This window comes from Micromonospora sp. NPDC049497 (genome assembly GCF_044465805.1).
Classification (GTDB): Bacteria; Actinomycetota; Actinomycetes; order Mycobacteriales; family Micromonosporaceae; genus Micromonospora.
Genome location: NZ_JBITMC010000015.1, coordinates 112,412 through 164,294, shown reverse-complemented (window position 1 = coordinate 164,294; position 51,883 = coordinate 112,412). Strand labels below are relative to the sequence as shown.

The 51,883-nt window shown below is 73.4% G+C and carries 44 protein-coding genes and 1 riboswitch (1 of these 45 only partly in view); of the genes, 25 read left to right on the top strand and 19 right to left on the bottom strand.

Annotated features, from left to right (window positions below; all coding sequences use genetic code 11):
* Positions 1 to 62: 62 nt before the first annotated feature.
* From ACIBR0_RS21015 to ACIBR0_RS21005, 3 genes are all read right to left on the bottom strand, one after another.
* Complete coding sequence (locus tag ACIBR0_RS21015; protein WP_396718050.1) at positions 63 to 1,064, bottom strand: glycosyltransferase family 2 protein; 1,002 nt, start codon at positions 1,062 to 1,064, stop codon at positions 63 to 65.
* Entirely contained in the window at positions 1,061 to 2,713 is a 1,653-nt protein-coding gene (locus ACIBR0_RS21010) for a carbamoyltransferase (RefSeq protein WP_396718047.1), read from the bottom strand. The genes ACIBR0_RS21015 and ACIBR0_RS21010 overlap by 4 nt, the downstream gene beginning before the upstream one ends.
* Before the next feature lie 149 nt (positions 2,714 to 2,862).
* Positions 2,863 to 4,080, bottom strand: a complete 1,218-nt coding sequence (locus ACIBR0_RS21005) for a globin domain-containing protein (protein WP_396718045.1) — start codon at positions 4,078 to 4,080, stop codon at positions 2,863 to 2,865.
* A gap of 159 nt (positions 4,081 to 4,239) precedes the next feature.
* Between ACIBR0_RS21005 and ACIBR0_RS21000 the strand changes: the two genes are divergently transcribed.
* Both ACIBR0_RS21000 and ACIBR0_RS20995 read left to right on the top strand, forming a co-directional pair.
* Positions 4,240 to 4,707 (top strand): RrF2 family transcriptional regulator, encoded by a 468-nt coding sequence (locus ACIBR0_RS21000; RefSeq protein ID WP_396718043.1) that lies wholly within the window; start codon positions 4,240 to 4,242, stop codon positions 4,705 to 4,707.
* Between the two features lie 10 nt (positions 4,708 to 4,717).
* Positions 4,718 to 5,356: a class I SAM-dependent methyltransferase gene (locus tag ACIBR0_RS20995; RefSeq protein WP_396718041.1), complete on the top strand. Its 639-nt coding sequence runs from the start codon at positions 4,718 to 4,720 to the stop codon at positions 5,354 to 5,356.
* A 150-nt stretch (positions 5,357 to 5,506) separates the two neighbouring features.
* Here ACIBR0_RS20995 and ACIBR0_RS20990 read toward each other — a convergent pair whose 3' ends face one another.
* Together ACIBR0_RS20990 and ACIBR0_RS20985 are read right to left on the bottom strand one after the other, a co-directional pair.
* Entirely contained in the window at positions 5,507 to 6,766 is a 1,260-nt protein-coding gene (locus tag ACIBR0_RS20990) for a hypothetical protein (RefSeq protein WP_396718039.1), read from the bottom strand.
* A gap of 202 nt (positions 6,767 to 6,968) precedes the next feature.
* Positions 6,969 to 7,625: a class I SAM-dependent methyltransferase gene (locus tag ACIBR0_RS20985; protein WP_396718037.1), complete on the bottom strand. Its 657-nt coding sequence runs from the start codon at positions 7,623 to 7,625 to the stop codon at positions 6,969 to 6,971.
* Positions 7,626 to 7,882: 257 nt separating this feature from the next.
* Here ACIBR0_RS20985 and ACIBR0_RS20980 point away from each other — a divergent pair, with 257 nt between their 5' ends.
* From ACIBR0_RS20980 to ACIBR0_RS20970, 3 genes are all read left to right on the top strand, one after another.
* Positions 7,883 to 9,940 (top strand): type IIA DNA topoisomerase subunit B, encoded by a 2,058-nt coding sequence (locus ACIBR0_RS20980; RefSeq protein WP_396718036.1) that lies wholly within the window; start codon positions 7,883 to 7,885, stop codon positions 9,938 to 9,940.
* Positions 9,941 to 9,972: 32 nt separating this feature from the next.
* Positions 9,973 to 12,456: a DNA topoisomerase (ATP-hydrolyzing) subunit A gene (locus ACIBR0_RS20975; RefSeq protein WP_396718033.1), complete on the top strand. Its 2,484-nt coding sequence runs from the start codon at positions 9,973 to 9,975 to the stop codon at positions 12,454 to 12,456.
* A 214-nt stretch (positions 12,457 to 12,670) separates the two neighbouring features.
* Positions 12,671 to 13,189: a TrmH family RNA methyltransferase gene (locus ACIBR0_RS20970; RefSeq protein WP_396718031.1), complete on the top strand. Its 519-nt coding sequence runs from the start codon at positions 12,671 to 12,673 to the stop codon at positions 13,187 to 13,189.
* Between the two features lie 254 nt (positions 13,190 to 13,443).
* Here ACIBR0_RS20970 and ACIBR0_RS20965 read toward each other — a convergent pair whose 3' ends face one another.
* Positions 13,444 to 14,082 (bottom strand): alpha-ketoglutarate-dependent dioxygenase AlkB, encoded by a 639-nt coding sequence (locus tag ACIBR0_RS20965; RefSeq protein WP_396718029.1) that lies wholly within the window; start codon positions 14,080 to 14,082, stop codon positions 13,444 to 13,446.
* Between the two features lie 167 nt (positions 14,083 to 14,249).
* On the opposite strand from ACIBR0_RS20965, the gene ACIBR0_RS20960 reads away from it, so the two are divergent.
* From ACIBR0_RS20960 to ACIBR0_RS20940, 5 genes are all read left to right on the top strand, one after another.
* Positions 14,250 to 15,488, top strand: a complete 1,239-nt coding sequence (locus ACIBR0_RS20960) for an acyltransferase family protein (RefSeq protein ID WP_396718027.1) — start codon at positions 14,250 to 14,252, stop codon at positions 15,486 to 15,488.
* 92 nt (positions 15,489 to 15,580) lie between these two features.
* Positions 15,581 to 15,961, top strand: coding sequence for a hypothetical protein (locus ACIBR0_RS20955; protein ID WP_396718025.1), 381 nt, complete (start codon positions 15,581 to 15,583; stop codon positions 15,959 to 15,961).
* 138 nt (positions 15,962 to 16,099) lie between these two features.
* Positions 16,100 to 16,846, top strand: coding sequence for a hypothetical protein (locus ACIBR0_RS20950; protein WP_396718023.1), 747 nt, complete (start codon positions 16,100 to 16,102; stop codon positions 16,844 to 16,846).
* A gap of 328 nt (positions 16,847 to 17,174) precedes the next feature.
* Positions 17,175 to 17,317, top strand: a riboswitch (cyclic di-AMP (ydaO/yuaA leader).
* A gap of 225 nt (positions 17,318 to 17,542) precedes the next feature.
* Positions 17,543 to 18,391 (top strand): C39 family peptidase, encoded by an 849-nt coding sequence (locus ACIBR0_RS20945; RefSeq protein ID WP_396718067.1) that lies wholly within the window; start codon positions 17,543 to 17,545, stop codon positions 18,389 to 18,391.
* A 110-nt stretch (positions 18,392 to 18,501) separates the two neighbouring features.
* Positions 18,502 to 19,245 carry an alpha/beta fold hydrolase gene (locus tag ACIBR0_RS20940; protein ID WP_396718021.1) on the top strand — a complete coding sequence of 248 codons (744 nt, stop codon included), beginning with the start codon at positions 18,502 to 18,504 and terminating at the stop codon, positions 19,243 to 19,245.
* Positions 19,246 to 19,324: 79 nt separating this feature from the next.
* Here ACIBR0_RS20940 and ACIBR0_RS20935 read toward each other — a convergent pair whose 3' ends face one another.
* The 4 genes from ACIBR0_RS20935 to ACIBR0_RS20920 form a co-directional block, all read right to left on the bottom strand.
* Positions 19,325 to 21,025, bottom strand: coding sequence for a CDP-glycerol glycerophosphotransferase family protein (locus tag ACIBR0_RS20935; protein WP_396718019.1), 1,701 nt, complete (start codon positions 21,023 to 21,025; stop codon positions 19,325 to 19,327).
* Positions 21,015 to 22,544 carry a D-ribitol-5-phosphate cytidylyltransferase gene (locus ACIBR0_RS20930; RefSeq protein ID WP_396718017.1) on the bottom strand — a complete coding sequence of 510 codons (1,530 nt, stop codon included), beginning with the start codon at positions 22,542 to 22,544 and terminating at the stop codon, positions 21,015 to 21,017. Before ACIBR0_RS20930 ends, ACIBR0_RS20935 begins: the two co-directional genes overlap by 11 nt.
* Positions 22,545 to 22,668: 124 nt before the next feature.
* Positions 22,669 to 23,478, bottom strand: coding sequence for an ABC transporter ATP-binding protein (locus ACIBR0_RS20925; RefSeq protein ID WP_396718015.1), 810 nt, complete (start codon positions 23,476 to 23,478; stop codon positions 22,669 to 22,671).
* Complete coding sequence (locus ACIBR0_RS20920) at positions 23,471 to 24,367, bottom strand: ABC transporter permease (protein ID WP_396718013.1); 897 nt, start codon at positions 24,365 to 24,367, stop codon at positions 23,471 to 23,473. Before ACIBR0_RS20920 ends, ACIBR0_RS20925 begins: the two co-directional genes overlap by 8 nt.
* A 198-nt stretch (positions 24,368 to 24,565) precedes the next feature.
* Between ACIBR0_RS20920 and ACIBR0_RS20915 the strand changes: the two genes are divergently transcribed.
* The 3 genes from ACIBR0_RS20915 to ACIBR0_RS20905 all read left to right on the top strand — a co-directional run bounded on the left by ACIBR0_RS20915 (position 24,566) and on the right by ACIBR0_RS20905 (position 27,512).
* Positions 24,566 to 25,177 (top strand): TetR/AcrR family transcriptional regulator, encoded by a 612-nt coding sequence (locus ACIBR0_RS20915; protein WP_396718065.1) that lies wholly within the window; start codon positions 24,566 to 24,568, stop codon positions 25,175 to 25,177.
* Between the two features lie 111 nt (positions 25,178 to 25,288).
* The gene (locus ACIBR0_RS20910; RefSeq protein WP_396718011.1) at positions 25,289 to 26,398 is read left to right on the top strand and encodes a DegT/DnrJ/EryC1/StrS family aminotransferase; all 1,110 of its coding nucleotides are present in this window, start codon (positions 25,289 to 25,291) and stop codon (positions 26,396 to 26,398) included.
* 76 nt (positions 26,399 to 26,474) lie between these two features.
* Entirely contained in the window at positions 26,475 to 27,512 is a 1,038-nt protein-coding gene (locus ACIBR0_RS20905; protein WP_396718008.1) for a Gfo/Idh/MocA family protein, read from the top strand.
* Positions 27,513 to 27,621: 109 nt separating this feature from the next.
* Here the strand turns inward: ACIBR0_RS20905 and ACIBR0_RS20900 are convergent, their stop codons facing one another.
* On the bottom strand, positions 27,622 to 29,268 hold the full coding sequence (locus tag ACIBR0_RS20900) for a glycosyltransferase (protein WP_396718006.1): 1,647 nt from the start codon (positions 29,266 to 29,268) through the stop codon (positions 27,622 to 27,624).
* 132 nt (positions 29,269 to 29,400) lie between these two features.
* Here ACIBR0_RS20900 and ACIBR0_RS20895 point away from each other — a divergent pair, with 132 nt between their 5' ends.
* Genes ACIBR0_RS20895 through ACIBR0_RS20880 form a run of 4 tightly spaced genes read left to right on the top strand, consistent with a single transcriptional unit; the run spans position 29,401 to position 33,166 of the window.
* A complete protein-coding gene (locus ACIBR0_RS20895; protein WP_396718004.1) occupies positions 29,401 to 30,618 on the top strand; it encodes a glycosyltransferase in 1,218 nt (405 codons plus the stop codon).
* A gap of 30 nt (positions 30,619 to 30,648) precedes the next feature.
* Positions 30,649 to 31,203 carry a hypothetical protein gene (locus tag ACIBR0_RS20890; RefSeq protein ID WP_396718002.1) on the top strand — a complete coding sequence of 185 codons (555 nt, stop codon included), beginning with the start codon at positions 30,649 to 30,651 and terminating at the stop codon, positions 31,201 to 31,203.
* Positions 31,200 to 32,582, top strand: coding sequence for a glycosyltransferase (locus ACIBR0_RS20885; protein ID WP_396718000.1), 1,383 nt, complete (start codon positions 31,200 to 31,202; stop codon positions 32,580 to 32,582). Before ACIBR0_RS20890 ends, ACIBR0_RS20885 begins: the two co-directional genes overlap by 4 nt.
* Positions 32,579 to 33,166 carry a hypothetical protein gene (locus tag ACIBR0_RS20880; protein ID WP_396717997.1) on the top strand — a complete coding sequence of 196 codons (588 nt, stop codon included), beginning with the start codon at positions 32,579 to 32,581 and terminating at the stop codon, positions 33,164 to 33,166. Before ACIBR0_RS20885 ends, ACIBR0_RS20880 begins: the two co-directional genes overlap by 4 nt.
* 69 nt (positions 33,167 to 33,235) lie before the next feature.
* On the opposite strand, the gene wecB is transcribed toward ACIBR0_RS20880, so the two are convergent.
* A complete protein-coding gene (wecB, locus tag ACIBR0_RS20875) occupies positions 33,236 to 34,324 on the bottom strand; it encodes a non-hydrolyzing UDP-N-acetylglucosamine 2-epimerase (RefSeq protein WP_396717995.1) in 1,089 nt (362 codons plus the stop codon).
* 210 nt (positions 34,325 to 34,534) lie between these two features.
* On the opposite strand from wecB, the gene ACIBR0_RS20870 reads away from it, so the two are divergent.
* The 5 genes from ACIBR0_RS20870 (at position 34,535) to ACIBR0_RS20850 (ending at position 42,195) form a co-directional block, all read left to right on the top strand.
* Positions 34,535 to 35,998: a hypothetical protein gene (locus tag ACIBR0_RS20870; RefSeq protein WP_396717992.1), complete on the top strand. Its 1,464-nt coding sequence runs from the start codon at positions 34,535 to 34,537 to the stop codon at positions 35,996 to 35,998.
* 103 nt (positions 35,999 to 36,101) lie between these two features.
* On the top strand, positions 36,102 to 37,559 hold the full coding sequence (locus tag ACIBR0_RS20865; RefSeq protein WP_396717989.1) for a glycosyltransferase family 39 protein: 1,458 nt from the start codon (positions 36,102 to 36,104) through the stop codon (positions 37,557 to 37,559).
* A 219-nt stretch (positions 37,560 to 37,778) separates the two neighbouring features.
* The gene (locus tag ACIBR0_RS20860) at positions 37,779 to 39,353 is read left to right on the top strand and encodes a glycosyltransferase family 4 protein (RefSeq protein WP_396718062.1); all 1,575 of its coding nucleotides are present in this window, start codon (positions 37,779 to 37,781) and stop codon (positions 39,351 to 39,353) included.
* Positions 39,350 to 40,906 carry a glycosyltransferase family 2 protein gene (locus ACIBR0_RS20855; RefSeq protein WP_396717987.1) on the top strand — a complete coding sequence of 519 codons (1,557 nt, stop codon included), beginning with the start codon at positions 39,350 to 39,352 and terminating at the stop codon, positions 40,904 to 40,906. The genes ACIBR0_RS20860 and ACIBR0_RS20855 overlap by 4 nt, the downstream gene beginning before the upstream one ends.
* 5 nt (positions 40,907 to 40,911) lie before the next feature.
* Positions 40,912 to 42,195, top strand: coding sequence for a nucleotide sugar dehydrogenase (locus ACIBR0_RS20850; RefSeq protein WP_396717984.1), 1,284 nt, complete (start codon positions 40,912 to 40,914; stop codon positions 42,193 to 42,195).
* 66 nt (positions 42,196 to 42,261) lie between these two features.
* Here the strand turns inward: ACIBR0_RS20850 and ACIBR0_RS20845 are convergent, their stop codons facing one another.
* The 3 genes from ACIBR0_RS20845 to ACIBR0_RS20835 all read right to left on the bottom strand — a co-directional run bounded on the left by ACIBR0_RS20845 (position 42,262) and on the right by ACIBR0_RS20835 (position 44,601).
* Positions 42,262 to 42,810 carry an acyltransferase gene (locus tag ACIBR0_RS20845; protein ID WP_396717982.1) on the bottom strand — a complete coding sequence of 183 codons (549 nt, stop codon included), beginning with the start codon at positions 42,808 to 42,810 and terminating at the stop codon, positions 42,262 to 42,264.
* Positions 42,811 to 42,929: 119 nt separating this feature from the next.
* Positions 42,930 to 44,180: a hypothetical protein gene (locus ACIBR0_RS20840; RefSeq protein ID WP_396717980.1), complete on the bottom strand. Its 1,251-nt coding sequence runs from the start codon at positions 44,178 to 44,180 to the stop codon at positions 42,930 to 42,932.
* Between the two features lie 82 nt (positions 44,181 to 44,262).
* Positions 44,263 to 44,601: a DUF952 domain-containing protein gene (locus tag ACIBR0_RS20835; protein WP_396717977.1), complete on the bottom strand. Its 339-nt coding sequence runs from the start codon at positions 44,599 to 44,601 to the stop codon at positions 44,263 to 44,265.
* 90 nt (positions 44,602 to 44,691) lie between these two features.
* On the opposite strand from ACIBR0_RS20835, the gene ACIBR0_RS20830 reads away from it, so the two are divergent.
* Both ACIBR0_RS20830 and ACIBR0_RS20825 read left to right on the top strand, forming a co-directional pair.
* A complete protein-coding gene (locus ACIBR0_RS20830; protein ID WP_396717974.1) occupies positions 44,692 to 45,348 on the top strand; it encodes a response regulator transcription factor in 657 nt (218 codons plus the stop codon).
* Positions 45,349 to 45,355: 7 nt separating this feature from the next.
* On the top strand, positions 45,356 to 46,726 hold the full coding sequence (locus tag ACIBR0_RS20825) for an ATP-binding protein (RefSeq protein WP_396717972.1): 1,371 nt from the start codon (positions 45,356 to 45,358) through the stop codon (positions 46,724 to 46,726).
* Between the two features lie 47 nt (positions 46,727 to 46,773).
* Here the strand turns inward: ACIBR0_RS20825 and ACIBR0_RS20820 are convergent, their stop codons facing one another.
* The 4 genes from ACIBR0_RS20820 to ACIBR0_RS20805 all read right to left on the bottom strand — a co-directional run bounded on the left by ACIBR0_RS20820 (position 46,774) and on the right by ACIBR0_RS20805 (position 51,021).
* Entirely contained in the window at positions 46,774 to 47,745 is a 972-nt protein-coding gene (locus ACIBR0_RS20820) for a TAXI family TRAP transporter solute-binding subunit (protein WP_396717970.1), read from the bottom strand.
* A gap of 35 nt (positions 47,746 to 47,780) precedes the next feature.
* Complete coding sequence (locus ACIBR0_RS20815; RefSeq protein ID WP_396717968.1) at positions 47,781 to 48,446, bottom strand: hypothetical protein; 666 nt, start codon at positions 48,444 to 48,446, stop codon at positions 47,781 to 47,783.
* 99 nt (positions 48,447 to 48,545) lie between these two features.
* The gene (yaaA, locus tag ACIBR0_RS20810) at positions 48,546 to 49,343 is read right to left on the bottom strand and encodes a peroxide stress protein YaaA (protein WP_396717965.1); all 798 of its coding nucleotides are present in this window, start codon (positions 49,341 to 49,343) and stop codon (positions 48,546 to 48,548) included.
* Positions 49,344 to 49,401: 58 nt separating this feature from the next.
* On the bottom strand, positions 49,402 to 51,021 hold the full coding sequence (locus ACIBR0_RS20805; protein WP_396717962.1) for an ArnT family glycosyltransferase: 1,620 nt from the start codon (positions 51,019 to 51,021) through the stop codon (positions 49,402 to 49,404).
* A gap of 145 nt (positions 51,022 to 51,166) precedes the next feature.
* On the opposite strand from ACIBR0_RS20805, the gene ACIBR0_RS20800 reads away from it, so the two are divergent.
* On the top strand, positions 51,167 to 51,883 hold the 5' portion of the coding sequence (locus ACIBR0_RS20800) for an App1 family protein (RefSeq protein ID WP_396717960.1). 324 nt of this gene lie beyond the right edge of the window; the window shows 717 of its 1,041 coding nt (coding positions 1-717); the start codon lies at positions 51,167 to 51,169; its stop codon lies off the right edge, out of view.

The following is a 51,883-nucleotide window of genomic DNA, read 5'->3' as shown; positions in this document are numbered from 1 at the left end:
GAGACGCGGGCCCGAAACCTCCATACCGGACCAGCTGCCCGAGGCAAGCGTTGGGCCAAACATCAGCGGCCCGTCCCGGGTCGCTCGGCACGGCTGCGCCACCAGCCGCGTACCCAGTGGGTGACGGCGAGCGGCGGGATCAGCGCGCTGGTCGCCAGCATCGTGCCGACCTCGTCGGCGGTGCGCGGACCGGGCGCGATCCGGGCCCGCGCGAACTCGGCCGTGCCGGCCGCCCAGGCGAGCGCGCCGGCCAGCGCGACGCCGCCCAGCGCCGGCCGGACCGCCGGCCGGGTCAGGGGACGCAGCGCGACGGCGGCCAGCGCGAGCGCGCCGGCGGCGGTGACCGCGACGTGCCGGCGCCGTCGACCGGGCGGCAGTTCCAGGGCGGTGCGGTACCCCGGCCCGTACAGCCGGCGCAGCAACGCGTCGTCGGCGTTGCCGCGCTGCACGCGCAGGCTCACCCAGCGGTCCTCGGGGCGTACCGGATGGGTGACCGATCGCTGCCCCCGAACCAGGCCCCAGCCGGCGAGCCGGACCCGGTGGGCCAACTCGGCGTCCTCCCGGTAGGCGCGCGGGAACCGCTCGTCGAACCCGCCGACCTCGGCGAGCGCCGTCCGGCGGTAGGCCATGTCGGCGGTGATCCAGGCGCCCTCGGCGAGCCCGGCGGTTCCGCGTTCCCAGTCGGTGGGGCGGCGGTCGGTCGGCAGGGGCACTCCGACACGGCCCTGCACGCCGCCGACGCGGTCGCCCACGGCGAGGTCCGCGACCAGCCGGCGGGCCCAGCCGCCGTCGGGCACCACGTCGTCGTCGAGGAAGACGACCCAGGGGGAGCGGGCCGCACGCCAGCCGACGTTGCGGGCCGCCGCCGGGCCCGCACCCGGCCCGACCAGCACCTTCGTGTACGCGGCCAGCGCCCCCGGCACCGCCAGCTCCCCGGTGGAGTCGCGGCGGTCGTCGACCAGCAGGATCTCCGGGTCGGGCAGGTCGGTGACCTGCGCGGCGAGCGCGTCGAGCAGCACCGCGAGGCTGGGTCGGCCGAGGGTCGGCACCACCACGCTGATCACCGGTCACCGCCCAGCGCGCCCCGCCGCACCGCGAACGGGCCGAGCGCCAGCAGCTCCACCGGCGCGGACCCGAACAGCTCCATCGCCTCGCGCGGCGTGTCCACCATCGGCCGGCCCGCCGTGTTCAGCGACGTGTTCACCACCACCGGCAGGCCGGTCAGCCGCTCGAACTCGGCGAGCATGGCGGCGACCACCGGCTCGGTGTCGTCGTGCACGGTCTGCACGCGGGCGGTGCCGTCGACGTGGGTGACCGCCGGGATGCGGTCCCGCCACTGCTCCTTCACCCGGTGCACGAAGAGCATGTAGGGGCTGGGGTAGACGCCCTCGAAGATCTCGGCGAACCGGTCGGCGCGGACCATCGGGGCGATCGGGCGGAACTGCTCCCGCCCCTTGACGTCGTTCATCCGGGCCGTGGTGGCCGGGTCGCCGGGGTGGGCGAGCAGCGACCGGTGTCCCAGGGCGCGCGGGCCGTACTCGCTGCGCCCCTGGAACCAGGCGACGATGCCGTTGTCGGCCAGCACCCGGGCCGCCTCGGCGGCGATCGAGTCGGGCCGGTGGTACGTCAGGGCGGCGCGGCGCAGCTCCGCCTCCAGTTCCTCGTCCGACCAGCCGCGCCCCAGGTCCGCACCACCCATCGGGGTGGACCGGTCACCCAGGTCGCGGGCCACGTGCAGGGCGGCGCCGAGCGCCGTGCCCGAGTCGCCGGCAGCCGGCTGCACCCACACGTTCCGGTACGGGCCCTCGGCGGCGAGCCGCGCGTTCGCCACGCAGTTCAGCGCGACACCGCCGGCCAGCGCGATCGTCGACGCACCGCCGGAGGCGTCGTGCAGCCAGCGGGACAGGTCGATGACGACCTCCTCCAGCCGGGCCTGCACGCTGGCGGCCAGGTCGGCGTGGTCCTCGGTCATCTCGCCGTCGGCGGTACGCGCCTTGGCCATGCTCGCCCAGTCGATTGTGTCAATGGTGAAGCCGCCCTCGGAGGTGACCCGGATCAGGTCGCGCAGCAGCCCCAGGTGCCTCGGCTTCCCGTACGAGGCGAGAGCCATCACCTTGTACTCGTCGCTGGAGTGCAGGAAGCCCAGGTGCCGGGTGAGGTCCTCGTACAGCAGGCCCAGCGAGTGCGGCAGCTCCTGCGCGTACAGCGGGTTGAGCAGGCCGTCGGAGTAGACGCCGGCCAGGTGGCTGGCCACCTCGCCGCGCCCGTCGAGGACGAGCACGGCGGTGTCGTCACCGCCCGACGGCGCGGCGAGCCCGGCCGACGCGGCGTGCGCCACGTGGTGCGGGACGAACCGCACCTTCGCCGGGTCCAGTCCGGGCAGGGCGGCGGCGAGGAACTGCGGCGCGCGCTGGGCGTACTCGACGCGCAGCCAGTCCCACGGGTCGGCGAGCCCGAGGCTGTCGGCTGGTCGGCAGAGGCCCGGGTCGAACGAGTAGGCGACCGCGTCGAGGTCGTCCACGTCGACACCGGCACTGGCCAGGCACCACGCGGCGGACAGTTCCGGAAGTTCCCACGCGGAGAACGGCACGGGACGCTTCCCGTGCTTACGGCGGCTGAACCGCTCCTCTTCGGCGGCGGCCACCACGCGGCCGTCGACCACGAGGGCGGCCGCCGGATCGTGAAAGATCGCGTTGATTCCAAGGACCCGCATGGTTCAGGTCCCTACCCTCCACTGCTCCTCCTAACCTGTAGATCATCGACTTCTCCGGAGTCGGCGATCGGTCGCGAGTGGAGATTGGACCGGCGGGGTGACCTGCTACTACGCAACGTCACCCCGCCAACACTGTTCGGTGCCGCCGGTCAGCCCCGGTCGTCGCGGAGCATGCCCGGCCCGAAGACCTCGTACGCGATCCGCTCGACCGGCACCCCGCGCCGCAGCAGGCCGCCGCGCACCGTGTTCATGAACGGCAGCGGTCCACAGAGGTGCACGTGCGAGTCGGGGGAGAGCGGGATCATCTTCGGGTCGACCCGTCCGGGGGAGACCGCCACCGGATCCACCTCGTCGCCGGGCTCCACCCGCTCGTACCAGAGGGTGGTGCGCAGGTTCGGCAGCGCGGCGTGCAGGCGCGGCAGTTCCGCGCGGAAGGCGTGCGCCGCGCCCGCCCGGTCGGCGTGCACGAGGACCACCGGGCGCTCCGGCGCGGTGACCGCGAGGTGCTCCAGTGCCGCCATCGCCGGCGTCAGTCCGATCCCGGCGCTGACCAGGAGCAGCGGGCCGTCGCCGGTGACCGCGCTGACCTCGCCGAACGGCGGGCTGAGCCGCAGCGTGGCGCCGATGGAGACGTGCTCGTGCAGGAAGGTGGAGACCACGCCGTCGGGCACGCCGGCGTGGCCGCGTACCCGCTTGACGGTGATCCGCCAGTGGTCCGCCCCGGGGCGACCGGACAGGCTGTACTGCCGGATCTGCTGCCCGCGGCCGTGGTCCAGGTCGACCGCGACGCTGGTGTACTGCCCGGGTGTGAAGCCGGGTACGTCGCCGCCGTCGACCGGCTCCAGGGTGAACGACACGACGTCGACGGCCTCCTCGGTCTGACCCGTCACCCGCCACTCCCGCCAGACCGGCTCGCCCTCGGCCAGTCCCGCCCCGGCGTACAGGCGGGCCTCCCGCGCGATCAGCTCGCAGGCCAGGAGCCAGTAGACCTCGTCCCACGCCGCGGCCACCTCCGGGGTCACCGCCTCGCCGAGCACCTCGCCGACGGCGGCGAGCAGGTGCCGGCCGACGATCGTGTACTGGTCCGGGGTGATGCCGAGGGAGGCGTGCTTGTGCGCGATCCGGTCCAGGATCGGCCCCCACGGCACGGTCGCGCCGCCGGTCAGGTGCGCGGCGTACGCGACGACCGCGCCGGCGAGGGCGGCCTTCTGCGCGCCGCTGGCCTGGTTGCCGCGGTTGAAGATGTTCAGCAGCTCGGGGTGGGCGGCGAACAGACGCTGGTAGAACCGGCCGGTGATCTCCGTACCGTGCGCCTGCACGGCCGGCAGGGTCGCGGTCACCACGGCTGCTGAGGACTCCGACAGCACGACTCGTGCTCCTTCCGGTTGACTCGTTGAGCTCCGTCAGAAAACAGGAATTTGAGATACCTCTTTAGGGTCGAAGGTCCCGGGTCGGCTGTCGGCGGGATCACACCGGCGTTCGCGCGGTCCGTGGTGCCCGTTGCCCGTGCTGGCTAGGGTCGGGACGTGAAGCTCAACCGGTCCACCGACATGGCGCTGCGCATCGCCATGCTCGCCGCCGCCAGCACCCGGCGGTTGACCGTGGACGAGCTGTCCGACCAGCTCGACCTGCCCCGCAACCACGTGGCCAAGGTCGTCCAGCGGCTGCACCACCTCGGCGTGCTCGTCACCGTCCGGGGCCGCTCCGGCGGCGTGGCGTTCGCCGAGGGCGGCGGCGAGGTCACGGTCGGAGGGGTCGTCCGGGCCTTCGAGGGTGATGCCGAGGTGGTCTCGTGCGACGCGCCGGCCTGCCCGCTGCGCGCCGCCTGCCGGCTCCGCGCCGACCTGCGCCGGGCGCAGGACGCCTTCCTCGCCGTCCTGGACGAGGTGAGCCTCGGCAGCCTCGTCGACGGCCCCGCCGGCCCGGTGCTGCTCGCCCTCGGCGCGGAACCACCCTCGGTGACCGTCGCCTCGGTCCGATCCCGCTCGCTCTGAAGGAGGACGCATGTCCGGTGGGAAAGTCTCGCACCCGGTGTTCGCGCGGGTGTACCAGCGCGCCACCGACACCATGGACCGCGCCGGCGTGGCCGTGTACCGCCGCCGGGTGGCGGCCGGTCTCACCGGCCGGGTCGTGGAGGTGGGCGCGGGCAACGGGCGGGCCTTCGCGTACTACCCGCCCACGGTCACCCACGTGCTCGCCGTCGAGCCGGAACCCCGGCTGCGGGCGGCGGCCCAGGAGGCGGCGACCCACGCGCCGGTGCCGGTCACCGTGACCGACGGGCTCGCCGAGGCGCTGCCGGTGGCCGACGGCGAGGCCGACGCCGTGGTCTTCTCGCTGGTGCTCTGTTCGGTGCCGGACCAGGCCGCCACACTGCGCGAGGCCCGCCGGGTCCTCCGGCCGGGTGGTCAGGTGCGCTTCTTCGAGCACGTACGCGCCGAGACGCCCGGCCTGCGCCGCGCGCAACGGGTGGTCGACGCGACGCTGTGGCCGGTGCTGTGCGGCGGCTGCCACACCAGCCGGGACACGGTGGGCGCCATCCGCGCCGCCGGCTTCACGATCACCGACCTGGACCGCTTCCCCTTCCCCGCCACCAGCATCCCGCTGCCCCCCACCCCCCACGCCCTAGGCACCGCCCACCTCTGACGCACCCACCCCGCCCCGCCCCCGCCCCGCCCCGCCCCGCCCCGCGATCTTGCACTTTGGGTCGCTCTTCTGTCACTAATGCCGCTTTCGCGGGGGCAGAAAGTGCAAGATCGCGGATTCGGAGTGGCGGGGGCGGGGGCGGGGTGGGGGTTAGGAGATGGTGATGGTGCCGGTGGGGGTGCGGGTGCAGGAGACGTCGCGGGCGGTGGTCGCGGCGGCACCGGTCAGGCACTGGCCGAGGACCTGGTGGCCGGTGGCGTTCGGGTGCCACGACTCCTGGCAGGTCTGGAAGTACGTGACGCAGGTGTTGGCGATCCGCTGGATGGCGATCTTGTCGTAGCCGGAGAGGCTGGTGACGAAGGTGCCGTTCGGCGGGTTGTCCTGGAGCCGGATCGGTGTGGCCAGGGCGCCGGCCGGGCTGGCCGACGACTCGCAGAGCCGGGCGCCGTCGAAGGCCCGCTGCACGTTGAGGTAGACCAGGTCGGCGCCGGGGAACTCGGCGGCCAGGGTGTCCCGGCTGGACTTGACCATGGTGCCGAGGCCCTGGGAGAAGCGGTGTCCGGGCAGCAGGCTGGCCCGGTGGATGGGGCAGCCGGCCGCGTACCGCTCGGCGCCCAGGGCGCGGAACTTGTCCCGGGTGTCGTCCCGGCTGTCCTCGGTGTGGAACGTCGGGTCCAGGTCGAACGGCAGCGGGTTGGTGTAGTCCTGGAAGACGACCCGGTGCTGGCCGTCGGCGTCGATCTCGCGCAGGGTGGCGAGGATCTGGCGTACGGCGGCGGTGGTCTCCGCCGTCGCGGCGCTGAGCTGGGCGGCGGTGGCGAGGTCGGCGTCGGAGCAGGGCTTCTGCTCCACGGGCCCGTTCAGGTACGCCCAGAACTCCCACCAGCCGGTCCAGGCGTCGGCGATGAACCGGTTGGCGCACTTCTCCGCGACGCTGCCGAACGTGAACGAGCTGTTGTTCGAGCCGAGCCCGAGCAGCACCAGGTCGATGTCGTGGGTCCGACCGACGGCGCGGAGCTGGTCGAGTTGCGCGGCGACCTGGCGGCCGTTGGTCCGCGCCGACGACGCGGCGGCGATGTCGTGCGGCTGGCCACCCGAGCAGGCCAGGTTGAACCGGTCCTGGATGCCCGGCAGGTTCGCCCGGTGCAGCGAGGCGTTCGCCGACCGGTGGCAGAAGAACGCGTTGCTGTTCGGCGCGGTCCATCCCGGGAAGCCCTGTGCGACGCCGTTGACGTCGACCACCGGGGTGTACGCCCCGGCGCCCTCGCCGCTGATGAAGCTGTCGCCGAGTGCCACCGCGGCGGTGGGCGGCGCCGCCGCGGCGGGAGCGGACAGTCCGACGGCGGTGGTGAGCGTGGCGGTGGCCACGGCGAGCACCGCCGCCGCGGCGGTACGACGGAATCTGGACATGACGTCCTCCATCTGTCCATCGAAACGTGAAAGATCCTCCGAGAGCGCGATCAGATCACCTTCATGTGACAGACGTCAATGCCTCGTAACGGGATCGTTCAGAGAGCGCCACACGAGGACGGGCCGCACGCCGTCGGGACGGCATGCGGCACCGACCCGGGACCGCGTGCGCGGCCTCAGGGCGTACCGGACGAGGGGTGACTCAGGCGGCGCGGCGGAACTCGGCGCGCCAGCGGCGTACGCCCTCGGGGTCCAGGAAGTGCTCGACCCGGGCGGGCGTGAGGCCCCCGGCGGCGAACGCGTCGACCTCGGCGCGGGTCAGCGGCCAGGGCGGCCCGGCCGGCCGCGTGTCGTCGTCGCCGCGCCCGGCGGCGATCACCAGCAGCGAGCCACCCGGCGCGACCAGCTCGCCTACCGCGGCGGTCGCGGCCGACCGCAGCCCCAGCGGCAGTGCCTGGACGGTCATGCTCTCCACGACCAGGTCGAAGCCGTGCCGCCACGGCGCCGGCGTGTCGAGCAGGTCGGCGGCCCGGTAGTCGACGGCGGAGCCGGGGTGCCGTTCCCGGGCGGCGGCCACGGCGGTGGGGGAGATGTCGAAGGCGACGGTGGTGAAGCCGAGACCGGCGAGGTGCTCGGCGTCCCGGCCGTACCCGCAGCCGACCACGACCGCCCGCCGCCCGTCGCCGGCGACGTGGTGCACGGAGGTCCAGTCCACGAGCAGGCCGTGCGGAGCGCTGCGCTCCCAGGGCACCACCGCCGCGCCCCGCGCCGCCTCCCGGTAGAGGCGGTCGAACCAGCCGGTCGGATCGCCGGCCGCGAGCGACTCCGCCGCCAGCCGGTCCGCGTCGTCCTCGCGCATGCCGGGCCCCCTCCCGTACGCGTGCCCCGCCCGGGGCACGACCGCCGACACGATAGCGGTCCCCACCGACAACAGGGTGTCGACCGGGTCACCGCCCGGAATCGTCCCGCGCCCCCGACCGTTGGGCCGGATGCGGCGGGTCGAGCGGGCGTCCACGGTGTTGTCGGGGCGTACGGCTAGGCTCGCTGCGGCGTGCCGCGCCGGCCACACCCGCCGGGAAGCGGCAGCACACCGCCGAGACCGGGGAGTACGACCAGTTGACCGCAGAGCCTGAGACCCTGTACGGGGCCGACGACCTCACGCACCTCGAGGGGCTAGACGCCGTCCGCAAGCGGCCCGGCATGTACATCGGCTCCACCGACAGCCGTGGCGTGGGTCACCTCGTCAACGAGATCCTCGACAACTCCACCGACGAGGGTGTCGCCGGTCACGCCACGACGATCACGGTGATCCTGCACGCCGACGGGTCCGTCCAGGTCGACGACGACGGCCGGGGCATCCCGACCGACGTGCACGCCAAGTCCGGCATCTCCGGCGTGGAACTGGTGCTCACCCGGCTGCACGCGGGCGGCAAGTTCGGCGGCTCCGGCTACAAGACCTCCGGCGGCCTGCACGGCGTCGGCGCGTCGGCGGTCAACGCGCTCTCCCGGCGGTTCGACGTGACGGTCCGCCGCGGCGGCAAGGTCCACGCCATGTCGTTCCGGCACGGCGTACCGGGAATCTTCGACGGCGACGGCCCGGACGCGCCCTTCACCGCCGGCCCCGGCCTCCAGGTCGTCGGCGGGATGAAGCGCGGCCAGCGCACCGGCACCTCGATCCGCTACTGGCACGACGCCCGCTACTTCGAGACCGGCGCGGCGCTCGACGTCGAGGCCGTCCGCACCAAGCTGCGCAACACCGCCTTCCTGGTGCCGGGCGTGGACTACCGCCTGCGCGACGAGACCGGCGAGGAGTCGACCGAGGAACGCTTCCACTATCCCGAGGGCCTCACCGCCATGGTGGAGTTCCTCGCGCCGGCCGGCGACCGGCCCGTCTCGGGCACCCTGCTCGTCACCGGCGAGGGCACCTACCGGGAGAACGCCGCCGACGCCAACGGCGTCATGCAGTCCAACGTGCAGCGCCGCGCCGAGGTCGAGGTGGCCCTCCGCTGGGGCACCGGCTACGAGCGCACCGTCGAGTGCTTCACCAACACCATCCGCAACGCCCACGGCGGCACCCACCGCAAGGGCTTCGAGCGGGCCCTGGCGCGCACCCTCGCCGACGCGATCCGCAACACCCGTGGCCTGCTCAAGGCCAAGGAGGACGCGCCCACCCTGGACGACGTCCTGGAGGGCATGACCGCCGTCGTGCACGTCCGGATCCCGGAGCCGCAGTTCACGTCGCAGACCAAGGACGAGCTGTCCACCGCCGGCATCACCAAGGTGCTCCAGTCGCAGGTGGAGCAGCACGTCAAGTCCTGGCTGGAGGACCGGCGCACCAAGGCCGAGGCCCGGACGGTGCTCCAGAAGATCGTCGACGCGGCCCGGGTGCGCCTGACCCAGAAGCAGCAGAAGGACGCCGCCCGCCGCAAGACCGCCCTGGAGGGCGCGGCGATGCCGGCCAAGCTCGTCGACTGCCGGTCGGCCGGCATCGAACGCAGTGAGCTGTTTATCGTGGAAGGCGACAGCGCCTTGGGAACAGGGCGACTTGCCCGATCTGCCGAGTATCAGGCGCTTCTTCCGATCCGGGGCAAGATCCTCAACGTGCAGAAGGCCAACCTCCAGCAGGTGCTGGACAACGCCGAGTGCGCCGCGATCGTGCAGGTGCTCGGCGCCGGCTCCGGCCGCACGTTCGACCTGTCGGCCATGCGCTACGGGCGGGTGCTCATCATGGCCGACGCCGACGTGGACGGCGCGCACATCCGTACGCTGCTGATCACGCTCTTCGCCCGCTACATGCGCCCGCTGATCGAGGCCGGCCGGCTGTACGCGGCCATGCCGCCCCTGCACAAGATCACCACCAGGGGGCGCAACCCGCAGACGGTCTACACGTACACGCAGGCGGAGATGGAGACGACGGTCCGCCGGCTGGAGAAGTCCGGCAAGCAGATCGTCACCCCGATCCCGCGCTTTAAGGGTCTCGGAGAGATGGACGCCGACGAGCTGTGGGAGACCACGATGAACCCGGCCACCCGGGCGGTCCGCCGGATCACCCTCGACGACATCGACGCCGCCGAGCGCATCCTCGACCTGCTGATGGGGGAGAAGGTCGAGCCGCGCCGCAACTGGTTGATCGACTCCGCCGACCGGGTCGACCGGGAGGCGATCGACGCATGACGACCGCTGCCGTTCGAGGGGAAAGCTGAGCCATGGCACGCCGCAAGGAAACGAAGGTCGACCTCTCCGCGTTCGACCAGGCCGGCGCGCGGGTCTTCGACAACCCCCTGGTCACCGAGGTCTCCGACTCCTACCTGGAGTACGCGTTCTCGGTCATCCACAGCCGAGCCCTGCCCGACGCCCGCGACGGCCTCAAGCCGGTGCACCGGCGCATCCTCTACTCGATGAACGAGAACGGCTTCCGGCCGGACCGCGCGCACGTCAAGTCGGCGCGGGTGGTCGGCGACGTGATGGGTCGGTACCACCCGCATGGCGACACCGCAATCTACGACGCGATGGTCAGGCTCGCTCAGGACTTTTCGCTCAACGCGCCACTCATCGACGGGCATGGCAACTTTGGAAGCCCAGACGATGGACCAGCTGCCTCGAGATATACCGAAGCGCGCATGTCTGCCGCCGCGATGCTGCTCGTGGGCGAGCTGGGCGAGGACACCGTCGACGTCGAGCCGAACTACGACGGCTCGCTGACCCAGCCCACCGTGCTGCCGGCCGCCTTCCCGAACCTGCTGGTCAACGGGGCCTCCGGCATCGCGGTCGGCATGGCGACCAACATGATCCCGCACAACCTCGGCGAGGTCGTCTCCGCCGCCCGCTGGCTGATCAACCACCCGGACGCCACGCTGGACCGGATCATGGAGTTCGTCCCCGGCCCGGACCTGCCCACCGGTGGCCTGCTGCTCGGCCTCGACGAGGTGCGGCGGGCGTACGAGACCGGGCGCGGCGTGGTGCGCATGCGCGGCAAGGTGGAGATCGGTCCCCTGGAGGGCAGCCGCGGCCGGCAGGCCATCACCGTCGTCGAGCTGCCGTACGGCGTCGGCGCGGAGAAGGTCATCGCCGCGATCACCACCGAGGTGACGAAGACCAAGCGGCTCACCGGCATCGCCGACGTCAAGGACCTCACCGACCGGGAGAACGGCACCCGTCTGGTCATCGAGTGCAAGGTCGGCGTCAACCCTCAGGCGCTGCTCGCCGACCTCTACCGGCTCACCCCGCTGGAGCAGTCCTTCGGCGTCAACAATCTGGTGCTGGTCGACGGGCAGCCGCGCACCCTCGGGCTGAAGGCGCTGCTGGAGGTGTTCCTGGCGCACCGGTACGAGGTGGTGACCCGGCGCAGCGCGTACCGGCGGCGCAAGCGCCAGGAGCGCCTGCACCTCGTCGACGGCCTGCTGATCGCGCTGCTCGACATCGACCGCGTGGTGAAGCTGATCCGGGCCAGCGAGGACGCGCAGGCCGCCAAGGACGGCCTGATGCAGAAGTTCAAGCTCTCCGAGATCCAGGCCACGTACATCCTGGACACTCCGCTGCGCCGGCTCACGAAGTACGACCGGATCGAGCTGGAGGCCGAGCAGGAGAAGCTCCGCGCCGAGATCGCCGAGCTGTCGAAGATCCTCGACGACGAGGCGGTGCTCAGGAAGGTCGTCTCCGACGAGCTGGCCGCCGTCGTCAAGCAGTTCGGCACGCCGCGCCGCACCACCCTGGTCGACGGTGACCTCAAGGAGGTCCTCGCCGCCTCCGTACCGGCCGGCCCGCTGGAGGTCGCCGACGACCCGTGCCAGGTGATCCTGTCCGCGACCGGGCTGGTCGCCCGGACCGCGGCGGAGTCGGAGGAGACCTCCGAGGGGCGCCGCCGGCAGGGCCGCGTCAAGCACGACGCGGTACGCGCCGTCGTGCACTCCACCGCCCGGGGCCGGGTGCTCCTGGTCACCAGCGCCGGCCGGGCGTTCAAGGTCGACGTCCTGCCCCTGCCGGTGCTGCCCGAGCAGGCCGGCACGGTGTCGCTGCGGGGCGGGATGTCCGCCGCCGAGCTGGTGCCGCTGGAGCCGGGCGAGACGGTGGTCGGGCTGGCACCGCTCGGGTCGTCGGCGGACGGGTCCCCGGGCCTGGCGCTGGGCACCCGGCTGGGCGTGGTGAAGGTGTGCGCGCCGGACTGGCCGGTGCGGTCCGACGAGTTCGAGGTGATGGGCCTGCGTGAGGGTGACGAGGTGGTCGGGGCGACCTGGCTGACCGACGGCGCCGAGTCGCTGACCTTCGTCACCTCCGAGGCGTCCCTGCTGCGGTTCCCGGTCGCGCTGGTGCGCCCGCAGGGCCTCAAGGGCGGTGGCATGGCCGGCGTCAACGTGCCGGCCGGCGCGCGGGTGGTGTTCTTCGGCGCGGTCCGCACCGACGACCCGACGCACGGCGACCCGATGGTGGTCACCTCCACCGGCGCCACGGTCAAGGTGACGCCGTTCGGGGCGTACCCGGCGAAGGGCCGGGCGACCGGCGGCGTGCGCGCGCAGCGGTTCCTCAAGGGTGAGACCGACGTGGTCGCGGCGTGGGTCGGTCCGCGTCCGGTCGGTGCCACCGCGAACGGCGATCCGGTCGAGCTGCCGGCGGCGGACCCGCGTCGCGACGGCTCCGGCTTCGCCGTGATGCTCGGCCCGACGGTGATCGGCCACCAGGTCGAGCGCCCCTGACCCGCCGCCCGACGGGGCCCGCCGGCGTGCCGCCGCGCGGGTCCCGGCGGCCCGGGTCGCGGGGAGCGGTGAGCCGGCCACCAGGCCGAGCGGAGTGGACCGGCGACGGCCTACACTGGGGCGGCTCTGTCATCGTCGATGGCTCGTGTGCGCCGCGAAGCACACCTCGCATGTTCCTGGCCTTCTCCTTCCGCGGCGGAGTCGCCGTCGCGGCATGACCGCCGCTATCCGGGTTCGCCCGTCCCGCGAGCTGCGGGCCGCCCGCCGTACCCGCCCGCACCGCTGTTGGGGTCATCTGGTGGCGGCCCCGCTCTGGCCGATGCACGGCGCGAACCTCGGTACGCTCCTGCGCACCTGCGATGCCGTCGGCGCCTGCCTCGCGGTGCCGCCGTTCCGCTGGGTCGACGAGGCCGTCGCCCGGGGCAACACGTTGCGCCGGCCGGGCTGCGTCCACCGGGTCGGCTCACCGCTGCGTTGGCTGGCCGCCGAACGGGCCGCCGGCAGCCGCGTCCTCGGCGTCGAGTTGGCCGACGAGGCGATCCGGCTCGGCGACCTGCCCGCCGCTCGGGGAAGGACCGTGGTCGTCCTCGGGCACGAGCAGGGCGGCATTCCGCCGGAGGCGCTCGACAGCCTGGACGCGGCCGTGGAGATTCCGATGGTCGGCGCCGGCCACAGCCTGAACGTGGCCGTCGCCGGCTCGCTCGTCCTCTACAAACTGGCCGGCCTCCTCTGACCCGCGACGCTCTGCCGGTGCGGCGGGCACCGTGCGCGGGGCGGGATGGCGCGGGCGGCGGTGGGATTGAGTGGTGTGAGCGTGATGTCTCAGAGACATATTGATGTCTGTGCGACATCACGTCGTGAATGGTCCGTCGCACCGTCTCGCGCGGTTGATCCACTCGCCTTCTGTGAAGTCGGGGTGTCCTGGTTCAGGGATGCCCCGACTTCAGTGAAGTCGGAGGCCGCGGGGCGCGGGGCGCGGGGCGCGGGTCAGGCCACGCCGGCGGGGCGGAACTGGACGCTGATCCGGGGGCCGACCGGGCGGGCGGTCTTCGGGATGGCGTGTTCCCAGGTGCGCTGGCAGGACCCGCCCATCACGACGAGGTCGCCGTGCCCGACGGGGAAGCGCAGGCTCTCCCCGCCCCCGCCGCGCGGGCGCAGCAGGAGGGGGCGGGGAGAGCCGAAGGAGACGATGGCGACCATCGTGTCCGTGTGCGCCGAGCGGCCCTGGGTGTCGCCGTGCCAGGCGACGCTGTCACGGCCGGTGCGGTAGAGGCACATGCCGGCGGTGACGAAGGGCTCGCCCAACTCGTCGGCGTAGTGCCGGGTGAGCGTGTCGCGGGCCGTGGCCAACACGGGGTGGGGCAGCGGCCGGCCGGCGCCGTACCAGCAGAGCAGTCGGGGGACGTCGACGTCGGCGTCGTACATCCGGCGGCGCTCGGCGCGCCACGGCACGTCCCGCAGGAGGATGTCGAGGACCTGGTCGGAGCCGCGGACCCAGCCGGGCAGGTGGTCGACCCAGGCGCCGCGGCTCAGCTGGTGCCGGGTGACGTGACCGGTGAGCGGCCCCAGCGCGGGGCCCTCCTCGGCGAGGTCCAGCATCGAGGGCTGGTAGGCGACGTCCGACACGCCGCCGATCCTACCCCACGATCGAACACCCGTACGAGAGCGGCCCGCCGGGTAAGGTCGCGGTCGGCCTCCGGCGACGAGCCCCGACCCGCGGGCACGGCCGGTGACGCGAAGCGTGAAGGAGTTGCCGCCGTGCTGGTGTTCCTGACGACCGTGGGCCGTTCCGCGTGACGGCGGCGCCCGTCGCCGACCAGGTCGCGTCCGGCGCCACCGGCGGCACCCGCGCGCCCGGCGGCACCTCCCGGTTGCCGTCGCTGACCGGGTTGCGGTGGATCGCCGCGCTGCTCGTGTTCGGTTTCCACGCCGGCACGATGGGGATCGTGGCGGAGCCGGCCTACAAGGCGGTCGTCGACCGGATGTTCACCCTCGGCCTGTCCGGCGTGCAGTTCTTCTTCATCCTCAGTGGATTCGTGCTGGTGTGGTCGGCCCGGCCGGGCGAGACGAAGCGGACGTTCCTGCGTCGCCGGCTGGCCAAGATCTACCCGAACCACCTGCTGATGTTCCTGGTGGTGCTCCTGGTCGGGTACGCGATGGCCGACCCGGTGAACCCGCGCGCCGTGGTGGAGAACCTGCTGCTCGTGCAGGCCTGGGACCCCACGCCCGGCATCTTCTACAGCGTCAACAACGTGAGCTGGTCGCTCTCCTGCGAGCTGTTCTTCTACGCGTGCCTGCCGTTCGCGCTGCCCCTGGTCCAGCGGACGCGCCCGGGTGTGCTGTGGGCGGTGGTCGTTGCCGTACCGCTGTTGATCGTCGCCCTCTGGCCGGCGCAGCAGCTGGTGCCGGAGGAGAGCCGCTGGTGGTTCACGCAGATCTTCCCGCCGGTGCGGTCGCTGGAGTTTTGGATGGGCGTGGCGGCCGCCGAGCTGATGCGGCGCGGCCGGTGGCGGGGGCCGGGGCTGGGCGTGGCCACCGTCGTGTTCGTGGCCATCTGGTTCGCCGCGGGGGAGTGGATCCGCGCCGAGCTGTGGGCGGGACTGCTGTCGGTCGCGTACATCCTGGTCATCACGGCCGCCGCGGGCGCGGACGTCCGCGGTCGGCGGACGCCGTGGCGCAATCGGCCCATGGTCTGGCTCGGTGAGGTGTCGTTCGCCTTCTACATGGTGCACGTCTTCGTCATGGTGACCGTGCTGCGCCTCACCGGCCACTACGGCGTCGGCCTGCCCGGATGGTGGGGCCCGGCGGCGGTGGTGGGCTTCGGGCTGGTCAACCTGGTCCTCGCCGGGCTGCTGCACCGCTTCGTGGAGACGCCGATGATGCGCCGGCTCGGGCCGCGCCGTCGCTCGGCGTCGACACCCGTGGGGGACCGGGCGGACGGCGCCGTGCCGGGTCCGTCGGCGGCGCCGTCCGTCCCGTCGGCCCAGGCCGCCGGTGACGACGGACCCCGGGTGTACGCGCACCACCGCTAGCGGTGTCCACCGTGGTGGATCGCGGGTGACGGGTGGGTGTCGACACGCCCGCCAGCAATGCGGGCGAGCGGCGTCGGGGGTAGCGTGACGTCGTGCTTCCGGTCGCGCTCACCTGTCCGTTGTGGTGGGTGACGCGCTGGGCGTCGCGCCTGCTGGTCGGCCTCGCCCTGACCACCGGTCTCACCCTGGGCGCCGCCGCGCCCGCCGTGGCGACGACACCCGTCCTTCCCGCCGTGGCCGTCCCGTCCGTCGTGCTCGCCGTCCCGGCGGGCGTCGCGGGCATGCTGCCCGGCCCGGCGGTGCAGGTCGCACCGGGCGCGCTCGCCGGCCTGTCGTGGCCCGAGCCGGCGGCACCGCCGGTCGCCGCCGAGGCAGCCGTGTCCGCCGGTTGTGCCGTGCCGGACGCCGCCGTCCGGGCGCCCGCCGGCCGGGCCCCGGCCGCCCCTGGATCCCGTGCGCCGCCGGTCGCCTGACCCGTCCGGGCGTACGCCCGCACCGCCTCCCCGAAGCTCCCCACCGCGCATCCCGCGCCTCGACCATCCCGCACCCGGGGTGAGTCGGCCCGACGCGCACCCGACGTCTCTTCCGCTTCCTGAGTGAGGTTGCCGGCCATGACCATCGTCCTGAACGAGTTCCTCCTCGACGTGCCCCGCGCCACCGCCATCTGGTCGGTGCTGCTCGTCCTCGCCCTGACCGTGCTCACCGTGCTCGTCGCCCGTCCCGAGCGCGAGCAGCCCACCGACGACCCGCCCGCCCCGCCCGTCGAGGACCTGGCCGACCTGCGCCGGTACGCCGACGAGGTGGCGGTGGCCGCGGCCGGCGCCGCGCAGACCGCCCGGCGGCGCCGCGAGGCGTGGCTGGCCGTACAGGAGGAGGTGGACCGGGCCTGGACGGCGTACGACGAGGCGGAGACCGCCGCCCGCCGCTTCGTCGGCACCGGGGCGCTGCCCAGCCCCCGCACGCCCCGCACCCCGGCCGAGTACGCGACCCGGGAGCGCTGGCTGCACCAGACGGCGATGGCCGCCCACTGGCGGGGTGACCTGTCCGCCCGCCAGCTCAGTGACGTCTTCGGCCACCGGCACGGCTGGAACCCGCGCCGGCACCCCGTGGAGCAGGAGGTGGTGCTGGCTCGGGCGGTACGGGACGGGAAGCTGGCCGCGTACCGGGCCGCAGCCGGGCGGGAACAGGCCGCGTGGCGGGACGCCGAGGTGGCCGCCGAGGCGGCGCGTACGCTCGCCGCCGAGGCGTACGCGGCGGCGGCCCGGTTGCGTCCGGGGCGGGTGCCGGCGGCCCGGGAGGTGGCGCCGGCGCCACGGCCGGTGGCCGCCGCGCGGTGGCGGCCGGCCCGCGTGGGCTGAGCAGCGGCCTGCGTTCCGCGCTCCGGCGCTCCGGCGCGATTTTGTCCCGCTTTTTCGGTGAGGCCGGTCACACGTTTCCGGAACGGGGCATCCGACTCAGCCCGGTCGATTGCTCCCGGCGGTTCGGGGGCGATCACGCACGCTCGTCCCGTTGTCCCCTTCAGGGGTGTTCCCGCGACCCCCGTCCCATTGAGTCTCGTCAGTGCATAACTGCCGTAAAATTGCTGACGCAAAACAGGTTTACGCAGGTGGGAGCGGCTTGGCAGGGCGGTGACCGGCCAGTAGTGTCGGCGCGTCCGGTGCGGTTCCCGATCGCAAGGAGCGACGCCGCGCCGACCCGCTCAATCGTGATGATCACGAACCGGGGACCCAGTGCACGTTGGGGTGAATCCGCGGGCCCACGGCCCGCGGTAGGGCGTACTTCCCGCCCGAATCCGTCAGCTAACCCGGTAGGCGGCACCGGAAGGAGTTGCACTCGTGCAGCACGCACCCACCCCCTGGTTGTTCCGCCGTCTCCACGGCGCCGCGGTGTCCGTGCTCGCCCGGCCGGTGGCCGCGAGCTGACCCACCGCGCTGCCCGGTAGTCCCGGGCGCCCTCTCCAGAAGTGGTCCACCGCCGCGCCGACGTCGTCCGCGCGGAGGGCCCGTCGCTGTCCTGCGCGGCGGGGACCCGGTGTGCCGCTCGCCCCCGAGCCCGTGGAGGAACACGTGAAGCACCACCTCAAGCGACAGCTCCGACGACTGGCCTCCGAGCGCCCGTACCAGGTGGCCGCCGCGTCGGCCGCCGCGCTCGTCCTGGCCTCCGGCGGCGCCCTGTTGACCGGCGGCGACGACGCCCCGGCCGCCGCGCAGACCCCGGTCGGCGTGGCGGAGCTGCGCGGCGACACCACCGTCGCGTCGCGCGGCGAGGCCCGGACCGCCGCGGCCCCGTCCAGCGCCGCTCCGGCCAGTGCGGCTCCGGCGTCCCCGAGCGCCGCCGCCAGCACCGCCGCGCCGAACCCGGATCTGACCCGCAAGCCGGAGCCGCCGAAGGCGCCGACGCGCAAGATCCTGAAGTACGACTACGAGGCGCAGACCACCTACTTCAACTGCGGTCCGGCCGCCGTCCGGAACGCCCTGAGCGCCACCGGCATCGCCCGCACCCAGGACCAGCTCGCCGGCCCGCTCGGCACCACCGAGATGGGCACGAACTCGGCCGAGGACACCACCCGCGTCCTCAACGCCGTCGTCAAGGGCGACCCGTACCGCACCCGGATGATCCCGGGCGGCGCGGCCACCCCGGCGCAGATGGACCGGCTCCAGGCCGACGTGGTCGCCGCCATCGCCGACGGCCGTGGCGTCGTGGTCAACGTGGCGGGCACCGCCACCGACACCGAGGGCGGCTGGCACTCGTTCCCCGGCGGCCACTACATCGCCGTGGTCGGCTACTCCGACGACGGCCGCCTCGTGCGCATCGCCGACTCGGCCGACCCGGCGACCCCGGCGTACTGGATGACCGCCATCGACCTGGCGAACTGGGCCGCCACCCGCGGATACTCCGCCTGACCGACGCGCTCCACCGCGGGCGTCGACCTCCGAGCAGGGGGTCGGCGCCCGTTGTCGTACCGGCGTCGCGGCTCTCGCCCGGGCGGTCCGGCCGGTGGCAGACTGCGCGCATGGTCGATGAATCGGGTGACCGGGACGGGCGTCCCGTCCTGCTGCTTCTGCACGGCATGGGCGCCACCGGGGAGGTGTGGCTGCCCTCGGCGCCGCTGCTGGAACGCCGCTGGGCGGGGCGCTGGCTGGCACCGGACCTCGCCGGTCACGGCTGGTCGCCGCCGCTGCCGGCGTACTCGTTCACGGGGCTGGCCGACCGGCTGGCCGGGAGTCTCGCCCCGACCGACCGGCTCGTGGTGCTGGGGCACTCCCTCGGCGGCGTGGTCGGCCTGGCGCTGGCCGCGCGGACGGCGGGGCTGCCGGTGGAGGCGGTCGTCGGGTTGGGCATCAAGGCGGTCTGGTCACCCGGGGAGCTGGCGAAGGCCGGTGACCTGGCGGCGCGGCCCGTGACCTGGTTCGCCGGCCGGGACGAGGCCGCCCGTCGCTACCTGCGGGTCTCCGGCCTGGCCGGACTCCTCGCACCCGACCATCCCCTGGTCGAGGCGGGTCTGCGGCAGGTCGACGGGCGGTGGCGGCTGGCGATGGACCCGGCCGCGTTCGCCTCGGGAGAGCCCGACCTGGCGGCACTGCTGGCCGCTACCGACGTGCCGGTGGTGCTGGCCCGGGGCGAGAACGACCCGTTGGTCTCCGACGCGCAGCTCAAGGAGTTCGGCGTCCCGGTCGCCACGCTGCCCGGCCTCGGGCACAACGCCCACGTCGAGGACCCCGAGGCCGTCCTCGCCCTCGTCGACCCGTACCGCTGACGTCCGCCGACGGCCGGACGGGGCCGGGACGGAGGCACCTTTACAACGGTGAGAACTTGTAAAGAATTTTCCGCCGGATTCAGGCCGTCGGGGAGAGCGGCGCGGTGTCCGCGGCGCGCGGCGCGGGCACCGCCGCGCCGCCGTCGATCTCGCGACGCGCGGCCGCGAGGAAACCCTCGGCGTACGTCTCGACGGGGAAGTCGCCGAGGTACCGGGTCCGGGTGGCCCACCGGGTCGCCGCGAGCGGATCCGTGTCCAGCAGCCGGTCGAGGACGTTGTCCACGTTGGACATGTCCCGGCGCAGCACGTAGCCCGACCCGGCGAGGGGGAACTCCGCCACGAACTCCTCGCCGCCGCCCACCATGTCGGTCACCGCGTACGGCTTGCCGGAGTAGAGGTAGTCGGAGATGACCCCGGAGACGTCGGAGACCAGCGCGTCGGAGCGGTTCACGCACTCGACCAGGGTGAGGTCCCGGCTCGCGGCGGCGCCGAAGACGTGCGGCCGGCCGGTGCGCGCCCGGTCCGCCGCCAGCAGCTCGGTCAGCCGGCCGAGCTGCCGTGCCGAGGCCGGGTTCTGCGTGGTGTACGGGTGCGCCCGCAGGATCACCGTCGCGCCCCGGTCCAGCAGCCGCCGCAGCAGCGTCTCGGCCACCGGCAGGGAGCAGTAGTTGGTGTCCGCGTGGTGCCCCGTCCAGGTGGGGGTGTAGAGCACCGTCGGGTGGGCGCGGTCCGGCACCGGCTCGGCGCGTACCTCGATCTTCTCGACCTGGGGGCGACCGACCACCACGAACTTCTCCGCGGGGATCTCCACGCCGGCGCGGGCGTACCGGTCGACGGCGGCCCGACCCGCGACGAAGATCCTGTCGAAGATGGCCGAGACCGGGTTGGCGCTGGGGGCCTTGTCGCTGTCACCGTGGTGCAGCTGCACGTGGGTGAGGTGGGTGAAGCGGATGCAGTGCGCGTTCTTCGCGCCGTGGTTGACGTAGAAGGCCACCTTGACGCTCGGCACGAGCACCTCGTCGATCGCCTTGAGCGTCGGGCAGTACACCACCGGCGCGGTGGTGGCCGCCGCCACGGTCGCCAGGAACTCCGGCTCCCGCAGCACCACCAGGAAGGGCCGGCCGATCCGCTCCAGGTAGGGCAGCCACATGGTGACCTGGTACTCGGAGCCCGGCGGCGCGGAGAAGTAGAGCAGGAACTCGGGTCGGTGCCGGCGCAGGGCCTGCGCCACCGGTCCGCCGCCGGCCGGCGGCCGGAACCGCCGCCGGGCCAGGTCCAGCCCGACCGCGCCCGCGGCCAGCCCGACCAGCAGGGCCACGACCAGCGCGACGACCGCCGGCAGGGTCAGGGCGGCGGCCACCGCGACGAGGCCCAGCAGCACCAGCAGGATCGTCGGCAGCTCCGCGGCGACCACCGGGGCCAGGGGGCGTACCGGCAGGTTGGCCGCCCGGATCTCCAGGTTGCCGGCGTCGCGCAGCGGACCCATCAGCAGGACCAGGCCCAGCAGGACCAGCGCGGTCGCCGCCAGCGCCGGGTCGAAGCCGGCGTCCAGGCGCCGGGCGTACCCGGTGAGGACACCCGCCGCGACCAGGACCAGCTCGGCCACGCCGTCGGCGCCGGGGCGCACCCGGCGCTCCCAGGCGGCGGCGGCCAGGGCGGCGACCGCCACACCGAGGCCCCAGCCGGTCGCCCCGGTCAGTGCGAGCACGACGAACGCCGCCACCGCGAGCCCCGTGGCCAGGCCCCGGGCGATCAGCTTCCGGACGAGGTCACCACGCATACTGCTCCGCCCCCACCTGGTCCGCCGGCTGGTCGCCGCGCTCCACCCCGGCCTGCGCCGGGACCACCGCCGCCGGCTCCACCGCGTCGGCCCCGCCGGCCGACCGGCGTACGTCGATCACCTGCCCCGTCAGCCCGGACAGCAGCACGTCCAGCGACGCGCGGGCCACCGCCTCGGCCGACAGCAGGGTGTGCGCCGGCTCCTCGCCGAACGCCCGGGTCCGCATCGGGGTCGCCGTCCGCTCCGGGTTGACGCAGTTGACCCGTACGCCGGACTCCGCCCACTCGTCGGCGAGCGCCTGCGTGAGGTTTACCAGCGCCGCCTTGGTGGCCGAGTAGAGCGCGTAGCGGGCCCGGCCGCGCGTGTACGAGCTGGACGTGTAGAGCAGCAGCTGGCCGCGGGTCTGCCGCAGGTACGGCAGCGCCGCCCGGGCGACGGTCACCGGCCCGAGGAAGTTGACCTGCAGCACCCGGTCGATGGTCTCCGGGTCCATCCCGGCCAGCTCGCCCTTCTCCAGCACGCCGGCGGTGACCACCACGTGGTCCACGCGGCCGGTGGCGGCGAAGGCCGTCTTCAGTGCGGCCTCGACGTCCTCGGGGCGCTCCACGTGCGTGCCCGTGGTGGAGCGGCTGAAGGGGAAGACGCGGGCGCCGAAGCCGCGGGCCAGTTCGGTCAGCTCGTGCCCGATGCCGTAGCTGCCGCCGAACACCACGATGGTGCGCCCGGTCAGCTCCTCGGTGTAGCCGCGGTGGTCGGCCAGCCGGTGCGCCTTGGCGGCGGAAAGCTGGAAGAGCTTGTCGGCGAGGTGCACGTCGACCGGGTGGGTGACCTTGATGTTCTCGTCCGCGCCGTCGATCACCTTGATCGGGGTGTCGGGCAGGTAGCGCAGCACCACGCCGCAGTCGTCGGTGGCCGCGAAGTCCGGGTCGTCCGCCGCGCGCCGGTACGCCTCGCGGATGGTGCCGGACCGGAACGCCTGCGGGGTCTGGCCGCGGCGCAGCCGGGAGCGGACCGGGATGTCGGTGATGCAGTCGTCGGCGTCGACCTGGATGATCGTGTCCGCCGACGGGATCGCCACGTCGACGGCCGCGTACGTCCAGAGCGCGTTGACGCACTCCCGGATGATCCGGCCGCTGACCAGCGGGCGTACCGCGTCGTGGAACAGGATGTTGCAGTCGTCCGGGCCGATGACGTCCAGGGCGAGGCGGGTGGTGGCGTTACGGGTGTCGCCGCCCTCGACGACGGTCGTGACCTTGCGGAAGCCGGCCCGCTCGACGATGCGTTCGGCGTCCGGGACGTGACCGGCGGCCATCAGCACGACGATCTCGTCGATCTCCGGTGCGGCCTCGAAGACGGCGAGGGTGTGTTCGATGATCGGCTTGCCGGCGATCTTCACGAGCTGCTTGGGGATGCCCAGACCGAGCCGGGTGCCGGTACCCCCGGCCAGGATCACCGCCACGGTCCGGGTGGGTCGCCACGGTGCGGTGCCGGCCGGGGTGGGGGAGCCGTCCTGTGTCATCGCCGATCCTCACTGCTGCAACACGCCGGCGGTCGTCCGGCCGGCGCACGATCGGTACGACCTTAGCCGCGCCGGGAACGCCCACCGCCCCCCGGTGGTTGGCCGGGGGGCGGTGCGCCGGACGCTACTTCTTCATGTACTCGTGGTAGGCGGCGATGACCTCGTCGGTCGGCCCGTCCATCCGGATCAGGCCGGACTCCAGCCAGATCGACCGCTCGCAGGTCTCCCGGATGGTGCCGATCGCGTGGCTGACCAGGAAGACCGTGCCGGCCTCGGCGCGCAGTTCCCGTACCCGCTGCTCGCTGCGGCGGCGGAACCGGGCGTCACCGGTGGCCAGGGCCTCGTCGATGAGCAGCACGTCGTGCTTCTTCGCCGCCGCGATCGAGAAGCGCAGCCGGGCCGACATGCCGGAGGAGTACGTGCGCATCGGCAGCGAACCGAAGTCGCCCCGCTCGTTGATCCCGGAGAACTCGATGATCTCCGAGGTCCGCTTGCGGACCTCGTCCGGGCGCATCCCCATCGCCAGGCAGCCCAGTGCCACGTTCCGCTCGCCGGAGAGGTCGTTGAGCAGGGCGGCGTTGACGCCGAGCAGGGAGGGCTGCCCCTGGGTGTAGATCGCGCCCTTGTCGGTCGGCATCAGCCCGGCGATGGCCCGCAGCAGTGTCGACTTGCCCGAGCCGTTGCTGCCGATGAGGCCGATCGCCTCGCCCCGGTACGTGGTGAAGCTGACGCCCTTGACCGCGTGGACCTCGCGGATGTTCGGGGCGTCGGTGCGGGACACGATCCGCTTGAGGGCCGCCACCGCGCCGCCGCTGCCCGGGGTGCCCGCGCCGTAGATCCGGTAGGTGAGGTGCACGTTGTCGGCGATGACGGTGGGGATGCGCTGGTCCGCGACCCCGGTGCTGCCGGGAGCGACCTGGTTGAGCTCAGCCACGACCGTACTCCTGTTCACCGCGCCAAAAGTAGACGTACCCGCCGAGGAAGGCCGCCAGGGCCCACGCCGCGCCGACCAGCCAGAGCCGCGTCGGGGAGGAGGTCAGCGGGGAACTCTCCAGGAGGGCGTGCCGGACCAGCTCGATGTAGATGAGCAGCGGGTTGGCCTCGATGATCGTCTGCGCCCAGCCGGGCAGGTGGCGGGCGAAGTTCTCCACGCTGTAGAGGACGCCGGAGGCGTACATCCAGGTGCGGGTGACGAACGGCATGAGCTGCTTGAGGTCGGTGACCTTGGCGCCGAGCCGGGCCATGCCGAGAGCCATGCCGACGTTGAAGACCGACTGGAGCAGCAGGGCGGGAATCACCAGCAGCCACTCCAGGGTCAGCGGCTCGCCGGTGACCAGCACGATGGCGACCAGCACGATCATGGCGGTGAGCAGGTGCTGGAACTGGGTGAGCGTCACCGAGATCGGCAGGCTGGCCCGGGGGAAGTGCAGCGCCCGGACCAGGCCGAGGTTGCCGCTGATCGACTGGGTGCCCTGGACCACCGCGGTCTGGGTGAAGTTGAAGATGAACAGCCCGACGCAGAGGTAGGCGATGAAGTTCGGGATCTCACCCTTGGTGTTCAGGATGACGCCGAAGATCAGGTAGTAGATCGCCGCGTTCGTCAGCGGTGTGAGCACCTGCCACACGCGCCCCAGGCGGGCCGTGGCGAAGGCCGCGACCATCTTCGCGTTCGCGTACGCCGCGATGAAGTGCCGGTAGGACCACAGCTGCCGGGTGTAGCCGGCGAGGGTGGGCCGTTCGCCGGCGACCGTCAGACCGTACCGGGCGGCGAGTTCCGCCCCGGTCAGTCCTGAGTCGGCGTCAGCCACCGCCGTGTTGGCCATGGATGGGCGCTCCGATCTTTCTCAGTGGGGATGCCGCGAACAGTTCGGCGGATCCGACGGGCCGCAGTGGCGGGAACGTCGCCGCCTTGTCGCTGCGTGGACGGTAGTGGAAAAGACGTCGGGACGCAACCGTACCGTCGCTGCGCTACATTGTCCCACGTGACGACCGAGAAGAGGCGTGCTCCGGCCGGTGCGGCGGTGCTCCGGGACGACATCACCACGGCCATCCGCCGCGCCGTGATGCAGGAACTGGCCGCCGTCGGCTACGGGCGGCTCTCCATCGAGGCGGTCGCGCGCCGGGCCGGGGTGAGCAAGACCGCCGTCTACCGGCGCTGGAGCTCGAAGCTGGAGCTGGTGCTGGAGGTCGTCTCGGCCGCCGCCGGAAAGCGCCTGCCGCTGCCCGACACCGGTGATCTCCGGACGGATCTGGAGATGCTCTATCTGATCATGACGCAGGCGCTGCGGCACCCGCTCGCCTCGCAGATCATCCCCGACCTGCTGGCCGAGGCCGCCCGCAACCCGCAGATCGCGCAGACCCTCCAGGAGGCGCTGCGGCTGCACCAGCGGACGGTCGGCGGCCTGCTGATCGGCCGCGCCGTCGAACGCGGCGAACTGCCTGTGGTGGTCGACCCCGACATCGCCATCGACCTCATCGTCGGACCGCTCTACTGGCGGGTGGCGATCGCCCGACTGCCGCTCGACCCGGCGGACGCGCCGAGGATGGCCTCGGCCGTCGTCGGCGCGCTCCGAGTAGCATGCCAGGTGCCAATCCGGGGCGAGTCGGACGTCGAGCTCTCCGTACGACCGTGAATGTCCCAGCTCACCGGGTCTCCGATCCGCCAGTCGCACCGCCAGGCTTCCCGACCCGGGGACCGGCTACCATCGCGGCCGGACGAGCTCCACACCGACAGGAGGATGCCCATGACTGGGCAGAACGCTGAATTCATCCCACCCGCTCGGCCGGTGATCGGCGAGGCCGAGATCGAGGCGGCCGTGCGGGTGCTGCGCAGCGGCAAGGTGGTGCAGGGCCCCGAGGTCGCGGCCTTCGAAGAGGAGTTCGGTGAACTCGTCGCCGGTCGTCACTGCGTGGCGGTCAACTCGGGCACGTCGGCCCTCCAGCTGACCCTCATGGCCCTGGGTTTCGGTCCTGGCGACGAGATCGTGGTGCCGTCCTTCTCCTTCGCCGCCAGCGCCAACGCGGTCCGGCTGGTGGGCGCCGAGCCCGTCTTCGTCGACATCGAGCCCGACAGCTTCTGCGTCGACCCCGCCGCGGTGGAGGCGGCGATCGTTCCGCGCACCGTGGCGATCATGCCGGTCCACCTCTACGGCCACCCGGCCGCGATGGACAAGATCATGGAGATCGCCGCCCGGCGCGGCCTCGCCGTGGTCGAGGACGCCGCCCAGGCCCACGGCGCGGCCCTGAACGGCCAGCCGGTCGGCGCCTTCGGCACCGCGGGCTGCTTCAGCTTCTACCCCACCAAGAACATGCACTCCCTCGAGGGCGGCATGGTGACCACCGCCGACCCCGAGCTGGCCCGCACCCTGCGGCTGCTGCGCAACCAGGGCATGGAGCAGCGGTACGCCAACGAGATCGTCGGCGCCAACATGCGGATGACCGACGTGGCCGCCGCCATCGGCCGGGTGCAGCTGCGCCAGCTCGCCGACTGGACCGAGCAGCGCCGCGCCAACGCCAAGTTCCTCGACTCGAAGATCACCGGCCTGGTCACCCCGCCGGTGGCCGACAACGCCCGGCACGTCTACCACCAGTACACGGTGCGGGTGCGGGGCGACCGGGACGCGGCCCAGGCCCGCCTCACCGAGCTGGGCATCGGCAACGCCGTCTACTACCCGACCCCGATCCACCGGCTCAAGCCGTACCTCACCGAGGACGGAAAGCCGGGCCCGTGGGACCTGCCGGAGACCGAGCGGGCCGCCGCCGAGGTCGTCTCGCTGCCGGTGCACCCGTCGCTGAGCGAGGCCGACCTGGAGCGGATCGCCGAGGGCGCGAACCTGGCCGGCGGTGCCCGATGAGCGAGCGGAGCGAGCGAATCATCAGGCTCGGCGCGGTTGTGCCTCATGACGGCACGGAGCGAAGCGGAGTGGCGGCATGAGCGAGCGGAAGAAGCTGCGCGCCGGTCTCATCGGCCTCGGCGCAATGGGCCGCAACCACGCCCGGGTCCTGTCCAACCTGGACGGCGTCGAGCTGGTCGGCATCGTCGACCCGGCCGGCGACACGACCGGCACGCTCCGTGCCCCGGTCGTACCCGAGCTGGGTGACCTGCTGAAGCTGGGTGTGGACTACGCGGTGGTGGCCTGCCCGACCGCGCTGCACGAGCAGATCGGCCTCGAACTCGCCGCCAACGGCGTCTGCGCGCTGATCGAGAAGCCGCTCGCGCAGTCCGTCGAGGCGGCGACCCGGCTGGTCGAGGCGTTCGAGGCCGCCGGTCTGGTCGCCGGTGTCGGGCACATCGAGCGCTACAACCCGGCCCTGCAGAACCTGCGTACCCGGCTGGAGGCCGGCGAGCTGGGCGAGGTCTTCCAGGTCGTCACCCGGCGCCAGGGCCCGTTCCCGCACCGGATCGCCGACGTCGGCGTGGTGATGGACCTGGCCACCCACGACATCGACCTGACGGCCTGGGTGACCGGGCAGGACTACACGTCGGTGTCGGCCCGGACGGTCTCCCGCAGCGGTCGCCTGCACGAGGACATGGTCGCCGTCGTCGGCCAGCTCGCCGACGGCACGATGGTCAACCACCTGGTGAACTGGCTGAGCCCGCTCAAGGAGCGGTCCACCGTCATCACCGGTGACCGGGGCTGCTTCGTCGCCGACACCCTCACGGCCGACCTGACCTTCTACGCCAACGCGGCGATCGACACCGAGTGGGAGGCGCTGCGCGCGTTCCGCGGCGTCGCCGAGGGCGACATGATCCGGTACGCCATCCCGAAGCGGGAGCCGCTGCTGGTCGAGCACGAGCGGTTCCGCGACGCGGTCGAGGGCAAGCAGAGCGACATCGTGACCCTTCGCCAGGGCCTGCGTACCGTCCAGGTGGCGGCCGGGCTGCTGGAGTCCGCCTCGGCCGGGACCACCGTCGACGTCGGCGCCCCCGTCGGTGGCGACCCGAGCCGGGTGAGCACCACGATCTGACCGACCCACGCGGAGAGGCCCGGCCGCCGGCCGGGCCTCTCCGCGTGACGGTGACGGGTCCCTGCCGTGACGCGGCGGGCCCGACGCGCGCTCCCGGATGGCCGGAGGCTCAGGGCTGGGCCGGCAGGCGGAACAACGCGTCGAAGTCGTGCCGGGTGACCGACCAGTCCCAGGTCGCCCGCGCGTGCGCGGCGGCGCTGCTGCCGGCGGTTCGCCACTGCTCCTCGTCGGTGGTCCCGGCCAGGATCCGCTGGGCGGCCTCCTCGGGCGTTCGCACCACCCAGTCCGCCGGGAACAGGGTGCGGGCGCCGCTGCGCTGGCGCGCGAAGAAGGGCCAGTCCCGCACCACCGGAAGCGCGCCGCTGGCGGCGCCCTCCACGAGGGCGCAGTGGAAGCTCTCCCGGACCGAGGTGCTGAGGATGACGCCGACACGGGTCAGCGCCTCCGGAACGTCGGTGACGTGACCGACCCGGGTGACCGCGCCCGCCGTCTCCAGCTCGCGGAGCTCCCGGTCGAGCGCCGCCTGGTAGTCGCGCACCGCGCCACCGGCGGAGGCCTTCAGGCCGTCGCCGATCAGGAGCAGTCGGTACCGGGAATCGGACCGGCGCAGCACCCGGAGCACCTCGAGGGCCCATCGTGGGTCCTTCGCCACCGCGCCGACGCCCACGAGTCCCAGGGTGAACCGGGCCGCCGGGTCCTTCGCCCTCGGATAGGCGCCCAGGTCCATGGCGTTGGCGATCACGTGCAGGCGGGGGGCGCCCTCGCCGGACAGGTCGGGGGACACCGCCGTGACCAGCTCCCGAAGGTGCTCGGAGACGAACACCACGTCATCCACCCGGCTGAAGTCGACCAGGTGCGGCCAGAAGCTCAACGCCTCGAAGCTGTGCAACCGGATCACCACTCTCGTGTCGCCGGGGTCCACCAGCGTGACCAGAGCGGCGGTGGCGACGCACCAGTCGACGAAGAGCGTGTCCGCCCAGTCCAGATGCGGCCGCAGCCACTCCTCGACCCGCTCGCCGTACGGGGAGCTTCCGGTCACCAGGTGATCCACGACCGGGTCCACCCGCTTGATCAGCGGCCCGGCGGTGAGGTCGTCGGTCAGGTGCAGGTAGCGGAACTCCACGGCGGGGTGTGCCGCGTACCGTTCCCGGATCTCGCGCAGGAAGTGCGGATTGCCGTTGGTCAGCACCAGCAGCCGGAGCGGTCGGTCGGCCGGTGCCTCGGCCGCCGGCGTCCCGCGTCCCCGGGGGGCCAGCAGCGCCTGCCCCGTGACGCTGTCCCGGAGCGGCGCGAGGAAGGCCGAAGGGTCGTCCGCCAGCGGCGAGGAGAGCCGGTCGAAGTGCAGGCTCCGGTGGAACAGCACGCGCAGGGCGCGGTACAGGTGCCGGCCCGCGGCCCGTGGGTCGCCGGCGGTGAACCGCTCGTCCGCCACCGTCAGCTCGGCGCGGACGGCCTCGGTGAGGTGCGGCGGCGTGCGACCTGCCGCCAGCTCGTCGGCGGCCTCGCGCATCAGCAGGTCCGCCCTCGTCCGCGAGTCGCTCGACCGCGCGAGCGCGGCCAGCGCCGCGCGCGCCTCCGCCGGCGTCCAGCCGGCCTGCGTCATGCCGGTCCGCAGCCGGTGGGCCAGGGCACCCCGGGCCCGGGACGGCAGGATGGGAGCCCCGGTGACGCCACGCAGCAGCCGGACCGCGGCGCGGTGACGTACGACGGCGGGAGAGGTCGCCCGGCGCAGGACCGGATCCAGCGGATTCCTCATGGCCGGTCGGCTCGCTTCACGGGCTGTCTCCGGTCGCTCGGGGGGATCCCGGCCGGTCGGGCCAGGTGGAGGTGATCGACGGCTTGCATGTTAGCGTCAGGCGGTCTGGACGAAACGGCTGGGAAGGTTCGGGTGCCTGCAACCTCTTACCGGGACGTGGCCGTCATCACCCCGTGGTACCCGACCCGGGAGCTACCGTTCCGGGGTTCCTTCGTGCGGGCGATGGTGGACGCCACGGGTCCCGGCTGCGACCGGATGACCGTCCTGCACTGCGACGCCTGGGTCGCCAACCTCGACGGACCGGCCGACCGGCGGGTGATGGACGCGCACCGGGCGTTGACGCCGCGGGCGATGCACCGTAACCCCACCGTGGGCGGCGCCGATCTGATCTACGTACCGGTCCCGGTGCCGCGCGGGCAGGGGCACGCCGACATCGCCCACCGGCACGATCTGGCATTGGGCGCCGCGCTGGGTGGCCGTCCGATCGACGCGTCGGTGGTCCACGCCCACGTCGGTCTGCCCAGCGGTTGGGCGGCGATCCGGCACGCCCGGCCCGACGCGAAGGTCTTCGTCACCGAGCACGCGAGCTTCCTGGACAAGGTGCTGTCGACCCCGCAGGGTCGCGAGATGTACGACGAGGTGCTGCACCGCTGTTCGGGATTCCTCGCCGTCGGCGAGGGCGTGCGCCGGCCGCTGGTCGAGGCGTTCCCGCACCATGCGGACCGGATCGGGGCGATCTCCAATCCCATCTCCTTCGACCAACCCCGGCCGACCCCGGTCGCCGCGCTGCGGCGCTGGCTGTTCGTCGGTGCGCTCTCCGAGCTCAAGGGCGTACCCCTGCTGCTGGAGGCCTTCGCCCGCTGCCACGCGGAGGATCGGTCGCTCACCCTCACCCTCGTCGGTGAGGGGGCGCTGCTGGCCTCGCTGACCGCTCGCGCCGCCGAACTCGGCGTCGGCGAGGCGGTGACCTTCACCGGCGCGATCCCGCCGGACGAGGCCCTGCGGTTGATGCGGGAGCACGACCTGCTGGTGCACCCGAGCCGCGCGGAGACCTTCGGGGTGGCCGTGGTCGAGGCGGTGGCGGCCGGCCTGCCGGTCCTGGTCACGCGCTGTGGTGGACCGGAGCGGACCCTTGCCGGCATCGAGGACGCGGCGGGACTGCTGATCGACGTCACGGACGACCCGGAGACGATCGTCGCCGGCTACCGCGAGCTGCGGGCGCGCCACCCGCACGGCCTGGACACCGCTCTCGCGCACAAGGTGCTCTCCGACCGGTACGGGTACGCTGCGGTGGCCCGCGCACATCACGACCTCTGGTTCGGCGAGGCGCCCGCGCGCCCGACCGCCTGAGTCGTCGCGACCTCGATCAGTTGGAGTGAGATGCACGTCCTGTTCCTGGCCATCGGGGGTACCCGCCGGCGTGCCGTGGTCGACGAGTCGGCCCAGGTCGTCGCCGAAGGACACCGGGCGACGGTGGTGACCGACCGGGCCGCCCAGTGGAGCCGTGACCAGTGGCACACGGGTGTGCGGGTCGTCGAGCTGGCCGAGATCGAGCAGCGCCTGCCGGCGCTTCGGATCGAGCAGGCGGTGCTCTTCCGCGCGCCGAGGAAGGTGCTGCGGACGATCGGCCGCGGCCCGCTGCGCGGTGTCGCCCGCCGCGCCGAGAAGTCGTACGAGCGTCGCGTCGCCGCCCGTGCGCACCGGCTCTTCCTGCGTACCCGGGGGAAGGTGCGGGGTGACGCCCGCCCGCGCATGGTCGACGCGCTGGTGCGGCGCGGGCCCGCGGTTGATCTCGTGGTGGTGACCGACCCGGTGGCGATGCCGTACGCGGAGCGTCTCACCGGCGGTGCGCGCCGCGGTTCGGCACCGAGGGTCTGCTTCAGCTACGACTACGCTGGTTCGATGTCGAACGCCGCTCAGGGGGACAACTCATGAACCGGACGCGGGAACCGCGTCGCCCACGCATCCTGTACCTGTCGTTCTACTTCCCGCCCTCCCGGGCGAGTGGCGTCTACCGGGCGCGAGCCACCGCCAACTACCTCGCGCAGCAGGGCTGGGACGTGACCGCCTTCGCGTCGCCGATCAGCTTCCTCCACGAGGTGATCGGGTCGGTCGACGAGCGGCTGGCGGAGACCGTCGACCCCCGCATCCGGGTTGAGCGTCCCCCGCTGAGCCAGTTCGCCTGGGAGCGTGACCTGCGCCGGTTCAGTCGGTTCCGTGGTCTGTCGCCGGTCATGGCGGGCAAGGCCTACCGGCTGGGGCTGTCGAAGATCTTCCCCGAGCACTACCTCTCCTGGGCCGCGGCGTCGGTGCGCAGGGCGCTGGCGATGCACACCCGCCGGCGGTTCGACGTGGTGCTCGCGACCGGCAATCCGTTCGCCTCGTTCGCCGCCGCGTGGATGATCCACCGCCTGACCGGCGTGCCGTTCGCGGTGGACTACCGCGACGCGTGGACGCTGAACATGTTCGAGGAGAAGCCGGCGTACCCCGACGGCCACCTGGCCTGGAAGTGGGAGCACCGGATCCTGCGTGACGCGTCGGCGTCCATCTTCGTCAACAACCCGTTGCGCGCCTGGTACGCGGAGCGGTACCCGAACAGCGCCGACCGGATGATGGTCGTCCCGAACGGCTGGGATCCGGACCTGTTCGGTCAGGGCGAGCCGGTGGAGGCGGCGTCGACCGACCCGACGCGGCCGCTGCGGTTCAGCTTCCTGGGCACCGTCAACAACACCCAGCCGGTGGAGCAGTTGGCCGACGCCTTCGAGCGCGCGCGGCGCCACCCCGATCTGGCCGGCGCGCAACTGCATATCCACGGTCACCTGGGTTACTTCAAGCAGAGCCAGTCCGAGCTGATGAAGCGGCTGGGACTGGCCGATCCCGCCGGGGAACCGGGAACGGACACCGGCATCTCGTACCGCGGCGCGGTCTCGAAGACCGACGTCGGGCAGGTCTACCAGGACAGCGACGTGCTGGTCTTCCTGGCCGGCGGAGCGCGGTACGTCACGTCCGGCAAGATCTTCGAGTACATGGCCAGCGGTCGGCCGATCGTCTCGGTGCACGCGCCGGGAATCGCGGCGCAGGACGTGCTGGCCGGCTATCCCCTGTGGTTCAACCCGAACAGCCTCGACGTGGACGAGATCGCCAACTCGATGATCGCCGCCGGCAAGGCGGCCCGGGACATGACCCCGCAGGTACGGGCGGAGGCGCAGGCGCATGCCGCGGCGTTCACGCGGGAGGCGGTGACCGCGCCCCTGGAGGCGCGGCTGCGGGCCATGGTCAAGCGGACCATCGCGACTGGGGCGGAGGCATCGTGACGACGGTACGCGAGAACAGCGAGACGGCGACGGCGACGGCGGGGCGGCAGCCGAGGGTGCTCCTGCTCTCCTTCAACCTCGCACCGCACGATCGGGTCATCGAACTGGCGACGCGCCTGCTCGACCAGGGCGCCCGGGTCGACCTCCTGGTCATGGACGACGCGGGCTGGCAGGGGCTGGCCGGCCGACCGAACCTGTGGATCCACTCCCTCGACGGCGCGGAGCGTCGGCACGTGGTCATGCGCGCCGAGCGGGCCGCCGTCTTCCGCGGACCGGCCGCGGTGCTGACCGGGCTGGGAAAGCTGACCGGGGAGCGGCCGGTGCGGCCACTGGTCAAGGGACACCAGAGGGCCGCCGGCGCGTTCCACCGCCGGATCTTCATGAAGAGCTACGCCGCCATCCGCCCGCTGGTGCTCTCCCGCCTCTTCGAGCGGCGCCTGCCGGCGCTCGGCATCGACGACGTGGACGTCATCATCGCCTCGGACGTGCTGACGGTCACGCTCGGCTGGAAGCTCGCCAAGCGGTTTCCGAAGGCGATCGCGACCACCAGCCTGGACGTGCCCGCCCTTCCCGCGGCCAACTGATCGGGGCAACCCGGGGCGTACGACGACGGGGGTGACGGCCACGGCCGTCACCCCCGTCCTCGTACCGGTCTAGCGGGCCCGCTCGGCGAGGACCCGGACGACCTGCTCGGCGGCCCGCCCGTCGCCGAACGGCTCCTGGCGCGGGGCGGCCGGCGCGGGCCGGGTCGCGGTGGCGACCCAGTCGGCCCGGCCCAGCGCGGCCGGGTTCGGCGCGAGCACGTTCCAGCCGTCGTGCAGGGTCTCCACCCACTCGGTCTCCGGCCGCAGTGTGGTGCACGGCCGGTCCAGCAGGTACGCCTCCTTCTGCAACCCGCCGGAGTCGGTGATCACGCCGGCCGATCCGAGGACGGCCGCGACCAGCGCGCCGTACGGCAGCGGGCGGCCGACGTGCAGCGACCCGCCGGTCAGCTTCAGCCCCTGCTCGTTGGCGCGGGCGAGCAGCCGGGGGTGGGCCAGCAGGGCGACCGGCACCGGCAGGTCGGCCAGCGCGGCCACCAGTGAGGCAAGCCGCTGCGGGTCGTCGGTGTTCTCGGCCCGGTGGAGGGTGGCCAGCAGGTACGGCGCGTCGGGGTCGATGCCCTCCGGCAGTTCCGGCCGGGGGTTGCGGCCGGTCAGCACGGCGTCCCGGACCCGCAGGCAGACGTCGACCATCACGTCGCCGACCAGCACCGACCGGTCGGCCAGCCCCTCGGCGGCGAGGTGCCGCATCGCCTCCCCGGTCGGCGCGAGCAGCAGATCGGCGCAGTGGTCGGTGAGGACGCGGTTGTGCTCCTCCGGCATCCGCCGGTTGAACGAGCGCAGCCCGGCCTCGAGGTGAGCGACCGGCAGGTGCTGCTTCACGGCGGACAGCGCGCCGGCGAGGGTGGAGTTGGTGTCCCCGTAGACGAGGACCCAGTCCGGCCGGTGCTCCTCCAGCACCGGGTCCATCGCGGCCAGCGTCCGGCCGGTCTGCACCCCGTGGCTGCCGGAGCCGATACCGAGGTGGACGTCCGGGTCCGGGATGCCGAGGCCGGAGAAGAAGACGTCGGAGAGGTCGGCATCGTAGTGCTGGCCGGTGTGCACGATGACGTGCTCGTGCTCGGTAGCGGCGAACGCCGCCGCGATCGGTGCGAGTTTGACCAGCTGCGGCCGGGCCCCGACGATGCTGACGACCTTCATCTGCGACGTTCCTCCGATACCTTGTCCGCGGTCGGCGCCTGCGCGCCGCACCCCCAGCTCACCGGATCGCCCGGCTGCCATCGGCGCCGGTCCGATTCTGCGGCGGAACGGGCGAGTTGTCCGCCTCGCCGCGCCGACGGCGGCCTAGGCTAACATCGCCGCGACATTCACCGGACGGTGTGACCCGTCCTCACCCCTACGAGAGTTGCCGTGGCCGCTGAACCCCCGGTCGTCGCCGATCCAGGTGCACCGGAATTCCCCTCCGTCGGTGACCGACGATGGTCACCGGTAGCCCACCGGCTGGACCTCGTCCTGGTCGGTCTGGTCGTCGCGTACGTCGTCGCGCGGTCGAGCGTGGCGCTCAGGGTGGAGCCCTTCCGTACCTACGACTCCCGCTCGTACCTGGGCCTGACGGACGGGCCGGATCCCACGGTGACGCTGTCCTTCACCGGCCAGGCGCCCCGCCTGTGGGGCGCACCGCTGCTCTACTCGCTGGTCGGGGCGGACGAGGGCCGGGCGCTGCTCCAGGCCCTCGTCGGCATGCTCGGGTGGACCGCCCTGGTCGTCGCACTCTGGATCACGCTGCGTAGCCCGGTGGCCCGGGTGCTGGCCGCGGTGGTCCTGTTCGGGCTGGCACTGACGCCACCGGCCTACGTGTGGGACCACACCATGATCTCCGAGTCACTCTCGATCAACCTGGGGCTGCTCACCGTCGGTCTGGGAGGGATCTGGTGGCGCACCCGGTCCCGCGTCGCCGCCGCCGCCATGACGGCAACGGCCTTCTGGTGGATCTTCACCCGGCAGGACATGCTGCTCTTCGTCGGTCTCGTCCTGGTCGCGGTGCTCGTGCTGGCCTGGCGCAGCCGGCCGCACCGCCGCGCGGCGGTGGCCGTCGTGCTTGTGCTCGGCGTCGGACTGGCCTGGGCCGCGGCGATCGCCGGCCCCACCGACCGGACCTTCGCCAGGTGGAGCGCCTCGGGCCACTCGCAGACCGAGGAGACCTTCCTCTACCGGCTGATGATCGACGTGATGGACGACCGACGCATGCGGGAGGTCTACCACGAGGAACTCGGCATGCCGGGGTGTCGCCCGCTGGAGAAGGTGACCGACAGCACGTCGTGGAACGTCCGGCGGGTGGGGCACGCGTACCGGGCCTGCCCGGACCTGCGGGCGTGGGCGGACGAGAACAAGATGACGGTGGGCTACCGGTACGCCGTGGCGGACCCCCGGCACTTCGCCCGCACGATGGAGGAGAAGTTCGCCGTCGCGCTGGGCAGCCGCAGCCTGGGCACCTACGGCCGCCCGGCGGCGCTCCTGCCGGCGGGTGTGCAGGCGGCGTACTTCCCTCCCGAGCGGCTCGTCCTGCCGCTGGTCGCCGTCACCGCCGTGCTCGCCGTGCTCGCCGGCTGGGCCACCGGGGCGGTGCGCCGACGACGGGTCCTGCTGGTGGCGGGTGCGGTGGCCGTTGTGGGCAGCCTGGTCAGCACGCTGGCCGGTCTGATGCTGTCGGCTGGTGAGTTCGCGCGGTTCGGCATCCAGGAGTCGCTCTACCTCCGGATCGGTCTTCTCGTCCTGCTGCTCGCGGCGCTGGACGCGGCGCTCGACCGGCGCGGCCGCGCCGGTCAGGGAGACGCGCCGGGGCCCCGGCCCTCGCCGGCCATCGACGGGGAGTGATCGACGTCCCCTGCGGCCCGGCGCGATCCCCTACAGTCGTCACCCGGGACGACCGGTGGCGCAGCGGCGCCGCCATCAGCGGGTAGAACGTGGGGTTGAGGACATGGGTGAAGCGAGCGACCGCGACGCGCCCGGCGGCGCGTCAGGGGACGGTGGCACGGCGGTGGCGGACCGTCCCGTCGCGCAGGCCGCCCCCGCACCGCGCTGGCGCTGGTGGCCGTGGCTGGCGATGGTGGCGGTCGGGGCCGCCCTCTGGGGTTTCTGGTGGTGGAGCCAGACGCTTGCCCCGCTCGGCTGGGGCTACTTCGCGCGGCGGCCGATCTACGGCGTGTTCATCCCGCTCTGGGACGCCCTGGCGCTCTGGGTGATCCCGGCGGGGGTGCTGCTCGCCGGCCTGGGCTGGATGGTCAGCTCGTGGCGTCGCCTGCCCGCCGCCGCCGCGCTGCTGCTGGTGGTGCTGGCCGGACTGGCGACCGCCACCGCGGTCGCCCTGGTGCGGGGCGATCCCGAGGACCTGACCCGCGGCATCTCCACCCACCGCAACGCGCCCTACTACACGTCCGACCTGCACTTCGTCTACGAGTACAGGCTGCGCGGCTTCGTCGAGCGGCACCCCGAACTGAGCGAGCGGTTCCACTCGTACAACTCGCGCACCCACCCCGCCGGGGTCTTCGTCTTCCTCTTCCTGCTGTTCAAGATCTTCGGCTCGGCGCAGAAGCTGTGGATCGCGGTCACCATCGCTCTCATCGCCTTCACCGCGGCGGTCGCCACCTGGCTGATCGGCCGTACGCTGGGCGGCGAGCGGGCGGGCCGGATCGGCGCGGTGCTGTTCGCCGCCTCCCCGGGGCCGCTGATGCTCGCGTACAGCAACCTGGACACGATCTTCGCGGTCCCGATGGCCCTGAGCGTGGCGCTGTTCATGCTCGCCGTGCACCGTCGGTCGGCGCCGATCGCCGCCGCCGCCGGCGCCGTACTGGGTGTGGGCACCCTGATGACGTTCGCCACCTCCTTCGTCGTCATCGCCGCGGTGGTGGCGGTGCTGGTGCAGTGCGGGTGGCGCACCGGCGGGCGGTTGCTGGCCGCCGCCGCCGGCGGCGGTGTCGCCGTCCTGGCGCTGGCCTGGCTGGTGCTCGGTATGAACGTCTTCGCCTCGTACCTGGTCTCGCCCCGGGTCTCGGGCTACTCGACCACGTACTGGATGGTGGGGAGCCCGGCGGCCTGGCTGATGTACGCGGGCCTGCCGCTGGCCGCGCTCGGTGTCGTGGGCCTGTTCCGGAAGGTGCCCGGGGCCCGCCGGCCGGTGCTCGTCACCGTGCTCGTCCTGTTCATGGTCCTGTGGGCGGCGCTGCCGTCCGAGCTGACCAAGCTGCGACCCGGGGAGGTCGAGCGGACCTGGGCGTTCCTCTACCCGCTCGTCGCCGCCACGGCCGGCCTGGTGGTCGACCGGTGGACCGCCGGCTTTCGGCGTCCCTGGGCCCGCGGCGCCGTGGTCGCCGTCCTGGTCCTGCTGTCGGTCGGTCAGGCCGTCCTGATCCAGGGCTTCTACCACAACTTCTTCTGAGAATCGGGCTCTGACCTGCGTCGGGTGGGGCGGCGACGAGGCCGGGGCCGGCACCCGGTGGCCTACCGTAGACTCGCGGAGGCCCGTGGCGAGGCTTCCGGCGTGCGCCGGTCCGCTACGGGCCGCCCCGAGGTGTATCGGAGTCCGCAGAGAGGCGGAGACGGGCAGATGGCATTCGACGACGCTGCTGCGCACCCAGGCGCTCGCGGCCGGGTTGTCATGCTGGTCGACAACGGTGTGAACGGCGACTCGCGGGTGCAGAAGACCGCCCGGTCGGCCGCCGACGCCGGTTGGGACGTCGTCCTGCTGGGCCGCTCGCCCGGCGGGGTCGCGCAGTCGTGGCGGCTCGGCGCCGCGGAGGTGCGGCTGCTGGCGATGCCCGCGCCGCTGGCCCGTCGCCGCCACGAGTTCCGCCGGGCCTGGCTGCGCTGGCCCCTGGCGTACCCGCCCAACGGGATCGCCGCCCACCGGCAGCAGACCGTCAAGGCATGGCAGGCCGACCTGGCGGTGCGGGCCGCGCAGTTGGCCGCCACCGGTCCGGGAACCCCTCGACTGGGGCTGCGCAAGCGCCTGCTCCGGGCCGAGCAGGTCGCCGCGAAGCTGACCCGGACATGGGTGTCCGGGCGGTACTGGATGCTCACCCAGGCCCGCACCCGCCGGCGGTTCCGCAATCCGTGGGACCGGGCGTACACGCGCTTCTGGCAGACCGTCAAGGGCGATGGCGCGTGGCGGCGGCTGGAGCCGGGGCTGTGGGACTACGAACTGGCCTACGGGCCGGTCGTCGACGAGCTGCGACCCGACCTGATCCACGCCAACGACTTCCGGATGCTCGGCGTCGCCGCCCGCGCCAAGATCCGCGCCGCGGCCCAGGGGCGCGAGATCAAGGTGGTCTGGGACGCCCACGAGTTCCTACCCGGGCTGAAGCCCTGGCAGGACAACGCGCGCTGGCTGCCCGCGCACCGTGCCCACGAGCGGGAGTACGCCCCGTACGCCGACGCCGTGATGACCGTCTCCGACGGCCTCGCCGAGCTGCTGCGACGGGAGCACCACCTGGCCACCATGCCCGACGTGGTGCTCAACGCCCCGGCGGCGCTCACCGAGGATCTCGACCCCGACGCCCCCGCGCCGGACCTGCGTGCCCTCTGCGGGATCGGCCCGGACGTGCCGTTGCTGGTCTACAGCGGGGCGGCGGCGAGGCAGCGCGGCCTGGACGTCATGGTCGACGCGTTGCCGCAGCTGCCCGGGGTGCACGTGGCGCTCGTGGTGAACAAGCCGGAGGGGCCCTACGTCTCCGGCGTGCTCGCCCGGGCCCGGAAGCTCGGCGTCGCCGACCGGGTGCACGCGCTGCCGTACGTGGCGCACTGGCAGGTGGTGCCGTTCCTCGCCGCGGCCGACGCCGGGGTGATCCCGATCCACCACTGGCCCAACCACGAGATCGCGCTGATCACCAAGTTCTTCGAGTACTCGCACGCGCGGCTGCCGCTGGTGGTCAGCGACGTGAAGACGATGGCCGGCACCGTCCGGGACACCGGTCAGGGCGAGGTGTTCCGCGCCGAGGACGTCGACGACTACCTGCGCGCGGTGCGCGCGGTGCTGGCCGACCCGGGGCGTTACCGGGCCGCGTACGACCGACCCGGTCTGCTGCGGAGCTGGACCTGGGAGGCGCAGGCCGAGGTGCTCGACGGCGTGTACCGCCGGCTGCTGCCCGGCCCCGCGGCGGACCCCGCGCCGGCCGACGCCGCAGCGCGGTCGGCGTCGGACGACCCGCGACCCGCGCTCGAGGTCGGCACGTGACCGTTCCCGACGTCACCGTCGTCACCGCCGTCTACAACACCATGCCGTACCTGACGCGGTGCCTGACGTCGCTGGTGGAGCAGACGATCGGCCGGGACCGGCTGCAGGTCGTCGCGGTCGACGACGGCTCGACCGACGGCAGTGGTCGGGAGCTGGACCGGTTCGCCCGGATGTACCCGGGCACGGTCAAGGTGCTGCACCAGCCGAACTCGGGCGGCCCGGCCGGGCCGAGCAACCGGGCGCTGGAGCACGCCACCGGCCGGTACGTCTTCTTCATCGGCTCCGACGACTACCTGGGTCCCGAGGCGCTGGAGCGGCTCGTCGACGCCGCCGACCGGTGGGACTCCGACGTGGTCCTCGGCAGACTCGTCGGGGTGAACAGCCGCTACATCCACCAGGCGATCTACGCGGAGAACGCGGCCGAGGTGGACCTCTTCGACTCGGCGCTGCCGTGGTCCTTGTCGAACACCAAGCTGTTCCGGCGGGACCTGATCGAGAAGTACGGGCTGCGCTACCCGGAGGACATGCCGGTCGGCAGCGACCAGCCGTTCACGATCGAGGCGTGCGTACGCGCCCGCCGGATCTCGGTGCTCGCCGACTACGACTACTACTACGCGGTGCGCCGGCTCAACGCCCGCAACATCACCTACAAGAGCCGGCACCGGGAGCGGCTGCGCTGTGCCGAGGAGATCGTCGCCTTCGTCGCCGGCCTGATCGAGCCCGGTCCCCGGCGCGACGCCGTGCTGCTGCGGCACTTCACCTGGGAGATCGCCAAGCTCCTGGAGAACGACTTCCTGGGCCTGGAACGGGACGTCCAGTCCGACGTCGCCGCGGGCGTGCGCGCGCTGGCCGAGGCGTACCTGACCGACCGCATCCGCGACCAGCTCCCGGTGGAGGCGCGGATCCGGCTGGCCGCCGCCCGGTACGGCGACGTCGACCACCTGCTCGCGGTGATCCGGCAGGACGCCGAGCTGGGCATTCCCCCGGCGGTGGTGGACGGCGACCGCTGGTACGCCGGCTACCCCGGGTTCCGCGATCCGCAGCTCGGCATCCCCGACGCCTGGTACGACATCACCGCTGGCGCCGCCGACTGGGTCGCCCGGCTGGACACCGTGTCGGCGGCCTTCGAGGGCAGCCGCGCGCTCCTGGTGACCGCCCGCAGCCCCCGCCCCGACCTGGCGGAGCTGACCGGTGCGGTGGCCCTGGTCGCCGGAGACGTGGTCGGCGCCACCGTCTCGGTGGTCGCCGACGCCACGGGCACGACCGTCCGGGCCCGCATACCGTTGGACCGTCTGGTGGCGGACACCGCGCCCGGTGGCGAGCTGCGTACCGTCCAGGCCCGGGTCGAGGCGTTCGGCACCACCGGCGTCGCGGCGCTGCGCGGGGCGCGGCGGCCGGTCCCGCAGCGGACCGTGGTGCGCCGGGGCGTCCGCCTGCACATTCTCACCACCACCACCAACCACAAGGGTCAGCTCGTCATCGCCGTGGCACCTGTGACGCCGCGCCGGCTCGTGGCCCGCCTGCGGCGCGGGCTTCCACTAGGAGGAAAGTAGTAGTCATGAACATCTGCGTCGTCGCCCTCGGGAAGATCGGGCTGCCGCTCGCCGTGCAGTTCGCGTCCAAGGGGCACCGCGTCATCGGTGCCGACGTCTCCGAGCGGGTCGTCAGCCTCGTCAACGACGGCGCGGTGCCGTTTCCGGGCGAGACCGACCTGGACGTGAAGCTCAAGGAGGCCGTCGCCGCCGGCCTGCTGTCGGCCACCACGGACACCGCGGCCGCGGTCGCCGAGTCCGAGGCCGTCGTGGTGGTCGTGCCGCTGTTCGTCGACGCCGAGGGCGTGCCGGACTTCGGCTGGATGGACGACGCCACCCGGGCCATCGCCCGTGGCCTCAAGCCGGGCACCCTGGTCAGCTACGAGACCACCCTGCCGGTCGGCACCACCCGCAACCGGTGGGCGCCGATGCTCCAGGAGGGCTCCGGCCTCACCGCCGGCCGGGACTTCCACCTGGTCTTCAGCCCCGAGCGGGTGCTCACCGGCCGGGTCTTCGCCGACCTGCGGCGCTACCCGAAGCTGGTCGGTGGCATCGACGAGGCCTCCGCCGCGCACGGCGTGGAGTTCTACCGGGCGGTGCTCGACTTCGACGAGCGGTCCGACCTGGCCCGGCCGAACGGCGTGTGGGACCTGGGCTCCGCCGAGGCCTCCGAGATGGCGAAGCTCGCCGAGACCACGTACCGCGACGTCAACATCGGCCTGGCGAACCAGTTCGCCCGCTTCGCCGACACCGTCGGCATCGACGTGCTCAAGGTCATCGAGGCCTGCAACAGCCAGCCGTACAGCCACATCCACTCGCCGGGCATCGCCGTCGGCGGTCACTGCATCCCGATCTACCCGCGGATGTACCTGTGGAACGACCCGGCCGCGACCGTGGTCCGCTCCGCCCGCGAGGCCAACGCCGCGATGCCGCAGTACGCCGTCGACCTGCTCGCCGCCGCGTACGGCGACCTCACCGACGTCGAGGTGCTGGTGCTCGGCGCCGCGTACCGGGGCGGGGTGAAGGAGACCGCGTTCTCCGGTGTCTTCCCGACCGTGGAGGCGCTGCGCGCACGGGGCGCCAAGCCGTACGTGTCCGACCCGATGTACACCGCCGAGGAGTTGACCGCGCACGGCCTGCCGCCGTACGACGGCCAGCCGGTCACCGCGGCCGTGATCCAGGCCGACCACACCGAGTACCGCACGCTGGCCGCCGCCGACCTGCCGACGGTGCGGGTGCTGGTCGACGGCCGTCGGGGCACCGACCCGGCGCGCTGGGCGGACGTCCGCCGGGTGGTCATCGGCGGCTGACCGCCGCCTGCGGAAGCACGACGGGTCCCGACCTTCCGGTCGGGACCCGTTCCGCGTCGGTGGGGCTCAGCCCTGGTCGAGGCCGGCGGGCCGGTTCTCCACGTCCCGGGAGACGACCTCGCCCTTGGCGTCCACCCAGCCCCTCGGGCGGGCCGGGTTGCCGGCGACCAACTGGTACGGCTGCACGTCCTTCGTCACGACCGAGCCGGCGGCGATCATCGCGTACTCGCCGACCTCGATGCCGCAGACCAGGGTGGCGTTGGCGCCGATGGACGCCCCGCGCCGGATCAGCGTCGGGGTGATGGTCCAGTCCGGGTTCTGCGCGCGGGGGCGGAAGTCGTTGGTGAAGACCGCGCACGGGCCGACGAAGACCTCGTCCTCGATGGTCACGCCCTGGTAGACGGAGACGTTGTTCTGGATCTTGACGAGGTCACCGACGGTCACCCCGGCGTCGACGTAGACGTTTCGCCCGATGACGCAGCCCGCGCCCACCTGGGCGGTGGACCGGATGTGGGCCAGGTGCCAGACCTTCGTGCCGTCCCCGACCTGGGCGCCGGACTCCACGTCGGCGCTGGGGTGGACGAAGACCGTCGGCCGGTCGTTGGTGTCAGTCATGTCTGTCCGCTCGCATCGTCTCGGGGCGCGGCGTCGCGCCGGGTGGAGGCCGGTCCGAAGGCCGCGGGCCGTGGCCCGGCGTAGCATAACCAGCCGCCGGCCGCGCACCGCCGCGGCGGCTACGGCGAGTACGTCCAGATCAGGCTGAGGTAGGTGCCGTACCAGGCGGAGATCAGGGCGAGCAGCCCGAGGACGAGGATCCGGGTACGCAGCCGCGCCTTGCCCAGCGCGAGGGCCACCGGCAGCAGCAGCGTGAAGGCGGGCACCAGGTAGCGGCCCTTCGCCCAGTAGTACTCCTCGGTACCCACGGTCAGGACGAGGAACGTCAGGGAGTAGACCACCACGGGCAGCGGGTAACGGTCGAGGACGAGCAGCACGACCAGTACGGCGGCGAGCGCCATCAGCAGCGTCGACGTGTAGAACGACAGCGGCACCGCCTTGGTCAGGACCTGTCGGAATGTGGCGAAGGTGTCCACGCCGCCGTCGAACCCGATCTTCCAGGTGGTGCTCTGGATGTGGAAGTAGGCGTCGACCCGTCCCAGCCGCTGGCCGATCCACGCCAGATAGCCGAGGTAACCCAGGGGAGCGAGCAGCCCCGCGACCCACGGTCGCCAGCCGTCCTGCCGGCGTGCCACCGCGACGAGCGCGGCGACGCCGACCGCGGCGATCAGCGCACTCGCCGTCGGGCGGCTGAAGCCGGCGACCAGGCAGAGCACCCCGGCCGTGAGCCACCTCCGGCGCAGCAGCGCGTACAGGGTCCACGCCACCAGCGCGGTGAACAGGGTCTCGGTGTACGCCATGTTCTGCACCACCGCGTGGGGCAGCACTGCCCAGAGCGCGACCAGGAGCAGGCCGACGCGCCGGGAGGCGAGCTGGACGCCGACGGCGTAGATGCCCCACGCGGCGGCGATACCGGCGACCCACGACACGACCAGGGCGGCGACCGGGATGGAGAACGGGGTGACGGCGGCGACCCCCGCCGTGAGGCCGGGGTAGAGCGGGAAGAAGGGCAGGTTCGGCAACCGTGGCTTGCCGTCCGGGCCGACGTTGTCCAGGCTCTGGTCGTACCCCTGATCGGCGATCTGCGCGTACCACAGGGAGTCGTAGCGGCTGTGCAGCAGCGACCAGAAGTCGGCGCCCGCCCGGTGGGAGAAGATCCACAGGACGATCAGCCCGGCCGCCCGCAACAGGACGTACGCGAGGAGCGCCGGTGCCGCGGCCGGCAACCGCCGGCGGCTGCCCGCATCCGTCGGCGGCCCGTCGGCCGTTGCCGCGGCCGGGGACGACCAGCCTGCCGCCGGATCGTGCGAGTGTGCGGCGGAGGCCGGTTCGCCGAGGGGCTTCGTCGAGGCAGCGGGGTCAGCGGACACGAGGCGTGACCCTACCCGACCGGCGGGAACGCCGGCATCCGCCGCGGGACGGAGCGAGGTCGTCGGGCCCGGCGACCGTACGTCAGGTCAGCAGCGCCGCGACGGCGTCGGCGGTGGGCACGTCGGCCGGCAGAGCCCGCGCGTCGACGACGGCCGACACGGGCAACGGGCCGTACAGGTGCGGGAAGAGCTGGTCGTGGCGGGACGGTTCCCAGCGCAGCTCCGGGCCCAGCCGCTCCTCGTCGACCGTCAGCAGCGTCAGCCCGGCCACGCCGGTGAAGACCCGTCGGGCCGTCTCGACCACCTGTTCCGGGCCGGACAGGTGGATGAAACCGTCCTGGTGGTCCATGGCGGTGCCGGTGAAGTGCCCGGCGGCCAGCGCGTCGTCCCACTCGGTCGTCGCCAGCAGCTTGTAGATCACTACGGCAGGATAGCCAGGCCGGCCCTCCCGTCGTGGGCGGACATCTGCCACCATGCCCAGGTCGGCTGGGCGAGGAACGGAGGGCACCGGGTGCGGATCCTGCTGGTCGAGGACGACCTCCGGGTCGCCGCGGCCCTGTCCTCGGCGCTGACCCGGCGCGGGTACGAGGTGGAACACGCGGCCACCGTCGCCGCCGCCCTGTCGGCCGCACCCTGCGACCTGGTGCTGCTCGACCTGACCCTGCCCGACGGCGACGGCACCGACGTGTGCCGGGAACTGCGCCGCCGCAGCACGCAGCTCGGCATCATCGCGGTGACCGCCCGGGGCGAGGAGCGGGACCGCGTGCTGGGCCTGCGCCTCGGCGCGGACGACTACGTGGTGAAGCCGTTCTCGATGGTCGAGTTGCAGGCACGGATCGAGGCGGTCCTGCGCCGCGCGGCGCACACCGTCCCCGAGCGGCACGTGATCGAGGCCGGTCCGGTACGCATCGACGTGTCCGCCCGGGCGGTGACCGTGGACGGCCGTGCCGTGCCGCTGACCCGCAAGGAGTTCGACATCCTGCTCTCGCTGGCCCGGCAGCCGGGGGTGGCGGTGCCGCGCGACCGGATCCTGCTGGACGCCTGGGGCACCACCTGGGCCGACCGGCACACCGTCGAGGTGCACGTGGGCTCGCTGCGCGGCAAGCTCGGCGACCCGAGCCTGGTGGAGACCGTCCGCGGGGTCGGCTACCGGCTGCGCGGCGCGTGAGGTCCCGGTGCGACGTCGCCTGGTGATCAGCTACCTCCTGCTGATGGTGCTCGTCCTCATCGCCCTGGAGACCCCGCTGGCGGCGACCCTGGCCAGCCGGGAGACCGACCGGGTGCGCGCGGACCGGCTCGCCGACGCGACGCGGTTCGCGTCCCTCGCCGGGCCGGCCCTGCGAGGTGGCACCCCCGGGCCGCTCGACAACGAGCTGAGCAGCTACGACGAGCTGTACGGCATCGGCGCGGCGGTGGTGGACCGGGACCGCCGCACCGTGGTCGCCTCGGCGAACTGGCGGACCGCCCCCGGCACCCGGGAGGCGCTGGACGTGGCGCTGTCCGGTCAGCAGGCCAGCGGGCCGGAGTCGGTCTGGCCGTGGGTGGACGGTCCGATCGTGGTGGCGGTGCCGATCAACGACGGCGGCGAGGTGCTCGGCGCGGTGGTCACCGCCACCCCGGCCGGCCCGGTCCGGCGTACCGTCACGGCCTGGTGGCTGCTGCTGACCGGGATGGGCCTGCTCGCTGTGCTGGCCTGCGTACTCACCGCGTTCGGGCTGGCCGGGTGGGTGCTGCGCCCGGTCACCGAGCTGGACGCGGTCACCCACGAGATCGCCGAGGGCCACCGGAGCGCCCGGGTGCAGCACCGGCTGGGCCCACCGGAGCTGCGCCGCCTGGCGGCGAGCTTCAACCACATGGCCGACGCGGTGTCGGACGTGATGGACCGGCAGCGGGCCTTCGTCGCGCACGCCAGCCACCAGCTGCGCAACCCGCTGACCGCGCTGCGGCTGCGGGTGGAGGAGCTGGGGCCGAGCCTCAGCGACCCCGACGGCCGTGCCGAGCACCGGCTGGCGCTGGAGGAGACCGACCGGCTGGCCCTGGTGCTGGACGCGCTGCTCACCCTGGCGCGCGCCGAACGCCGGGAGAACCAGCGGGTGACCGTGGACGCGACCGCCGTCGCCGCCAGCCGGGTCGCGGCGTGGCAGCCGCTCGCCCGGCACCGGTCGGTCGCGCTGCGCCTCACCACGGTCGCCTTCCCGGCGTACGCGCAGACGGTGCCCACCGCGATCGACCAGGCGCTGGACGCGCTGATCGACAACGCGGTGAAGTTCAGCGGTGCCGGGGGAGAGGTGACCGTCGAGGTGCGGCCCGACGACGGCGGGACCACCCTGGAGGTACGCGACACCGGCCCCGGGATGACGGCGAGCCAGCTCGGGCAGGCGACGGAGCGGTTCTGGCGGGCGCCGGAGGTGCAGAACGTCGACGGCGCCGGCCTGGGGTTGACCATCGTGGCGGTGCTGGTGGACGCCTCCGGCGGCCGGCTCACCATGCGCCCGAACGCGCCGCGCGGCCTCGTCGCCGGCGTCTGGTTCCCCGATCGGCGTTAAGAAGGGGCCCTTCCTCTACGCGAGGCGTTAAGAGGGGGCCCTTCCTTTCACGGTTTCGCGGCGCGGTACCAGGCGGCGGCGCCCGGATGCAGGGGCAGCGGCGCGGTCGCGATGGCCGAGCGGGGACTCATCCGCCCCGCCGCCGGGTGCGCGGCGGCCAGCTCCGCCCGGCGTTCCATGAGCAACCGGGTCACCTCCCGGATCAGCGCCTCCGGCAGGTCGGCGCGGACGACGAGGAAGTTCGGGTTCGCCACCGTGGTGACCGGGTCGACCCCGTACACCGAGCGGGGGATGTCCCGCGACACGTAGACCTCCGGGTTGCGGGCGCGCAGCGGCTCGGTCCAGTCACCGAGGTCGACCATCCGGACGGGAAGGTCCCGGGCCAGCTCCTCGACGGCCCGCACGGGCAGGCCGCCGGAGAAGAAGAAGGCGTCGACCCGGCCGGCTCGCAGGGCGGCGACCGAGTCGTCCAGGTTGAGGTGTTGCCGGCGTACGTCGTCGTCGCCGAGCCGAGCCGCGTCCAGCAGCCGGGAGGCGGTGATCTCCGTACCGGAGCCGGACGCGCCCACCGACACCCGCCGTCCCCGCAGGTCGGCCAGGCTCCGCACCGGACCCCCAGCCGTGGTGACCAGGTGCAGCAGGTCGTCGTACACGCGGGCCACCGCCACGACCGCCGGGTCCGTCGCACCGGCCGCCGGGAGCACGTCGGCCTGCGTGAACCCGAGTTCGGCGGCACCCGAGCCGACCAGCCGGACGTTCTCCGCCGACGCGGCGGTCACCACGACGCTGGCCTCGACGTTCGGCAGCTCCCGGTTGAGGATCGCGGCCAGCGACCGCCCGAACGCGTGGTAGACGGCGGTGGGGCTGCCGGTGGCGATCCGGATCCGCACCGGCTCCTCGTCGGTCTCCCGGCAGCCGGCGGCGCCGGGCAGGACCGCGACCAGGAGCAGCGCCAGCAACACCGTGGGGGCGGCCGGCGGCCGGATGCGGGCGGAGGCGGTACGGCTCACGCGCTGCACTGTGCGCCGACCGGGCCGCCCGACGCAACCCCGCCCTACCGGTCCGGTGCCGGTGCGAGGGCGGTGGCCTCCAGGATCTGCTCCCGGTCCCGGCCGTGCGCCACGCTGACCACGAAGCACCCGGTGCCCGGGCGCAGCAGCGCCGGTACGTCCAGCAGGGCCGCGCCGCGCACCAGCACGGCGGCGAGTTCCCGGTCGGTGAGCCGGACGCCGAGGATGTGTCGCCGGACGTGCCGGCCGCCGCCCAGCAGCGCGGCACGCCACGCCGCCGCGGCGAGCCGGGGCCGCCACACCCGGCGCGCGGTCGACGCCCCGGGCACCGGTCCGCCCAGCAGCTCGCGGCGGCCCTGCCGCCAGCCGGCCTCCACCACCTGCGCGTACGCGGTGCGGTGCACGGCCGGCACGGAGATCCGGTGCAGTTCGTAGCGGCGGCGCAGCCCGCCCACGGCCATCTCGTGGCGGACGGGTACGCCCAGCCGGTCCAGCAGCTGCCGCATCCGCTGCGCCGCCTCCTCCCGGTTGAACTCCACCGTCATCGGCGGGTGCACCGGAGCGGGCCGCCGGGGGTTCGAGCCGGCCGGCGGCGCCATGCAGCGCAGCAGGCAGGCCGACTCGAACGCGTCGGCCAGGGTCAGCCAGTCCAGCGGCGGCGGGGTCACCGGCGGCCGGGACCGGTCGAGCAGGATCGGTTCGGGGGACACCTCGGGCTCCTCGTCGGCTCGTGGTTCCCCTACCGTGGCGGCTGCGCCGCGCCGACGAAACCGATCCGGGCGAGCCTTGAGGAAATCTTGCGGTGCGGCCTACAGCTCGGACACGACCACGTCGACCTGGCGTGGCCGGCCGTCCGGCCCCGGCTGCTCCTCGACCCGGTACTTCAGGTCCCGCAGGGCGGCCACCAGAGCATCGGCGGTACGCGGGCGGGCGCCGGCGAGCAGCAGGTCACGTACCAGCCGGCCCTTGGTGGCCTTGTTGAAGTGGCTCACCACCGACCGGACGGGCACACCGTCGACGTCGCGCTCGTGCAGCACCCGCACGGTCACCGTACGGGCGGCCACCGGGCCGCGCGGCGTCCAGGTGGCCGCGTACGCGCCGGAGCGCAGGTCCAGCACCGGCCCGGTACCCGCCGCGGCGGTCATCGCCGGGTCCAGCGCCGTCCGCCACCACGTCGACAGCGCACCCACTGACGGCAGTTTCCCCCCGACCGGGCAGCGGTACGGCGGGATCCGGTCGGTGAGGCGTACCGCGCCCCACAGGCCGGAGCTGATCAGCACCGACCGGCGGGCGGCCCGCAGCGCGGGGGCGGGCAGCGAGCCGAGGTCGAGCGCCTCGTACAGGACCCCGGTGTAGAGGCGTTCCGCCGGTGCGGTCGCCGCCTCCCGCAGCCGGGCGTTGCGCCGCAGCTCCCCCCGCTGGCCGGGGCTGAGCCCCAGCGCGGCCAGTGCCGCCTCCTCGTCCGCCGAGGTGCTCAGTGCGACCAGCGCCGCCAGCACCTCCTCCCGGGCCGGCGTCAGCTCCGGCGACGAGAGCCGGGCCAGGTCCAGCCGCCGGCCGGTGCCGGCGTCGGCCTTGCCCTCGGAGGGCGGCAGCAGGATGAGCATCGGTGGACTCCTCGGTCGGCCCGGCGCACGCCGGCTGCGGCCAGCGTACGGCCCGGCCCTACCGCCACGGCCGGACCGGCTGCTCCGGGTGGTACACGCGATACCCGCCGACCTCGATGACCAGCGCCGCGTCGGCCCGGTCACCGAGCAGCCGCCGCAGCTTCCGCTCCAGCACCGAACCGGACTCCACCACGTAGCCCGGCCGGGTGGCCCGCGCAACCTGCCGCCAGTACGCCGAGTAGCGGTTCTGCCCGGGCGTGAACCCGCCGTCGAGGACCCCGCAGACCACGTCCTCGCCGGTGTTGAAGATCAACCGGTTGCAGGTCCAGTAGTCCCCGTACACCTCCCGGGGCCCGCCGGCGCGGACCGCGTCGGCCAGCTCCCGGGCCCCCCGCTCCTCGTCCCGGCCCTCCTGCGTGCCGGTGGTGGCGAACAGCACGGTCACCACCAGCGTGGCGGCCGCCAGGGCGGCCAGGCCGGCCGTGGCGACCGCGCCGGCCAGCCGGCCGAGCACACCGACCGTGCCCCGCCAGCAGGCCACCGCGGCCAGCCACACCGGCCACAGCACCGCCGGCAGGGAGAGCTGGAGCAACGACAGGTACCGCGCGTTGCCCAGCGGGTCGGTGGCCGCCGACGGGCTGCGCGCGTACGACAGCAGGGTCGCCGCCGCGCCGACGACCAGCGCGAGGTGCACGACCGGAGCGACCCGCCGGGCCCGTCCCGGACCGGCGGCCCGTGCGTACGCGACCACCGCCACCACCGCGGCGATCACCAGCAGCACGGGGTAGAGCAGCCCGAACCACCGCGCCCAGGGGGCGCACCCGTCGATCGGGCAGAGATTGTGGGCCAGCGGCACCCCCTCCAGCAGCGCGCCGCGCACCCGCTCCGACCACGTCGGCATCGACCCGGCCCGGGTGCTGATCTCCCGGAACACCGACAGCGAGTCCTCCCCGGGCGGGGCGACCAGGTTGCCGCGGATCATCGGGGCGACACCGACGGCGAACCCGACCACCAGCAGCAGGCCCGGCCAGCCCAGCAGTTCCCGCCGCGCCACCCACAGCAGCACCAGGCCGGCCACCCCCAGGTACGGCAGGATCAGCCAGTCCGACCACACGGCCAGCCCGGCGAGCAGGCCGAACGCCCCGACGGCCAGCCGGCGGTGGCGGACCGTTCCCCGGGCGAGCCCCACCGTCACCAGGAGCATCGCCAGGACCGCCACCTTCACCTCGGGCCGCCCCCCGACCACGGTGAGCTGGTCCCGGACCACCCGTTCCGACCCGAGCGCGAGCAGGCCGACGACGAACGTGGCGAACCACGGCGAGGCGATCCGCCGGGTCAGCCGGTGGACCAGCCAGAGGAACAGCGCGTACAACGCCAGCAGCGGCAGCCGCAGCACCGGCCAGCTCGGCCCGGCGATCGCGATTCCGGGCGCGGCCAGGTACGACTCCAGCACTCCCATGTAGCGCTGCCCGTAGAGGAAGACCGGGAACTCCCGCCCCTGGGCGATGTGCAGCGCGATGAGTCCGAAGGTGGCCTCGTCACTGTTCGACGGCGGCACCGTGGCAAGGGTCAGGACCAGCCGGTACGCGACCCCGGCGACCCCCAGGAGCAGCGCGACGAGCGCCGGCCGGTCGAGCCCGGGACGCCACCGCCCCCCGCGTTCCTCAGATTGCGACACGACCAACGCCCCCGTCGTCGTCCCGACCGGAGTGTTTCACGTGGTCGCGGGGGACCGGGGCGGTTCGCCGCGAAGGGGGTGCCGGTGGTCCTGCCCGGGTTCGCCTCGCGTGGCCGAGGCGGCCGGCTTGTGGCAGGGTTGCACCGTGCCACCCACTCCCGCTGGCCAGCTGGCCATCCCCAACCTGCACCGGGCCGCGCGGATCGAGGACGCCGTGCACCACCTCGTGGCCCGCCGGCTGCGGCGGACCGGGTGGCGGATGAACGTCATCGCCTACACCGGCTACGGTGCGCCCGGCTGGGTACGCGTGATGTGCCGGGTGCTGCTGGGACGGCCGGACACCCGCCAGCGCGGCCGACTGGAGAAGGTCCGGGGCTGGCGCAGCTTCACCACCCTGCCCGCCAAGCACGTCACGGTGACCATCGAGGCCGGTGGGGTGACCCACGAGACGCAGGCGGACCGCAGCGGTTTCGTCGACGTCACCGTCGAGGCCCACCTGCCGCCCGGCTGGGGTTCGGTGCGGATCAGCGTGCCGGACGCCGAGCCGGTCGAGGCGCCCGTCCGCATCCTCGACCCCGAGGTGCGTTTCGGCATCCTCTCCGACATCGACGACACGGTGATGGTCACCGCGCTGCCCCGCCCGCTGCTCGCCGCGTGGAACACGTTCGTCCTCGACGAGCACGCCCGGAACGCGGTGCCCGGCATGGCGGTGCTGTACGAGCGGCTGGTCACCGCCCACCCCGGTGCCCCGGTCTTCTACCTCTCCACCGGCGCGTGGAACGTCGCCCCCACGCTCACCCGCTTCCTGTCGCGGCACCTCTACCCGGCCGGGCCGCTGCTGCTGACCGACTGGGGCCCGACC

What these genes read in the sequence shown, in the direction of transcription:
- ACIBR0_RS21010 (WP_396718047.1), bottom strand. Translation starts at nt 2,713, where the DNA reads ATGCGGGTCCTTGGAATCAACGCGATCTTTCACGATCCGGCGGCCGCC.
- ACIBR0_RS20995 (WP_396718041.1), top strand. Translation starts at nt 4,718, where the DNA reads ATGTCCGGTGGGAAAGTCTCGCACCCGGTGTTCGCGCGGGTGTACCAG.
- ACIBR0_RS20990 (WP_396718039.1), bottom strand. Translation starts at nt 6,766, where the DNA reads ATGTCCAGATTCCGTCGTACCGCCGCGGCGGCGGTGCTCGCCGTGGCC.
- ACIBR0_RS20985 (WP_396718037.1), bottom strand. Translation starts at nt 7,625, where the DNA reads ATGCGCGAGGACGACGCGGACCGGCTGGCGGCGGAGTCGCTCGCGGCC.
- ACIBR0_RS20975 (WP_396718033.1), top strand. Translation starts at nt 9,973, where the DNA reads ATGGCACGCCGCAAGGAAACGAAGGTCGACCTCTCCGCGTTCGACCAG.
- ACIBR0_RS20970 (WP_396718031.1), top strand. Translation starts at nt 12,671, where the DNA reads ATGACCGCCGCTATCCGGGTTCGCCCGTCCCGCGAGCTGCGGGCCGCC.
- ACIBR0_RS20950 (WP_396718023.1), top strand. Translation starts at nt 16,100, where the DNA reads ATGACCATCGTCCTGAACGAGTTCCTCCTCGACGTGCCCCGCGCCACC.
- ACIBR0_RS20940 (WP_396718021.1), top strand. Translation starts at nt 18,502, where the DNA reads ATGGTCGATGAATCGGGTGACCGGGACGGGCGTCCCGTCCTGCTGCTT.
- ACIBR0_RS20935 (WP_396718019.1), bottom strand. Translation starts at nt 21,025, where the DNA reads ATGCGTGGTGACCTCGTCCGGAAGCTGATCGCCCGGGGCCTGGCCACG.
- ACIBR0_RS20930 (WP_396718017.1), bottom strand. Translation starts at nt 22,544, where the DNA reads ATGACACAGGACGGCTCCCCCACCCCGGCCGGCACCGCACCGTGGCGA.
- ACIBR0_RS20920 (WP_396718013.1), bottom strand. Translation starts at nt 24,367, where the DNA reads ATGGCCAACACGGCGGTGGCTGACGCCGACTCAGGACTGACCGGGGCG.
- ACIBR0_RS20910 (WP_396718011.1), top strand. Translation starts at nt 25,289, where the DNA reads ATGACTGGGCAGAACGCTGAATTCATCCCACCCGCTCGGCCGGTGATC.
- ACIBR0_RS20905 (WP_396718008.1), top strand. Translation starts at nt 26,475, where the DNA reads ATGAGCGAGCGGAAGAAGCTGCGCGCCGGTCTCATCGGCCTCGGCGCA.
- ACIBR0_RS20900 (WP_396718006.1), bottom strand. Translation starts at nt 29,268, where the DNA reads ATGAGGAATCCGCTGGATCCGGTCCTGCGCCGGGCGACCTCTCCCGCC.
- ACIBR0_RS20890 (WP_396718002.1), top strand. Translation starts at nt 30,649, where the DNA reads ATGCACGTCCTGTTCCTGGCCATCGGGGGTACCCGCCGGCGTGCCGTG.
- ACIBR0_RS20885 (WP_396718000.1), top strand. Translation starts at nt 31,200, where the DNA reads ATGAACCGGACGCGGGAACCGCGTCGCCCACGCATCCTGTACCTGTCG.
- wecB (WP_396717995.1), bottom strand. Translation starts at nt 34,324, where the DNA reads ATGAAGGTCGTCAGCATCGTCGGGGCCCGGCCGCAGCTGGTCAAACTC.
- ACIBR0_RS20865 (WP_396717989.1), top strand. Translation starts at nt 36,102, where the DNA reads ATGGGTGAAGCGAGCGACCGCGACGCGCCCGGCGGCGCGTCAGGGGAC.
- ACIBR0_RS20860 (WP_396718062.1), top strand. Translation starts at nt 37,779, where the DNA reads ATGCTGGTCGACAACGGTGTGAACGGCGACTCGCGGGTGCAGAAGACC.
- ACIBR0_RS20850 (WP_396717984.1), top strand. Translation starts at nt 40,912, where the DNA reads ATGAACATCTGCGTCGTCGCCCTCGGGAAGATCGGGCTGCCGCTCGCC.
- ACIBR0_RS20845 (WP_396717982.1), bottom strand. Translation starts at nt 42,810, where the DNA reads ATGACTGACACCAACGACCGGCCGACGGTCTTCGTCCACCCCAGCGCC.
- yaaA (WP_396717965.1), bottom strand. Translation starts at nt 49,343, where the DNA reads ATGCTCATCCTGCTGCCGCCCTCCGAGGGCAAGGCCGACGCCGGCACC.